This window comes from Streptomyces sp. NPDC050548 (assembly GCF_044457385.1).
GTDB lineage: Bacteria > Actinomycetota > Actinomycetes > Streptomycetales > Streptomycetaceae > Streptomyces.
Genome location: NZ_JBITGV010000014.1, coordinates 225,752 through 281,534, shown reverse-complemented (window position 1 = coordinate 281,534; position 55,783 = coordinate 225,752). Strand labels below are relative to the sequence as shown.

Sequence of the window (55,783 nt, the reverse complement as noted above, 5' to 3'; positions counted from 1 at the left end):
CCCTCCTCCGCCTCACCCGCGTCGTACTTGCGGATGAGGGCGCTCACCCCGGCGGCCAGTTCCTGGATGAACGCGGCCCGGTCGGCGGCGGACGCGAAGCGCACCTCGCCGTCCAGCGCGTAGGTCGCGAGCCGCTGGTGGGCCTTGGCCGCGCCGGTGATCAGCGAACCGACGTCCCGCACCAGCCGGGCGCCGAGCGCCAGCAGCCAGCGCGCGGAGAGCTGGTCGCGGAACCGGTCCGGGTCCGGCTGCACGGCGGCGAGCGCGAGCGGCGAGATGACGTACGACGCGGCGGTCGCGCGCATCAGCCGCTCGGTGACATTGCCCTTGCGCCGCTCCCCCGCCAGCTCGACCAGGCCGTGCCGCTCCAGCGCCTTGAGGTGGTAGTTCACCTTCTGCCGGGGCAGTCCGACCTTGCCGGCGAGCATGGCGGCGGACGCGGGTCCCGCCCCCAGCTCGGCGAGCAGCCTGGCCCTTATGGGGTCCAGCGAGACGGCTGCGGCCTCGGGGTCCTCGATCACGGTGACATCCAGCATGCGTCCACCGTCCCACCGAACATTTTTTTTGTCCAGGGGAGTGGGATTGTCGGTGGGACCCGGTCATGATGGACGCGTCGCGCTCAGCGTGGGATGCGGCGCACATCGACCAGGGGGAACCCACTGATGAGTACCGGTCCGGAGCACGGACCGCACCACGCCGTGGACGTCACGATGGACGACGTCTGGGCGGTCTACGACTTTCTGGTGCCGCGTCTCGAATCGCTCCAGCGTGCCCACGGCGGCGCGACGGAGGAGCACCGCACGGCAGCGGCTCTCGCCGAGGCCGTGTCCGGCCTCGTGCTGGTCATCGAGGCGGAGATCCGTGGCCCGATGACAGGGCGTGTCCGCACCTCCCCGGCCGGACCGCCCGCTCCCGCCCCGGTGCCGACCGAGAGCGAGCGGCTCGCCACGAAGAAACAGCGGCTCACCATGATCAGGGAGTACTGGAACCAGCTCTGCGGCATCGTCGAGTTCTGGCGCGAGAGCGACGGCTACGACCGGGCCCGGTGGCAGCGCGTGAGTTTCTTGGACGCGCAGGCCGAGGCCGAGTATCAGCGGCGCGTCGCCGAGGCCGGGCTCCGGAAGGCCACGTAACCGGCGCCACCTCTGTCATCGGCCGGGGACCAGCCCGAGCGCGTGGTCGTAGCGGCTGACCGTCGTGCTCTTCAGTCCGGGCCAGGTCTGGACGCGTTGCCAGAATGCGGTGGCGGAGCCGATGCCGTCACCGGGGGCCGCGAGGGCCTCGATGTGGGACTGGGCGCTGTCCCACTCGGCGTAGTTGAGGACGCGGGTGCCGTCGGTGGAGAGGTGGAAGTGGGCGGCGATACCGCCGGGGTGCGGCGCGGGCTCGTTCTCCAGCGCCTCCAACACGGCGTCCACCCAGGCCCGTTGGCGGTCGGGGTCGGGTCCCTCGAACTCGATGTCGACGATCACGACGCACCCCGGCACCCGGCCGCCGGGTTCGCCCCGGTGCGCCGGGCCGCGGCTGCGGTAGTGCCGGTAGCGGCCGGGGCCGAGCCGCTCGATGCCCGGTACGGCGGTGTCGATCTCGTCGACGCGCTCCTGGTGGCGGGTCCTGACGAAGGCCTCGTAGGCCTGCTCGCTCGCCCACTGCGAGTAGTGCAGCAGGGTGGAGGCGTCGTGCCCGGTGTAGAGGTGATAGCCGAGGAGGTCGTCGGCGGGCCACGGCCGGCGCTCCCAGGCGACGGCGACCGCCTCGACGGCCTGCCGTTGGCGCAGCGGGGTGCCGACGCGCCAGGTGCTGAAGAAGGGGGCGCCGACGCGGGCGTCGGAGAGGTCGGGGTGCGAGTCGGTACGACGGGTCATGCGGGCCTCCGCTGATCGGTTCGGGGTGGGTACACCGACCAGCCTTCAACCTCGACCGATGTTGAGGTCAAGGGCCGGGCTACTGCTGTGCCGTGCCCCCTTCCAGCCGCGCCAGCCGACTCTGGAACCAGTCGAGCCGGGCCTGCAACAGGGCTGCCTCCGCGACGAGTTCGGGCACGCCGAGTCCCTCGGGCGGCCCGGGCTGCCCGGGGTCGACGGCTGCCGCCGGTCCGAGGCCGACGGTCGCCGCCGATCCGCCGCCCGCCACCACCCGCAGTCCGTCCCCGGCCAGCCGCGCGAACGCCGCGAGTGAGACGGACGTACGACCACGCACGCACCCCGCGCAGGCGGCGGCGAGGGCTCGCCAACCCGGCCTGCCCCAGCCCGCGTCGGCGAGCGCGACGGCCCGGGCGCCGCAGGCGCAGGGGCCGACGGTGGCGGTGCGGACGCGCTGGCGGGCGTAGCGGAAGCCGCGTTCGAAGCGGATGTAGGCGCCGAGGACGGTGATGTCGAGGAGGACCGCCTCGCGGTGCTCGGCGGTGCACAACAGGGCCTCCGCCGCCGTCCGTTCGTGCACGCAGTGGAAGCCGCAGTCGCAGCGGCGCGCGGGTGCCCGGTGCCGTCGGCCGTAGACGCAGGACGCGTCGGCCACGACTCCGTACGGCAGCGCGCCGCCCAGTGACACACCGGTGAACCCGGCCCGGGTGCCGTCCTGGGACAGCACCGGGTGGGCGATCTTGAATCCGGTCGGCGGCTCCGTCGGGCGTTCCTCGGGGAGCCGCAGCCTCATCGGGCGGCCGGGACCTCTTCGGGCGCCTTCTCCTCCGTGAACTCCGCGATGCTCTCGGGGAGTTCGAGTTCCTCGTGCTGGATCTGCGGCCGTTCCTCGGCGACTCCGGTGGCCAGTGCCTTGCCGAGCTTCATGACGCCTCCCGTGACCAGGGGGTGGATGAACTTCCCACGCCTGTGACCTTCCTGGCCATGGTGACCCATGAAGGGGCCAATTGGACATAGGGCCTTGGGCTGGGTCTCGTCGGGGCTGCCCACTTCAATAATTCCGCAGCATCTCTTATCAATACCCTGTAGGAAATTTAAGTGGAGCTTCACTGTCGCTCTGCCGAGACTACTCCCATGACGAATGCCACGACCGCCCGCCCGTCCCCCGCCCCGCCCCCTTTCGGCCGTGCTCTCTGCGCGATGGTCACTCCCTTCACCGAGTCGGGTGCGCTCGACCTCGACGGGGCCCAACTCCTCGCCGTACGGCTGGTGTCGGAGGGGTGCGACGGGCTCGTGCTGTCCGGGACGACCGGTGAGTCGCCGACCACGACGGACGCGGAGAAGGCGGTGCTCGTCACGGCCGTCCGTGAGGCCGTCGGCGACGGCGTACCCCTCGTCTCGGGTGTGGGCACCTTCGACACCCGGCACACCGTGGAACTCGCCCTGCAGGCAGAAAAGGCGGGCGCGGACGGGGTGTTGGTGGTCTCGCCGTACTACAGCAGGCCCCCGCAGGACGCCCTGAAGGCCCACTTCCGCGAGGTCGCCGACACCTCGGGGCTTCCCCTCGTGCTCTACGACATCCCGGGCCGCACCGGTACCCGTATCGAACCGGAGACCATGATCCGGCTCGCCGAGCACCCCCGGATCGTGGCGGTCAAGGACTGCTCCTACGACTTCCTCGGCACCCAAAAGGTGCTGGACCGGACCGACTTGGCGTACTACGCGGGCTGCGACGAACACATTCTGGCGTTGTACGCGGTGGGCGCGGCGGGGTATGTGAGCACCGTCGCCAACGTCGTACCGGCCCGACTCCGGGCGATCCTGGACGCGTTCGAGGCGGGCGACACCCCCGTGTCCGCCCGCCTCCAGCAACGCGCCACGCCCCTCATCGAGTTGATGATGTCGGCGGGACTGCCCGGCACGGTCACCTCGAAGGCCCTCCTCAACGCCCTGGGCCTGCCCGGGGGTTCGGTCCGGGCTCCGCTCCGGCCCGCCGGCCGGGACGCGGTCGACGGGCTGGTCGCGGCGTACGAGGAGTTCATGGCCGGCTGACCGAGGTCTTCGAGATGTCCGTGGTGTCCGAGGTGCTCAGCGCTCCGCGAACACCGGCTCCCACCGTCCCGAACCGTTGTCGGGGTTGGTGCCGTTGTCCTTGCGGAAGCCGCTCAGTGGTACCTCCTTGTCGCTGCCGATGGTGACCAGCACCAGTCGCTGGTGGTACTCGCTCTCCTTCGCGCCCTTGCCGATGTCCCAGGCGACGAGTGTCCTGTCGTCGACCCAGGCGAGCAGTTGCTGCCCGCGCATCTCCGTCTTCGCTCCGGTGGCGGAGTCGACGACGTAGGACGAGGTGTGCCACTTCTTGCCCGCGAAGCCACCGGCGACGAGCCGACCGCTCGGTGAGTCCAGCGCTTCGACGGACCAGTCGAGGTACTTCTCGTTGTCCGGTACGGGCACCGAGGCGCCCGTGAGGTCCCAGAACTCCTTGCCGATCTCGCCCATGGGGTTCCCGGCCCAGACGTACCTGCCGTCGCGGCTGAGGGCGAAGTCCTGGCGGGAGTTGATGAAGTCGAGGCCCATAGGGTCGCTCTTGCCGCCCCCGAGCTTGACCTCGCTCCACGAGCCCTTGCCGGAGGCCACGTCGAAGACGTAGAAGCCGGTGCGGCTCGACGGCTGATTCCCCATGAAGGAGTCGGAGCCCTTGGGCTTGACCTGCAGATCGGGATTCTCACTGTAGGTCGTCGCGACGAGTTTCCGTCCGTCGTGCGAGAACTCCAGCCCCGCGACCCCGTGGTCGACGTCGATCCACCGCTTGACCTCGCGGGTGGCCAGGTCGAGCAGTCCGATCCGGGAGGCGGGCAGGCCCTTCTCCAGGACGGCGGCGGTCTTCAGGCCGGGGGCGACGGCGACCACGGACCACTGCGGGGCCTTCACGTATTTGTCGGTCTTCTGGTCGAGCAGCCAGTAGGTGCGCTCGTAGACGGCCTCCGTGGCCGATCGCTTGACGGTGTTCGGAATGTAGTAGGCGGCAAGTGCCGTGTTCCCGGCGGCGATCAGGTCGCGCGGCGGCGACTGGTCCGGGTGGGCGCTGACTCCCTGCTGCTCCACGATGCCCGACGGGCGGACGTCGTCCTTCCCGGAGTCCAGCAGCGGCACGGCCACCGCGACGGCGACCACGGCGGCCGTGGCGGCGGCGACACTCGCGAGCCTGCGGTTGCGGCGGCGTCTGCGGAGCGCCAGCACCCATTCGGCGAACCCCGTTCCCGCCGGGGGCTGTTCGGCTGCCTGCTCGCGCAGCGCGTCGCGGAGGAGATCCTCGACGTTCATGGACGCACCTCCACGGGTGAGTAGTCGCGGGACGGCTGACGCTCCACATCGGCGAGGCCCAGGGCGGCCAACTCCGGTGCGAGAACGCGCAGTCGGGCCAGCGAACGGTGGGTGGTGGACCGTACGGTGCCGACGGAGCAGCCGAGCAGGCGGGCCACGTCGGCCTCGGGGAGGTCCTCGAAATAGCGGAGCACGAGCACGGTGCGCTGGCGGGCGGTGAGCCTGGACAGCGCCGCACGCATCACCAGGCGCAGTTCGGCCGCCGACGCGGCGTCGGTGCTCGCACCGGCCTCGGGCGGTTCGGCGACGCTGACCTCGCGCCCGCGCCACTTCAGCCGCCAGCGGCTGACCTGCTGGCGGTAGAGGATCCGCCGTACGTAGGCCTCGGGTTCGTCGATCCGCTGCCATCGCCCGGCCGCCTTGACGAGGGCGTTCTGCAGCAGGTCCTCACCGGCGTGCCGGTCTCCCCCGCAGAGCAGCACGGCCGTCTTCAGCAGGGCCGACGATCTGCTGTCCACGAAGTCCCGGAAACTCTCCAGCCCTTCGGCATTCATCGTCACCTTCTCTTCCCCGGCGGTGCCCGTGCCCCGCCCCTGTATTCCTGGTGACGCTCACGGGGCCGCGTGGCTATGCCTGCCGGCCCGAGAATTTTCCACCCACCTCGCACCACCGCTCCCCTACGGTGGCCGCATGAGCCGCCGCCCCCTGCTGTTCCTCGACGTCGACGGCCCCCTCAACCCGTACGCCGCGCAGCCGGAGCGCCGCCCCGAGGGGTATACGACGATCAGGGCCGCCGTACGACCTGGCCGCCCGCTCCGGGTCTGGCTGAACCCCTCGCACGGCTCTGCGCTGCTCGGTCTCGGCTACGACCTGTGCTGGGCGACCACGTGGATGGCCGCCGCGAACCGCTGGATCGCCCCGGTCGTCGGCCTGCCCGAGCTGCCGTACGTCGACTTCGGCGACGCGCTGTTCGCCGAGCGGCCCGACGGTGTGCACTGGAAGACGGAGGCGATCGTGGCGTACGCCGAGGGTAGGCCCTTCGCCTGGGTGGACGACGAACAGAGCGCACTGGACGGCGACTTCGTGACCGCCCGTCATCCCGGCCCGGCGCTGCTGCACCATGTGAACCCCCGACTCGGGCTGCGCGAGGGGGACTTCGCGGCGCTGGCGGGGTTCGTGGCGACCATGCGGACATGAACCCCGATACGTGCCGAGCGCCCTCCCGGTGACCGGAAGGGCGCTCAACTCACGTCACCGCACCGCTAGTTGTGGCTGTGCAGGATTTCGTTCAGGCCGCCCCAGAGCGCGTTGTTCGGGCGGGCCTCGACCGTGCCGGTGACCGAGTTGCGGCGGAAGAGGATGTTGGAGGCGCCGGAGAGTTCGCGGGCCTTGACGATCTGGCCGTCGGGCATCGTGACGCGGGTGCCTGCGGTGAGGTAGAGGCCGGCCTCGACGACGCACTCGTCGCCGAGCGCGATGCCGACGCCCGCCTCGGCGCCGACGAGGCAGCGCTCGCCGATGGTGATGCGGACGTTGCCGCCGCCGGACAGCGTGCCCATCGTGGACGCGCCACCGCCGATGTCCGAGCCGTCGCCGACCACGACACCGGCGGAGATCCGGCCCTCGACCATCGACGTGCCGAGCGTGCCGGCGTTGAAGTTCACGAAGCCCTCGTGCATGACCGTCGTGCCCTCGGCGAGGTGCGCGCCCAGGCGGACCCGGTCGGCGTCGGCGATGCGGACGCCCTTGGGCGCCACGTAGTCCGTCATGCGCGGGAACTTGTCGATCGACGTCACCTGGAGGTGCAGGCCCTCGGCGCGGGCGTTCAGCCGGACCTTCTCGACCTCGTCCACGGCGACCGGGCCGAGCGAGGTCCAGGCGACGTTGGCGAGGAAGCCGAACATGCCGTCCAGGCTCTGGCCGTGCGGCTTGACCAGGCGGTGCGAGAGGAGGTGCAGGCGCAGGTAGACGTCGTGCGCGTCGAGCGGCTTGTCGTCGAGGGAGGCGATGACCGTGCGGACCGCGATCACCTCGACGCCCCGGCGGGCGTCGGGACCGACCGCCTTCGCCGCACCCTCGCCGAGCAGCTCCACGGCGCGCTCGGCGGACAGCCGCTCGGTGCCGGCGGGGCCGGGTTCGGCGGACAGTTCGGGCGCGGGGAACCAGGTGTCGAGGACGGTTCCGTCGGCGGTGACGGTGGCGAGGCCGGCGGCAACGGCGCCGGTGGTGCGAGGTGCGGTCGTGTCGGTCATGAGGGAAACCTAACCTGGAGGGGGCGGCGGGGACCAACTCGTCCACGGGGCGTCTCAGGGAACGACACACACGGCCCCGCGGTACGGCTCGTGCCACGGTCAACGGGGGCGGCTGACGGGGCGTACGCGGGGTGCGGGGCGGCCCGGGGTGCGGGGCGGCCCGGGGTGCGGGGCGGCCCGGGGTGCGGGGCGGCCCGGGGTGCGGGGCGGCCCGGGGTGCGGGTAAAGCGAGTTACGGGGGGAGGGTGGGGCGCGGGTCGCGGTAGCCGCGACAACAGGTCACGGGCCACGCCCAGGTCTCAGACCGACAGCCGCGGGTCGCCATGCGGCGGTCACTGGTCGCCGGTCACCGGTCGCCACGCCCAGGTCTCAGACCGACGGCCACAGGTCACCGCGCGGCGGTCACCAGTCACACCGACCAAGTCGCAGGCCGATGGCCGCAGGCCGCCTCGCGGCAGCCACCAGCCGCCACGCCCACAACTCAGACCGACAGCCGCACGTCACCGCCCGGCAGCCACCAGCCACCGGTCGCCATGTGCCCACCTCACACCCCCGTCAGGGAATCACCCGCCCCAACACCTCCCGCGCATACGCCTCGTCGTACGTCGCGTCCGTCAGCAGTACCTGTAGGCAGATCCCGTCCATCAGCGCGACCAGGGCCCGCGCGGTGACCGGGTCCGTGCGTCGGGACAGGCGGTCGGCGAGGTCGCGGGTCCACTCGTCGGCGACCGGGCGCAGCGCGGGGCGGCGGAGGGCGGCGAGATACAGCTCGTACTCCAGCTCCACGCCCGTGCGGTCGCCCGCGAGCCACTCCCCCATCCAGCCGGCCAGCTCCGCGGCCAGGTCGGTGCGCGGGTCCTCCAGACCGCCGCGCGCCGCGATCACCTTGGCGAAGCCCTCGTTGGCCTGGCGCAGTGCGGCGACCATCAGTTCGTCGAGGGTCGTGAAGTGGTACGTCGTCGAGCCGAGCGGCACATCGGCCTCGGCGGCGACCGTGCGGTGGCTGAGTCCCGCGATGCCCTTCTGTCCGACGACCCGGATCGCCGCGTCGATGATCCGCTGGCGCCGCTCGGGGTCGTAGCGCCGGGCCATCAGTGCGCGCCGCCCAGGTTGAGGACGACGACGCCGACGATGATCAGCGCGATTCCGGCGGCTTTCGCGAAGGTCATCCCCTCGCCCAGGAACACCGTCCCGATGCCCACGATGGCGGCGGTGCCGAGGCCCGCCCAGATCGCATAGGCCGTACCGACCGACATGGACTTCAGGGTCTGTGCGAGCAGTGCGAAGGAGAGCACGTATCCGACGACCGTGAGGACCGAGGGCCACAGCCGGCTGAAGCCGTGGCTGAACTTCATGGCGGTGGTGCCGCCCACCTCCGCGGCGATCGCCGTGAGGAGCATCAGGAATCCCATGTGTACGAGTGTACATAACGGCGGGCGGAACGGTCCGCCCATAACAGCGGCATCTCTTCATCGGGGCGCGGGCCTCGCCCAAGTAGCCGCTTTCCGCGCGGAGTTGATAGAAGTGCACGAGGAATGAGAGGTGACGTCCCATACGTCGCTCGCCGACCTCGGAACTCGTAGAAACCGCTCACTGAAAGGGCTGCTCACAGCCCTCTCGCTCCACTACTGTTTCACCGTTCACTCACCTGGTTTTCACGGCCACGGTCGTCGCCATGGGCTCCGCTGGAGGAACAGCGCATGCCAGACAACACATCCCAGCACCCTCCCCCGCACCACACCCCTTGGGAGAACGGCTGGACCCCCGACAGCTCCCGGGCCCCCGGAACCCGCCGGCTCTGGCTGGCCGGGGCGCTCGCCCTCACCACGATCGCCGTGTGCGCCACGGCGATCGTCATCACGGACAGACAGCCTGACAACACGCCACGCACCAAGGCGGCGACGGACCCGTCGTCGATCGGATCGGACGGTCCAGGCCTGCTCTCGTTCGCCTCGCCGTCGAAGAAGGACACGCCCACGCCCGACGCGCACACACCGGCCGCCACGAAGTCACCCTCCGCGTCGGCCACCGCCGCGGAGCAGAGTTCCACGCCCTCCGCGAAGGCGCCCGCGCCTTCCAAGTCGGCGTCGTCCCACGGCGGTTCGTCCTCGTCGGGCTCGGGAAGATCGTCCGGGTCGGGCGGCTCGGGCGGCTCGTCGAGTTCCTCGACCGCCTGGAAGTCGGTGCGCTCGGTCAACTACCCGGACCGCTACTGGCAGGTGAGCGGCGACTACGTCAAGCTCAACCCGGCCGGCTCCGCCACGGCCCGCCGCGCCTCGACCTTCAAGGTGGTCAAGGGCCTTGCCAAGAGCTCCTGTTACTCGTTCGCGACGGCCGACGGCAGCTACCTCCGCCACCGCAACTTCATCCTCCGCGCGGAACGCAACGACGGCTCGTCCCTCTTCAAGCAGGACGCCACCTTCTGTCCCCGGACGTCGTCCTACTCGGGCGCGGTGATGCTGGAGTCGGTCAACTACCCGGGCCGCTATCTGCGTCACCAGAACTTCCAGCTCAAGCTGGACCAGTACCAGAACAGCGGCCTGTTCCGGGCGGACTCGGCGTTCCGGCTGGTGGCCGGGCTCGACTAGGGCCCCTGGACGGTCACTTCACGAAAGGCGATCAGCGAGGCCTTGGGCCGTAGTACGCAGAACTCGTTGCCCTCCGGGTCGGCGAGGACCACCCAGCCCACGGTCTCGCTCTGCCCGATGTCGACCCGCCGCGCACCGAGGGCCAGGATCCGCTCGACCTCGGCCGCCTGGTCGTCGGGGGCGAGGTCGAAGTGCAGTCGGTTCTTGGTCGTCTTCGGGTCGCTCACCGGCATGAAACAGATGCCCGTCTCCGCGAACTCCCCCGGGCCGATGACGACTTCGCGTTCCTTCTCGGAGAGAATCCGCCAGTCGAGAACTCCGCACCAGAAACGGGCGAGTGCCGGTAGATCGTGCGCGTCGACGACTATGTGATGCAAAGAAACGGCCATACCCCAAAGGTATGGCCGTTTCCCGTGCGTCCGAACGCTCAGACGTTGAACCCGAGCGCCCGAAGCTGGTCGCGCCCGTCGTCCGTGATCTTGTCGGGGCCCCACGGCGGCATCCAGACCCAGTTGATCCGGAGCTCGTTGACGAGGCCGTCCGTGGCGGACTTGGCCTGGTCCTCGATGACGTCCGTCAGCGGACAGGCCGCCGAGGTCAGCGTCATGTCGATCGTCGCGATGTTCGCGTCGTCGATGTGCACGCCGTAGATGAGGCCGAGGTTGACGACGTCGATGCCCAGTTCGGGGTCGACGACATCGAGCAGGGCCTCGCGGACCTCCTCCTCGGAGGCGGGCTTGATCTCCATGGTCTCGGTGTCGCTCATGCCGTCTTCCTTTCCGCGTCGGCGTCGGCTCCGCCCAGGGCCTGGGCCGTCGCGTCCTTCCATGCCATCCAGCTGAGGAGGGCGCACTTCACCCGTGCCGGGTACTTGGAGACACCGGCGAACGCGATCGCGTCCTCCAGCACCTCTTCCATCGCGTCGTCGGGCTCGGTGCGGCCCTTGGACTGCATCAGCTCCAGGAAGGTCTCCTGGATCTTCTGCGCCTCGGCCAGCTCCTTGCCGACGAGCAGGTCGTTCAGTACGGAGGCCGAGGCCTGGCTGATGGAGCAGCCCTGGCCCTCGTAGGAGATGTCGGTGATCTGCTCGCCGTCGTACTTCACGCGCAGCGTGATCTCGTCGCCGCACGTCGGGTTGACGTGGTGCACCTCGGCGTCGCCATCCCGCAAGCCCCGCCCGTGCGGGTGCTTGTAGTGGTCCAGGATGACTTCCTGGTACATCGAATCCAGCTTCACGTTCAGCCAGCTCCTCAGCCGAAGAAGTTCCGTACGTGCTCCAGACCGTCGACCAGTGCGTCGATCTCGGCCGGCGTGGAGTACAGATAGAACGACGCTCGCGTGGTCGCAGGAATTCCGTAGCGCAGGCAGACGGGCCGTGCGCAGTGGTGGCCGACGCGGACCGCGATGCCCTCCTCGTCGAGGACCTGGCCCACGTCGTGCGGGTGGATGTCGCCGAGCGTGAAGGAGATCGCCGCGCCCCGGTCCTCGGCCGTGGTGGGGCCGATGATCTTCAGGTCGGGGACGTCCAGCAGGCGCTTCACCGCGTACTCGGTCAGCGCGTGCTCATGGGCGAGGATCTTGTCCATGCCGATCGCCGACAGATAGTCGATCGCCGCGCCGAGCCCGACCGCCTGCGCGATCGGCGGGGTGCCCGCCTCGAACTTGTGCGGGGCGGGGGCGTACGTCGACGAGTGCATCGACACGGTCTCGATCATCTCGCCGCCACCCAGGAACGGAGGCAGGTCTTCGAGCAGCTCCTGGCGGCCCCAGAGGACGCCGATGCCCGTCGGGCCGCACATCTTGTGGCCGGTGAAGGCCACGAAGTCGGCCTGGAGGGCCTGGACGTCCAGCGGCATGTGCGGGGCGGCCTGCGAGGCGTCGATCAGGACCAGGGCCCCGACCTCCTGCGCGCGGCGCACGATCTTCTCGACCGGGTTGACCGTACCGAGGATGTTGGAGACCAGGACGAAGGAGACGATCTTCGTCTTCTCCGTGATGATCTCGTCTATGTTCGACAGGTCCAGGCGGCCGTCGTCCGTGAGGCCGAACCACTTCAGCTTCGCGCCCGTGCGCTGCGAGAGCAGCTGCCACGGCACGATGTTGGAGTGGTGCTCCATCTCCGTGATGACGATCTCGGTCTCGTGGTCCACGCGGTAGGGCTCGTCGGCCCAGCCCAGCATGTTGGCAACGAGGTTGAGCGACTCGGAGGCGTTCTTGGTGAAGATCACCTCGTCGCGGGAGGGCGCGTTGATGAACGCGGCGACCTTGTCCCGCGCGCCCTCGTACAGCGCCGTGGCCTCCTCGGCGAGCACATGCACACCGCGGTGGACGTTGGCGTTGTAGCGCTCGTAGTACTCGTTCAGGGCGTCGAGCACCTGGCGCGGCTTCTGCGAGGTCGCCGCGTTGTCCAGGTACACGAGCTTCTTACCGTCGTGGACCGTGCGGTCCAGGATGGGGAAGTCCTTGCGGAGCGCCTCGGTGTCGAGGAGGCCCGGCAACTGTGTCACGCGGATACGCCACCCTTCGCGGTGTAGGCCTCGTAGCCCTCGTTCTCCAGCTTGTCGGCGAGCTCGGCGCCGCCGGACTCGACGATCCGGCCGCCGGAGAAGACGTGCACGAAGTCGGGCTTGATGTAGCGCAGGATGCGCGTGTAGTGCGTGATCAGCAGGGTGCCGACCTCACCGGTCTCGCGGACGCGGTTGACGCCCTCGGAGACGACGCGCAGGGCGTCGACGTCCAGGCCGGAGTCCGTCTCGTCGAGGATCGCGATCTTCGGCTTGAGCAGCTCCAGCTGAAGGATCTCGTGGCGCTTCTTCTCGCCGCCGGAGAAGCCCTCGTTGACGTTGCGCTCGGCGAAGGCCGGGTCCATGGAGAGGCGCTCCATGGTCTCCTTGACCTCCTTCACCCACGTACGCAGCTTCGGCGCCTCACCGCGGATGGCGGTGGCGGACGTACGGAGGAAGTTGGAGACGGAGACACCGGGGACCTCGACCGGGTACTGCATCGCGAGGAACAGGCCGGCGCGGGCGCGCTCGTCGACGGACATCTCCAGGACGTCCTCGCCGTCGAGGGTGACGGTGCCGCCGGTGATCGTGTACTTCGGGTGGCCCGCGAGCGAGTAGGCGAGGGTCGACTTGCCGGAGCCGTTCGGGCCCATGATGGCGTGGGTCTCGCCCTGCTTCACGGTGAGGTCGACGCCCTTGAGGATCTCCTTCGTGGCGTTGTCGGCCTCGACGGTGACGTGCAGGTCGTGGATTTCAAGCGTTGCCATGGGTTCCTCAGGACTCCTGGGTGAGGGAGACGAGCACGTCGTCCCCTTCGATCTTTACGGGGTATACGGGTACGGGGCGCGTGGCGGGGAGGCCGGACGGCTTGCCGGTGCGCAGGTCGAACGCGGAGCCGTGCAGCCAGCACTCGATCTGGCAGTCCTCGACCTCGCCCTCGGAGAGCGAGACGTTCGCGTGCGAGCAGATGTCGTTGATCGCGAACACCTCTCCCGCGGTACGGACGACCGAGACCGGCGTGCCGGAGAGTTCCACCCGCTTCGGGGTGTCCTCCTCCAGCTCGCTCAGCCCACAGGCGCGTACGAACGACATCAGACCGACGCCTCCAGCTCCGCGTCGATCTTCTCCAGCAGCCGCTCCTGGATGTCGGCGACACCGATCTGCTGGACCAGTTCGGCGAAGAAGCCGCGGACCACCAGGCGTCGGGCGTCGTCGGCGGGGATGCCGCGGGCCATCAGGTAGAAGAGCTGCTCGTCGTCGAAGCGGCCGGTCGCGGAGGCGTGTCCGGCGCCGACGATCTCGCCGGTCTCGATCTCCAGGTTCGGCACGGAGTCGACGCGGGCGCCGTCGGTCAGCACGAGGTTGCGGTTCATCTCGTACGTGTCGGTGCCCTCGGCCTTGGCCTCGATGAGGACGTCACCGATCCAGACGGCGTGCGCGCCCTCGCCCTGGAGCGCGCCCTTGTAGATGGCGTTGGACTTGCAGTGCGGGACGTTGTGGTCGACCAGGAGGCGGTGCTCCTGGTGCTGGCCGGCGTCCGTGAAGTACAGGCCGAACAGCTCGGCCTCGCCGCCGGGTCCGGCGTAGGCCACGCGCGGGTGCAGTCGTACGACATCGCCGCCGAAGGTGACGACGAACGACTTGAACGTGGCGTCCCGGCCGATCAGGGCGTTGTGCTGGCCGACGTGCACGGCCTTGTCGTCCCAGTCCTGGACGGAGACGACGGTCAGCTTGGCGCCGTCGCCGACGATGTAGTCGACGTTGGCGGCGAGGACCGCGTCACCGGTGTGGTCGATGACGACGACGGCCTCGGCGAAGGCTCCCAGCTCGACGACCTGGTGGCCGTAGGCGACCCCGCCCTCGCCGTGCACGGCGATGCGGATCGGCTCGGTGAGGACCGTCTCCTTGGGGACGGTGACGACCGAGGCCTTCTCGAAGGACGAGTAGGCCTGGGCGGCCACGCGGTCCACCGGGGTGCCGGCCTTGCCGAGCCGCGCGTCGTCACGGTCGACGGTCTCCACGGTGACCCCCTCGGGGGCCCCGATGGCGACCTTCACGCCGTCGCCGGTGGCGACCGCGGTGCCGTCGTGCAGCCCGCGCAGGCGCTCCAGCGGGGTGAACCGCCACTCCTCCTCGCGGCCGTGGGGGACCGGGAAGTCCGCCACGTCGAAGGAGGGGGGCGCGCTCATGCGCGTGGCGACGGTCGACTCGGCGGCCACCGCGATCGATCCGGCGGTGGTGGAGGACCCCACCGTGGAGTTCTGAGCCTCAGCCATGGCTGTCGTAGTGCTCGCTTTCTGAAGTCAAGAAATGTGCTGACCGGCGGTCGGGATCAGCCGACCGCGCCTTCCATCTGGAGCTCGATCAGCCGGTTGAGCTCAAGGGCGTACTCCATCGGCAGCTCCTTCGCGATCGGCTCGACGAAGCCGCGCACGATCATCGCCATCGCCTCGAACTCGGTCAGACCGCGGCTCATCAGGTAGAAGAGCTGGTCCTCGGAGACCTTGGAGACGGTCGCCTCGTGGCCCATGGAGACGTCGTCCTCGCGGACGTCGACGTACGGGTACGTGTCGGAGCGGGAGATCGTGTCGACGAGCAGCGCGTCGCACAGCACGTTCGACTTGGAGCCGTGGGCGCCCTCGCCGATCTCGACGAGACCGCGGTAGGACGTACGACCGCCACCGCGCGCCACGGACTTCGACACGATGTTGGACGACGTGTTCGGCGCCATGTGGACCATCTTGGAGCCGGCGTCCTGGTGCTGGCCCTCGCCCGCGAAGGCGATGGAGAGGGTCTCGCCCTTGGCGTGCTCGCCCATCAGGTAGACGGCCGGGTACTTCATCGTCACCTTGGAGCCGATGTTGCCGTCGATCCACTCCATGGTCGCGCCCTCGTAGGCGACGGCGCGCTTGGTGACCAGGTTGTAGACGTTGTTCGACCAGTTCTGGATGGTCGTGTAACGGCAGCGGGCGTTCTTCTTGACGATGATCTCGACGACCGCGGAGTGCAGCGAGTCCGACTTGTAGATCGGCGCCGTACAGCCCTCGACGTAGTGCACATAGGCACCCTCGTCGACGATGATCAGGGTCCGCTCGAACTGGCCCATGTTCTCCGTGTTGATGCGGAAGTAGGCCTGGAGCGGGATCTCGACGTGCACGCCCTTCGGCACGTAGATGAAGGAACCGCCGGACCACACGGCCGTGTTGAGCGACGCGAACTTGTTGTCGCCGACCGGGATGACGGTGCCGAAGTACTCCTTGAAGAGCTCCGGGTGCTCCTTCAGCGCGGTGTCGGTGTCCAGGAAGATGACGCCCTGCTCCTCCAGGTCCTCACGGATCTGGTGGTAGACGACCTCGGACTCGTACTGGGCCGCGACACCGGCGACGAGGCGCTGCTTCTCCGCCTCGGGGATGCCGAGCTTGTCGTACGTGTTCTTGATGTCCTCGGGCAGGTCCTCCCAGGACTCCGCCTGCTTCTCCGTGGAGCGCACGAAGTACTTGATGTTGTCGAAGTCGATGCCGGAGAGGTCGGAGCCCCAGTTCGGCATGGGCTTCTTCTCGAACAGGCGCAGGCCCTTGAGGCGGAGCTTGGTCATCCACTCCGGCTCGCTCTTCTTGCCGGAGATGTCCCGGACGACGTCCTCGTTGATGCCGCGCTTGGCGGAGGCACCGGCCACGTCGGAGTCGGCCCAGCCGTATTCGTACGTACCCAGACCCTCAAGCTCGGGGTGGGCGGTCTCCTCGATGGGGAGCGTCATGCGGGGTTCCTCCCGGCGGTACTTGCAGATGTGTCAGACAGATCAGAAACGGTCTTGGAAATCTTTGGGATGAACGTGGTGCACACACCGTCGCCGTGGGCGATGGTCGCCAGTCGCTGGACATGGGTGCCGAGCAGCTGGGAGAAGAGTTCTGTCTCCGCCTCGCACAGTTGCGGGAACTGCTCGGCGACATGGGCGACCGGGCAGTGGTGCTGGCAGAGCTGCTCACCGACCGGTGCGCTACGCGCCGTAGCAGCGTACCCGTCCGCGCTCAGGGCCTTGGCCAGCGCTTCCGCGCGGTTCTCGGGCGCGGCGGCCTCGACGGCCTCGCGGTACGTGACGGCCTGGGCGGCCATGCGGTCGCGGGCGAAGGCGACGACCGCCTCGTCCCCGCCGCTGTGCGCGGCGATCCAGCGCAGCGCGTCCGCGGCGAGCTTGTCGTAGGACTGGTCGAAGGCGTCGCGCCCGCAGTCGGTGAGGGCGAACACCTTGGCGGGGCGGCCGCGCGTGCGCGCTCCGTAGACCCGCTGCTCACGTGCTTCCACGACGTCGTCGGCGACGAGTGCGTCGAGATGACGGCGTACGGCGGCCTGGGTCAGCCCCAGCCGGCCTGCGAGGTCGGTCACGGTCGACGGGCCGTGGTCCAGGATGGAGCGCGCGACACGGTTGCGGGTGGACCGCTCACCGGTCGCGAGTTCCTCCTGCGGAGCCTCGCCAACGTTTTTCACAACGCCATTGTTGCGTAATTCCTCAGAGGCAGGCAACCCGCGCCCCGGCCACCCGGCGGTGCGGTACGTCACTTAGGTATACCTAATCTGACCTGCGGAAACGATCTTTGATCGATCAATCGGGTGGCGCCGCCGACCCCCTTCCGGGAGACTCCCCACCTATGGCCACACCCCCTCCCACCGGCCCACTTGTCACCCGGGACACACTCGCCGCCGACCTGCGCGCGGCGGGCGTGCGCCCCGGCGAGATCCTCCTCGCGCACACCTCCCTCAGCTCCCTCGGATGGGTCTGCGGAGGCGCCGTGTCGGTCGTCCAGGGAATCCTCGACGTACTCGGCCCGACCGGCACCCTGGTCGTCCCCACCCAGACCGGTGACCTCTCGGACCCGGCCCACTGGGGAAACCCGCCGGTCCCCCGGGAATGGTGGGACACCATCCGCGCGTCCATGCCGTCCTACGACCCCCTCGTCACGCCCTCGCGCGGCGTGGGCGTCGTCCCGGAGACCGTGCGCACCTGGCCCGGCGCCCTGCGCTCCGCGCACCCGCAGACCTCCTTCGCGGCCATCGGCCCGTACGCCGCCGAGATCCTCGAAGGCCACGCCCTCGACTGCCGGCTCGGCGAGCGCAGCCCGCTGGCCCGCCTGGAGGGCCTGCACGCGCGCGTGCTGCTGCTCGGCGCGGGCTACGACAGCTGCACCAGCTTCCATCTCGCCGAGTACCGCGTCCCGTCCCCGCTGGTCGCGCTCGGCCGCCCCGGCCCGGACGGCTGGGAGACGGTGACCGAGGTGTCGATCTCCTCCGACCGCTTCGACGAACTGGGCCACGACTTCGAACGGGACCGTCCCGTCGTACGGGGAAAGGCGGGCGCGGCCGACGTGCGGCTGTTCCCGGTGGGCGACGCCGTGGCCTACGCCGAGCGGTGGCTGCCCCTGCACCGCCCCCGTGAGGAGGAGATCCTGCACCCGCCGCTCTGAGGCGAGGCCGGCCTACCTAGACTCGGCCCATGCGAAGCGAGCCCGTGCTCCAGGTCCAGGCCCTGGTGAAGCGGTACGGCACGAAGACCGCGGTGAACGGCCTCGACCTGGTGGCCGAATCAGGTGTCACCGCGGTGCTGGGTCCCAACGGGGCGGGCAAGACGACCACGGTCGAGACCTGCGAGGGGTACCGGAAGCCGGACTCCGGCACGGTGCGCGTCCTGGGCCTCGACCCGGTCCGCGAGTCCGCCGCACTGCGCCCCAGAATCGGCGTGATGCTCCAGTCCGGCGGGGTCTACTCGGGCGCCCGCGCCGACGAGATGCTCCGCCACATCGCCAAGCTGCACGCGCACCCTCTGGACGTGGACGCCCTCATCGAGCGCCTGGGCCTCGGCAGTTGCGGCCGTACGACGTACCGCCGGCTCTCCGGCGGCCAGCAGCAGCGCCTCGCGCTGGCGATGGCCGTCGTGGGCCGCCCCGAACTGGTCTTCCTGGACGAGCCGACCGCCGGCCTCGACCCGCAGGCCCGCCGCGCCACCTGGGACCTCGTACGCGACCTCCGCGCGGACGGCGTCTCCGTCATCCTCACGACCCATCACATGGACGAGGCCGAGCAGCTCGCCGACGATGTCGCGATCATCGACGCCGGCAAGGTCATCGCGCACGGCTCCCCCGAGGAGCTGTGCCGCGGCGGCGCCGAGAACACCCTCCGCTTCACCGGCCGCCCCGGCCTCGACGTCGGCTCCCTGCTGAAGGCCCTCCCGGCCGACTCCACGGCCGCCGAACTGACCCCGGGCTCCTACCGCGTCGGCGGCAAGGTCGACCCGCAGCTGCTCGCCACGGTCACCTCGTGGTGCGCGCAGCACGGGGTGATGCCGGAGAAGATCTCGGTCGAACGGCACACCCTGGAGGACGTTTTCCTGGAGCTCACGGGCAAGGAGCTGCGCTCATGACGACAACGATTCCCGGGACGTACACCCCGCGGCCCGGGGCGGCGCCCCTCCCCCGCATGATCGCGGCACAGGCGATCCTCGAAACGAAGATGCTCCTACGGAACGGCGAACAGCTCCTCCTCACGGTGGTCATCCCCACCCTCCTGCTGGTGCTCTTCAGCTCGGTGGACATCGTCGACACCGGCAAGGGCAAGTCCGTCGACTTCCTCACCCCCGGCATCCTCGCCCTGGCCGTGATGTCGACGGCCTTCACGGGCCAGGCCATCGCGACGGGCTTCGAACGCCGCTACGGCGTCCTGAAGCGCCTCGCGTCCTCGCCGCTCCCCCGCTGGGGCCTGATGACCGCGAAGACGGCGTCGGTCCTGGTCACAGAGGTCCTCCAGATCATCCTGCTGACGGCGATCGCCTTCGCACTGGGCTGGTCCCCGCACGGCAACCCCTTCGCGGTGCTCCTCCTCCTGGTCCTCGGCACGGCGGCCTTCTCGGGCCTCGGCCTCCTGATGGCGGGCACCCTGAAGGCGGAGGCCACGCTGGCCGCCGCGAACCTGGTGTTCCTGCTGCTGCTGGTCGGCGGCGGAGTGATCGTGCCGATGGACAAGTACCCGTCGGGGGTGCAGGACGTGCTGGGCCTGCTGCCCATCTCGGCCCTCTCGGACGGGCTGCGGGACGTGTTGCAGCACGGGGCCGGGATGCCGTGGGGCGACCTGGGGATCCTGGGCGTGTGGGCGGTCGTGGGGTTGGGGGCGGCGGGGGCGTTCTTCCGCTGGGAGTGAGCCGCTCGGCTCACCTGACCCACATCTGGGAGACGAGCGGGCCGAAGCCCGGCGTGGTCTGGTAGTTGCCGAGGCGGGCGGAGGTGAAGGCCACCTGCCGGACGTTCGCGACCGGGAGCTGGACCGCCTCGTCCACGACCGTCCGGTCGACCCGCGCCCACAGCCGGCGCGCCTCGCCGGGGTCCCTGCCCTGGGCCGCCAGTGCGGAGGCGATGAGCCGGTCCAGCGCCGGTGAACAGTACTCGGGGAAGTTGACGCTGTTGCTCCCGTCACCGGGACGGAAGCCGTCACAGGTGACGTTGGGCGTGAAGTAGGTCGCGGAGGACGGGTAGTCGGGAAACCACCCGTTGACCATCAGCTGCGCCCCTGTGTCGGAGTCCGCCACGGTCGTCCAGTACGTGTCCTCCGGGACGACATGCAGGGTCGCGCGGTAGCCCAGCTCGTCCAGAAGGTCCACGAAGTAGTCGGCGACGCGACGGGACCACTCCACGGTCCAGGTCCACACGCCCACCTCCGCCCCCGCGGTGCCCGAGGCCTCGATCAGCTTCCTGGCCCGGGCGAGATCGGGCCCGGACCAGCTGCCGTCGGAGCTGGGGGACCGCGTGTACGGGCAGTAGGGCCGGTAGCCGGGAAATCCGGGCGGCAGGGACTGGCAGCTGCCGGACGCCAGTTCGGGCCCTCCCATCAGGGTCACCAGTCTCTTCCGGTCGACCGCGTAGGAGAGCGCCTGCCGGACCCGCTTGTCGTCGAACGGGGGCATCCGGGTGTTGAAGACCTCGTAGACCATGAAGAACGACGGATCCATGTGGAGCCGCGAGGGGTACCGCAGGGCGAGCCGGCGCAGGTCGAGGCGTCCGGGGTGGGTGTTGAGGTGGACGGCGAGGTCCGCCCGGCCCGCAATCACCTCCGCGACCTGTTCCCCGGCGGTCGCGACCGACGTCCAGCGAATGACGTCGGGATAGCCGGCCGGCTGGGCCGCGTAGGACCACTGCCGGAAGTGCGGATTCCGTACGAGGGTGAGGCGCTCGCCCTTCCGGTACTCGCCGATCCGGTACGGGCCGGTCGCGGGGATGCGGTGGTCACCGAGCTTCCGCGTGGGGGTGCCCGGCGGGGTCGGCACCACGAGCAGGGTGAGCTTGCCCAGGAAGTCCGGGTCCGGCGCGGTGAGCCGGAAGGTGACGGTGGACGTCGTGTCGTCGGTCGTGATCCCCCGTGAGAGGTCGCAGTGCCCGGGGTGGTCCAGACACGCGGCCCCACCGACGATCCCCGTGAAGAACATCGGGTTTCCCCCGCCGGCGGTGAGCGCCCGCTGCACCCCGCGGCGGAAGTCCGCCGGCCTGACGATCCGGCCGTCGGAGTAACGGATCCCCCGTCTCAGCGTGAAGGTGTAGGTGCGCCCGCCGTCGGTCGGCCGCGGGAGTTCCGTCGCCAGGTCCGGGACGAGGGTGAGGTCCGATCCGCCGGGCACCTGGCGCAGGCCGACGAGATGGTCGTAGACGACGCTGATGGCCAGGCCCGCCTCCGACTCGTAGACGGTCGCCGGGTCGGTGCCGTACTCGGCGGCGCCGCCCCAGCCCAGCACGGTCAGGGTGCCGCCGCGATGATCCGGTGACGCGAAGGCCCGGGCCGCCGCCCACACCGTCGTCCCGGCCAGCGCGAGACCGCGCGGCGAAGCACCGGTGCGGATCGTGCGCACCGGCCGCGCGGTACGGGGGTCGAGGCGGACCACGGTGGCGTCGTACTCGTTGCTCACCCACACGCCGTCCGGTCCCGCCACGACGGTGCGGGGGCCGTCGCCCACCTGATGGGAGGTGACGACGCCGGTTCGAACGTCGATGCGGGAGACGGTCAGCGAGAGCCCGTTGGCGACCCAGACCGCGTCCTCGCCGACCGCCACGCTCTGCGGTCCCGCGCCCACCGGAATCGGTCCGCGCGCCAGGCTGTTGGCGACCCAGACCGTGTCCTTCCCCACGGCGATACCGGCGGGGGCACTCCCCACCTCGACGGCCTCGCCGACGCGTCCCGACTCGGGATCGAGACGCCGGACCTGCCCCGGCAGCACCCGGCTCATCGGTCTCGGGGCGGGGATCTCCGGAGTCAACAACAGGGTCGGCCTGAACAGCGTCACCATCACCCTCGGGCTCTCGGCCTCGGCCCGCGCGAGTGAGGCTGTCGCCACAGATCAACGCTGGTCCGTGACGTCCCACGCCGTGTGCGCCAAGGGCCTCGCCCTATCGTTCCGGGAAAGCGGTTGGAAGAGGGTCGGGGACCCGGCACAGTCGGGAACGGCCGTCGCCAACTGCCCGCGTGGCAGCAAGTCGTTCGGTGTCGGTGTCCGCCTCTCCGCGACCAGCGCCGTCCTCAACCGGCTCGTCCCGGTGGAGCTGCGCCCGACGGCCACCGGATCACGGGTGACCGTCTCCGAGCTGGCTCCGGGCACACCTGGCACGTGGTACTTCAAGGCCCAGGTCCTCTGCGCCCGCTGAGTCTCCGGCACGGCGGTCCGGAGGAAACGAGCGGGGTGCCGGAAACGGCGCCCCGCTTCCTCATCGCCCACCCTCGTGAATACGTGCACAAGCACCCCCCTACGATGGTCCCCGTGCCAAACGTGACCCGTGCCGACGTCGTAGCCGCCGCGCGCAACCCCCTCGCCTTCATCGCCGCACGCTGGACCCCGGATCCCCGGACGGTTCAGCGGGCGGCTCTCGCCGCGCTCGTCATGTCGGTGGTCATCGTGGTCACCGGCGGTGCCGTGCGGCTGACGGGGTCGGGGCTCGGCTGCCCGACCTGGCCCAAGTGCACGGACGACTCGCTGACCACGACCAGCGCGATGGGCTTCCACGGAGCCATCGAGTTCGGCAACCGCATGCTGACGTACGTGCTGTGTGCCGCCGTGGGCTGGGCGATCATCGCCGCGCGCTCGGAGAAGCCGTACCGCCGCTCCCTCACCCGGCTGGGCTGGGCGCAGTTCTGGATCGTGATGAGCAACGCGATCCTCGGCGGGATCGTGGTGCTGGTCGGCCTCAACCCGTACACGGTCGCCGCCCACTTCCTGCTCTCCTCGGCGCTGATCGCGGTCGCCACGCTGATGTGGCAGCGCAGCCGGGAGGGCGACGCGGAGTCCAAGCCGCTGGTCGGCAAGGCCGTGCAGCAGCTGGTGTGGTTCCTGGTCACCGCCTCCGTGCTGCTGATCGCGGTCGGCACGGTGGTGACCGGCGCGGGTCCGCACGCGGGCGACTCCAAGGAGGTCGACCGGATCCCGATCGACTGGGAGACGGTCGCCAAACTGCACGCGGTGCTCGCCTGGATCGTGGTCACGCTGACGTTCGCCCTGTGGTTCGTCCTGAAGGCGGTCGACGCCCCGAAGGGCCCGCTGGACCGCACCCGCGAGCTGTTCCTGATCCTGCTCTCCCAGGGCGTCATCGGTTACGTCCAGTACTTCACGAACCTCCCCGAGGCCCTGGTCGCCGTCCACATGCTCGGCTCCTGCCTGGTGTGGATCGGGGTGCTGCGGGTGCTGCTGTCGCTGCGCGAGCGGCCGGAGATCGTGGCGGACCTGCCGGGACCGTCGGTGGAGCAGTCGCTGCCCACGCGCGCGTGAATCATCCGTAGCGGGTGACCAACTCGTCGATCGCCGGGCCGAGATAGGCCCGGATCAGCTCGGCGCGGCGGTCGGACCAGTCTCCTTCGGGGGTGGCGGCGGACGGCACCGTATCGTCGTAACGCCGCCGTACGACGTCCTCGACGACCTCCACCGGGGCGCCCAGAGCGGGCAGCAGGTCGAGTGCCTCGCGCTTGGTGATCAGGCGGCCGTCGCGCAGTGTCACGGTCGCGCGGGCGAAGGTGGTCAGGCCCACGTCGACCCAGATGTCCTGGAGCCAGAGCTGTGGCTTGTCCACGGCCGGTCGCCAGTAGTCCCGCTGATCGCGTACGACGAACTCGGCCAGTTCCTTGTCGGTCACCGCCGGCAGCAGTTCCTTCGGTGATCCGCCCTGCAACACCCGCCCGAATTCGTGCAGTTCACGCCGGGTGACGGGGGTGACCGGTCTGCGGGTGACGTGGTCGTGCGCCCAGGTGAGGTGGCGCTGGTTCGGGGCGTCCTGGGTGCCCGGGGCGAGGTAGCTGCAGTGCAGGCGGACGGCGAGGGGGTCGGTGCGCAGGCCGCGGTGCAGGGCGACGAGTTGTCGGGCGGTGCTCGGCTTGAGGGGATGGTCCAGGATGGCTATCAGGTCCAGGTCGCTGCGGCCCTCCTGGTAGTCGCCCCCGGCGAGCGACCCGTGGGCCCACACGGCGACGGGCTTCAGGGGGGCCAGTTCGGTCAGGAAGCGGTCGAGCAACGCGTCGGTCGGCATTGGCCCAGTCTGTACAGCTCACTCCAGCCCGTACACCCGTTTGGCGTTGCCGACCGCGATCAGTCCCGCGACCCGCTGCGCGTCGGCGAGCGACCAGGCGCCCTCGGCGACCCAGTTGCCGAGCACCCGCCCGAGCGCCTCGCGGAACAACCGGGCGCCCACGACATGCAGTTCGGGCAGCCCGTGGGCCCCGCTGGAGAACAGGATCTTGCCGAAGGGGGCCAGCTCCAGGATCTCGGCGAGCACGGTCGCGGCGCGGGCGCCGGTGCGGACGAGGGCGGCGCCGGAGTCGGCGTAGACGTGCGGGAAGACGCCCGCGAGATGGGCCGCGTGCCGGTGGTACGGGTAGCTGTGCAGCAGCACGAGGTCGGTGCCGAGCCCGGCCGTCGCGCGCACGAAGTCGGTGAGCAGGACGGGGTCGGTGCGGTCGATGCGCAGGCCCGGTTCGCCCAGTCCCGCGTGGAGTTGGAGGGGCAGCCCGGACGCCACGGCGATCCACAGCAGGTGTCGTAGGAGCACGGGATCGCTCAGCGCCCCGCCGACCCTGCGGCCGGCCAGCCAGCGGCCCGCCGCGCCCCGGACCTCGCCCGGGCCGGGGGGCTCCGGCGCGAGCGCGAGGCCGTGCCGTACGCCCGCCACGGAGGTGAAGGCCACCGCGCCGGTGGCGGCGCCGTGCACCGACTCGGCGAGGTTGGCAAGGAAGGACTCGACGGTGCCGGAGGTGTCGGCGACCTGTTCGGCGAGGAGTTCGAGGCGGACGATCTCCCGGGCGTCCGCCTGGCCGGCGGTCGCCATCTCGGCGGGTCCGGTGAGATCGCCGGGCAGGCCCGTGTCGATCAGGTACGTCGTGATGCCACTGCCGCGCAGCAGCCTGCGGCCCGCTTCCAGTACGCCGAGTTCACGGCGCCGGGCGAGATAGCGGGCGGGCGGGCAGTGCGGTTCCAGGCCGAGCAGGGGTGGGCACCAGCGCCGTACGGCGAATCCGGTCTGGGTGTCGAAGAGGGTGGTGCCGGGGGCGGGTGGGCCCTCGGTGCGGGCGAGTTGGGCCTCGAAGGTGCCGAGGCCCAGCTCCGTTCTCAGTACGCCGTGGCAGTACTGGTCCACGAGGGACGGCGTTTCGATCATCCGGGCTCCCCGTGCAGTTGACCGCGTCGCTTGTACGGGGCCTAACGGGTGAACCGGGGTTCAGGTGTTGGTGCGCACACCCCGTGTGAGGGGGCGCCAGGGGGAGGGAGGTGCGGGTTCATCAGCGATCGACGGTTCGTTGTGGCTGGTCGCGCAGTTCCCCGCGCCCCTACGGGGGCGCTATCCGCCGAGTTGGATGCCTGCCATCCGCTTCCATTCGTACCGCCCCGTCGTCACCTTCGCCGCGAACTCGCCGTCGAAGTCCTCGTGGACGGTGATCCCGGACTTCTCCACGGCCTGCTGGGCGATCTCGTAGGTCGTGGCGACCAGATCGCCCCAGCCGCCGTCCTCGCCGACCAGGACGATGCGGGCGCCGCGCTCCCCGATGTACGCGACCTGGCCCTCGGCCCCGCCGTGCGCCTTGGAGAAGGTGCCGATCTGCTTGGCGAGGCGGGCCACCTGGCGCTCGGCCTTCGCGTCAACCTGCTGCGTGTCTGCCATGGCCAGGATGCTACCGACGGGTAGGGCGGACGGCGACGGGCGGGGGGAGTGACTCCCGCCTCAGGCCCTGGCCCAGTCCCTATCGCAGGAAGGGGTCCACCGCGATCGCCACGAACAGGATCGACACGTAGGTGATCGACCAGTGGAAGAGGCGCATCTCCTTGAGCTTGCCCCCCGTCACCTCGGCCTTGGCGCGGTTCTGCAGGCCGTGTGCCTCCCAGAGCCAGAAGCCGCCGGCCAGCAGCGCGACCAGGGTGTAGAACCAGCCGGTGTAGCCGAGGGGCGTGAGGAGGAGGGAGACCGCGACCATGACCCAGCTGTAGATCACGATCTGCCGGGCGACAACCTTGTTGGAGGCGACGACCGGGAGCATCGGCACGCCCACGCGCGCGTAGTCGTCGCGAACCTTCATGGAGAGCGGCCAGTAGTGCGGCGGCGTCCAGAAGAACATGACGAGGAAGAGAATGATCGGGGCCCAGGACATGGAGTCCTTGACCGCCGACCAGCCGATGAGGACGGGCAGGCAGCCGGCGATTCCGCCCCACACGATGTTCTGTGAGGTACGTCGTTTGAGGATCATCGTGTAGACGACGACGTAGAAGAGGAGCGCTCCGAGCGCGAGCCACGCGGACAGCCAGTTGACGGTCAGGCCGAAGAGGAGCGTCGAGACGACGGCGAGGGTGATGCCGAAGGCGAGGCACTCGCGGGGGCTGACCATCCCGGTGACGAGGGGGCGCTGCGAGGTGCGGTCCATGAGCGCGTCGATGTCGCGGTCGATGTACATGTTGAGCGCGTTCGCGCCACCGGCGGAGAGATAGCCGCCGAGGCAGGTGAGGAGGACCAGCTTGAGGTCGGGCACACCCTGCTGGGCCAGGAACATCACCGGAACGGTGGTGATCAGCAACAGCTCGATGATCCGCGGCTTCGTGAGCGCCACGAACGCCATGACCCGGGCCCCGATCGGCCGCCGGCTCGGGCTCTGACTCGCCCCGACAATCCCCGCTGGACGGGATTCAACGGCCGTCACGCACACCCCTGACAGAGACATCCCAGCAAGCCTCCGGGTGTGAACTCCCCGTAACGGCTCGCGCGTACCACGCCACTGTAGACGTTGCCCAGACCCGGACATTCGCGGGGGTGGGGTCGTGTTGGGCACCGCCTCCGGAAGAGCTGATCAGCACTCTGTTGAGCACTCGAACGAGCACCTCCGTATTCAGTTGCCGAATGCGGAACGGACCGGTCGGGAGGCGGATCCCCGAGAGTCCCGGCAGTCTGGAATGACTCGAAAAAATGCACGTTCTTACGGGGGTAGGCTCGACAACGGCCGGTGGGCGCCGCGTGCACCGGCATTCGACATGCGTGACATGTGGAGAGGAGCCCTGACCCAGGGTGAGCACCAAGCCGACCACAACAGACCTCGACTGGACCGAGTTGGACCAGCGCGCGGTGGACACCGCGCGCGTCCTGGCAGCCGATGCCGTACAGAAGGTCGGTAACGGCCATCCCGGTACGGCGATGAGCCTGGCCCCGGCCGCGTACACCCTCTTCCAGAAGGTGATGCGCCACGACCCCGCCGACGCCGACTGGGTAGGGCGCGACCGGTTCGTCCTGTCCGCCGGTCACTCGTCCCTGACCCTCTACACGCAGCTCTACCTGGCCGGTTTCGGCCTGGAGCTGGCCGACCTCGAAGCGTTCCGCACCTGGGGCTCCAAGACTCCGGGGCACCCCGAGTACGGGCACACCACCGGTGTGGAGACGACGACCGGCCCGCTGGGCCAGGGTGTCGCCAACGCCGTGGGCATGGCGATGGCCGCCCGCTACGAGCGCGGCCTGTTCGACCCGGACGCCCCGCAGGGCGAGTCGCCGTTCGACCACTTCATCTACGCAATCGCCGGTGACGGCTGTCTCCAGGAGGGCATCTCAGGCGAGGCGTCCTCGCTCGCCGGCCACCAGGAGCTCGGCAACCTGATCCTCCTGTGGGACGACAACCACATCTCCATTGAGGGCGACACGGAGACGGCTGTCTCCGAGGACACCGTCAAGCGCTACGAGGCCTACGGCTGGCACGTCCAGCGCGTGGCCCCGAAGCCGGACGGCGACCTGGACCCGCACGCCATCTACAACGCCATCGAGGCCGCGAAGAAGGTGACGAACAAGCCGTCGTTCATCGCGATGCGCTCGATCATCGCCTGGCCCGCGCCGAACGCGCAGAACACCGAGGCCGCGCACGGCTCGGCGCTCGGCGCCGACGAGGTCGCGGCCACCAAGCGCGTTCTCGGCTTCGACCCGGAGAAGTCCTTCGACGTCTCCGACGACGTCCTCAAGCACACCCGTCAGGCGCTGGAGCGGGGCCGCGAGGCGAAGGCCGCGTGGGAGCCGTCGTACCAGGAGTGGCGCGCCAACAACCCGGAGCGCGCCGCCGAGTACGACCGCATCGCCGCGGGCGAGCTGCCGGCCGGCTGGGAGAACGCCCTTCCGGTGTTCGAGGCGGGCAAGGGTGTCGCCACCCGTGCCGCGTCCGGCAAGGTCCTCCAGGCGCTCGGCGCGGTCATCCCGGAGCTGTGGGGCGGCTCGGCCGACCTCGCGGGCTCCAACAACACGACGATCGACAAGACCTCGTCGTTCCTCCCGGCGGACAACCCGCTGCCGGAGGCGAACCCGTACGGCCGCACGATCCACTTCGGTATCCGCGAGCACTCCATGGCCGCGGAGATGAACGGCATCACGCTGCACGGCAACACCCGTGTCTACGGCGGTACGTTCCTCGTCTTCTCCGACTACATGCGCAACGCGGTCCGTCTCTCCGCGCTGATGCACGTGCCGGTGACGTACGTGTGGACGCACGACTCCATCGGCCTCGGCGAGGACGGCCCGACCCACCAGCCGGTCGAGCACCTGGCCTCGCTGCGCGCCATCCCGGGCCTGAACGTGATCCGCCCGGCCGACGCCAACGAGACGGCGATCGCCTGGCGCGAGGTCCTGCGCCGCTACACCAAGGTCTACGGCAAGGGCGCCCCGCACGGCTTCGCGCTGACGCGTCAGGGTGTGCCGACGTACGAGGCCAACGAGGACACCGCCAAGGGTGGTTACGTCCTGTTCGAGGCGTCCACGGGTACGCCCGAGGTGATCCTCATCGGTACCGGTTCCGAGGTGCACCTGGCCGTCGAGGCGCGCGAGCAGCTGGAGGCCTCCGGGGTGCCGACGCGGGTCGTGTCCATGCCGTGCGTGGAGTGGTTCGACGCGCAGGACAAGGAGTACCGCGACAGCGTGCTGCCGCCGTCGGTCAAGGCGCGGGTCGCGGTCGAGGCCGGGATCGGTCTGACCTGGTACCGGTTCGTCGGGGACGCCGGTCGCATCGTTTCCCTGGAGCACTTCGGGGCTTCCGCCGACGGCAAGGTGCTCTTCCAGGAGTTCGGCTTCACTGCCGAGAACGTGGCCGCCAAGGCCCGGGAATCCCTCGCCGCCGCCCAGAGCTGACGCTGACAAACGACACGTAGGAGATGCATTTTCCATGACAGACGCACTCAAGCGCCTTTCTGAAGAAGGCGTCGCGATCTGGCTGGACGACCTGTCGCGCAAGCGGATCACGTCCGGCAACCTCGCCGAACTGATCGACCAGCAGCACGTCGTGGGCGTCACCACCAACCCGTCGATCTTCCAGAAGGCCATCTCGTCGGGCGACGGTTACGAGCAGCAGCTCACCGACCTCGCCGCCCGCAAGGTGACCGTCGAGGAAGCCATCCGCATGATCACGACGGCGGACGTCCGTGACGCCGCCGACATCCTGCGCCCGGTCTACGACGCGAGCGGCGGCCAGGACGGCCGGGTCTCCATCGAGGTCGACCCGCGCCTGGCGCACAACACGGCGGCGACGATCGCCGAGGCCAAGCAGCTCGCGTGGCTGGTGGACCGTCCCAACACCCTGATCAAGATCCCGGCCACCCGGGCGGGTCTCCCGGCGATCACCGAGGTCATCGGCCTCGGGATCAGTGTCAACGTCACGCTGATCTTCTCGCTGGCGCGCTACCGCGAGGTCATGGACGCGTTCATCGCGGGCCTGGAGAAGGCCAAGGAGCGCGGCCTGGACCTCTCCAAGATCCACTCCGTGGCGTCCTTCTTCGTGTCCCGCGTGGACACCGAGATCGACAAGCGGATCGACGCGCTGGGCACCGACGAGGCCAAGGCCGCCCGCGGCAAGGCCGGTCTCGCCAACGCGCGGCTCGCCTACGAGGCGTACGAGGAGGTCTTCGCCACGCCGCGCTGGGCCGCCCTCGACAAGGCGCAGGCCAACAAGCAGCGTCCGCTGTGGGCCTCGACCGGCGTCAAGGACAAGGCGTACAAGGACACGCTGTACGTGGACGACCTGGTGGCGCCGAACACGGTGAACACCATGCCGGAAGCCACCCTTGAGGCCACCGACGACCACGGCCAGATCACCGGCAACACCATCTCCGGCACGTACGAGCAGTCCCGCGCCGAGATCGCCGCCGTGGAAGCGCTCGGCATCTCCTACGACGAGGTCGTGCAGCTGCTGGAGGACGAGGGCGTCGAGAAGTTCGAGGCATCCTGGACCGACCTGCTCAAGTCGACCGAGGCGGAGCTTGCGCGCCTCGCCCCCTCGGAGGGCTGAGACCTTGGCTCCTCATTCCGGTTCCGGGGCGAATCCGCTTCGTGACCCCGCCGACCGACGGCTCCCGCGTATCGCGGGGCCGTCGGGCCTGGTCATCTTCGGCGTCACAGGCGATTTGTCACGCAAAAAGCTGATGCCCGCCGTGTACGACCTCGCCAACCGGGGTCTGCTGCCGCCGGGCTTCTCGCTCGTCGGCTTCGCCCGGCGCGAGTGGGCCCACGAGGACTTCGCGCAGGAGGTCCACGACGCGGTCAAGGAGCACGCCCGTACGCCGTTCCGTGAGGAGGTCTGGCAGCAGCTCGTCCAGGGGATGCGCTTCGTCCAGGGCACCTTCGACGACGACGACGCGTTCGAGCGGCTGCGCGACACGATCGACGAACTGGACAAGGCACAGGGCACGGGCGGCAACTTCGCCTTCTATCTGTCGGTGCCGCCGCGCTCCTTCCCGGTCGTCATCCAGCAGCTGAAGAAGCACGGGCTGGCCGACCAGGACAAGGGTTCCTGGCGCCGCGCGGTCATCGAGAAGCCCTTCGGCCACGACCTCAAGTCGGCCGAGGACCTCAACAGGGTCGTACACGAGGTGTTCGCCGCCGACCAGGTCTTCCGCATCGACCACTACCTCGGCAAGGAGACCGTCCAGAACATCCTGGCGCTCCGCTTCGCCAACACGATGTTCGAGCCGATCTGGAACCGGTCCTTCGTGGACCACGTGCAGATCACGATGGCCGAGGACATCGGCATCGGCGGCCGGGCCGGCTACTACGACGGCATCGGCGCCGCCCGTGACGTCATCCAGAACCACCTGCTCCAGCTGATGGCGCTGACCGCGATGGAGGAGCCCTCCTCCTTCTCCGCCGACGCGCTGGCCGCCGAGAAGGAGAAGGTGCTCGGCGCGGTACGGCTGCCGAAGGACCTGGGCAAGAACACGGTCCGCGGGCAGTACGCCGAGGGCTGGCAGGGCGGCGAGAAGGCCGTCGGCTACCTCCAGGAAGACGGTATCGACCCGCAGTCGAAGACCGACACCTACGCGGCCATCAAGGTCGAGGTCGACAACCGCCGCTGGGCGGGCGTCCCCTTCTACCTGCGCACCGGCAAGCGCCTGGGCCGCCGCGTCACCGAGATCGCGGTCGTCTTCCAGCGCGCCCCGCACTCCCCCTTCGACCAGACGGCGACGGAGGAGCTGGGCCAGAACGCGATCGTCTTCCGCGTCCAGCCCGACGAGGGCGTCACGGTCCGCTTCGGCTCCAAGGTGCCCGGCACCTCGATGGAGATCCGGGACGTCTCCATGGACTTCGCCTACGGCGAGTCGTTCACGGAGTCCAGCCCCGAGGCGTACGAGCGGCTGATCCTCGACGTCCTCCTGGGCGACTCGAACCTCTTCCCGCGCACCGAGGAGGTCGAGCTGTCCTGGAAGATCCTCGACCCGATCGAGCGGTACTGGGACAAGCACGGCAAGCCCGCGCAGTACCAGTCCGGCACCTGGGGTCCGGTCGAGGCGGACGAAATGCTCGCACGAGAGGGACGGAGCTGGCGCCGGCCATGAAGATAGACCTCACCGACACCACAGCCAGCAAGATCAACAAGGGGCTGGTGAAAGCCCGCCGCGCCATCGGCACCCCGGCCGTCGGCGTGGTGCTCACCCTCGTCGTCGTCACGGACGAGGAGAACGCCTACGACGCCCTGAAGGCCGCCAGCGACGCGTCGCACGAGCACCCCTCCCGCAAGCTCGTCGTCATCAAGCGCGTCTCACGCTCGCCCCGGGACCGCACCCAGTCCCGCCTCGACGCCGAGGTACGGGTGGGCGCGGACGCGGGCAGCGGCGAGACGGTCGTCCTGCGGCTGTACGGCGAGGTCTCCGACCACGCCCAGTCCGTGGTGCTGCCGTTGCTGCTGCCGGACGCGCCGGTGGTCGTCTGGTGGTCGGTGGACGCGCCGCGCGACCCGTCGGCCGACCCGCTCGGCGCCCTCAGCCAGCGCCGGGTCACCGACAGCTACGCGGCGGAGAAGCCCGTCGACGAGCTGCGGTCCCGCGCCGAGAGCTACCAGCCGGGCGACACCGACCTGGCCTGGGCCCGGATCACGCCGTGGCGTTCGATGCTGGCCGCCGCGCTCGACCAGGTCTCCACGGAGATCGTCTCCGTCGAGGTGGCGGGCGAGGAGTCCAACCCGAGCGTCGAACTGCTCGCGATGTGGCTCGCCGACCGCCTCCACGTGCATGTCCGGCGGGCGGTCTCGGCCGGTCCCGGTCTGACCCAGGTGCGCCTGGAGACGACCGGCGGTCCCATCACGCTGCACCGGTCGGACGGCGCGATGGCCACTCTGGCACTGCCCGGCCAGCCGGACCGCGCGGTGGCGCTCAAGCGCCGCGAGACGTCCGAACTCCTCGCGGAGGAGCTGCGCCGGCTCGACCCGGACGACACGTACGCGTCCGCGCTGCGCTTCGGCGTGGACCGGCTGGGCGGTATCCAGTCGGCGGCGGAGCGGGCGGAAGCGGCGGCCGACCAGCCGGTACCGGCACTGCCGGTCCGCGCGGTACCGGAGGCGACGCCCGCATCGGCTCCGAAGACGGCATCGGCTGCCACGTCGGCTCCGGCATCGGCCCCCGCTTCGGCTTCCGGTTCGGCGGGCGAGGGTGACGCCGACCGGCCGACCCCCGCGAAGATGCCCCCGGTCAAGAAGCAAGAAGGCTGATCCGCAGTGAGTACTCCCCAGCTCGTCGTCCACCGCGACAAGGAACTGATGGCCCAGGCCGCCGCGGCCCGGCTGATCACGAAGATCGTGGACGCGCAGGCCTCGCGCGGCTACGCCTCGATCGTGCTCACCGGCGGTCGCAACGGCAACGGTCTGCTGGCGGCCCTGGCGGGACAGCCCGCCCGGGACGCCATCGACTGGGGCCGCCTCGACCTGTGGTGGGGCGACGAGCGGTTCCTGCCCGAGGGCGACCCGGAACGCAATGTCACCCAGGCCCGCGAGGCACTGCTCGACGCGGTGCCCCTGGACCCGAAGCGCGTGCACGCCATGCCCGCGTCCGACGGTCTCTACGGCACCGACGTGGACGCGGCGGCGGCCGGTTACGCCGAGGAACTCGCCCGGTCCGCCGGTCCCGAGAACCACGGCTCCGTGCCGACCTTCGACGTGCTGATGCTGGGCGTCGGCCCGGACACCCATGTGGCGTCACTCTTCCCGGAGTTGCCCGCCGTACGGGAGACCGAGCGCACGGTCGTCGGCGTCCACGGCGCGCCCAAGCCGCCGCCGACCCGGGTCACCCTGACCCTGCCGGCGATCCGCTCCGCCCGTGAGGTGTGGCTGCTCGCGGCGGGCGCGGACAAGGCGGAGGCCGCGGCGATCGCGCTGTCCGGCGCGGGCGAGATCCAGGCACCGGCCGCCGGTGCCCAGGGCCGCTCCCGCACCCTGTGGCTGCTGGACGCGGCGGCGGCCTCACAGCTGCCCCGCGCCCTGTATCCGCCGGCTTCGGCCTGACGCCTGAACACCACCGGCAACCTGCCGAAGAGCCCGTACGATGTCACGTCTGCCGTACGGGCTCTTCGCTGCCTCAACGCCCGCGCAGCTCGCGGTACTTGGCGACCAGGGCCGTCGTCGACGCGTCCAGCCCGGGTACGTCGGCGCCTTCGGTGAGGGCGGGTTCGACGCGCTTGGCGAGGACCTTGCCCAGCTCGACGCCCCACTGGTCGAAGGAGTCGATGTTCCAGACCGCGCCCTGCACGAACACCTTGTGCTCGTAGAGCGCGATGAGCTGGCCGAGCACCGACGGGGTCAGCTCACGGGCCAGGATCGTGGTCGTGGGGTGGTTGCCCTTGAACGTCTTGTGCGGCACGAGTTCTTCGGGGACCCCCTCCGCGCGCACCTCGTCGGGTGTCTTGCCGAACGCCAACGCCTGTGTCTGCGCGAAGAAGTTGGCCATCAGCAGGTCGTGCTGCGCCTTGAGCCCCTCGCTCAGCTCCGCCACCGGCTCGGCGAAGCCGATGAAGTCCGCCGGGATCAACTTCGTGCCCTGGTGGATGAGTTGGTAGTAGGCGTGCTGCCCGTTCGTACCCGGCGTGCCCCACACCACCGGGCCCGTCTGCCAGTCGACCTCCTGGCCGTCCCGGCCCACGTACTTGCCGTTGGACTCCATGTCCAGCTGCTGCAAGTAGGCCGTGAACTTGGAGAGGTAGTGCGAGTACGGCAGCACGGCGTGCGACTGGGCGTCGTGGAAGTTGCCGTACCAGACGCCCAACAGGCCGAGCAGCAAAGGCACGTTGGACACGGCGGGCGCGGTGCGGAAGTGCTCGTCGACGAGGTGGAAACCGTCCAGCATCTCCCGGAAGCGGTCCGGGCCGATGGCGATCATCAGGGAGAGCCCGATGGCGGAGTCGTAGGAGTAGCGTCCGCCGACCCAGTCCCAGAACTCGAACATGTTGTCCGTGTCGATGCCGAAGTCCGACACCTTCCCGGCGTTCGTCGACAGCGCCACGAAGTGCTTGGCGACGGCGTCCTGACCGGCCTTCAGCTCGGTGAGCAGCCAGTCGCGGGCGGAGGTCGCGTTGGTGATCGTCTCGATCGTGGTGAAGGTCTTCGACGCGATGATGAACAGAGTCTCGGCCGGGTCGAGGTCGCGGGTCGCCTCGTGCAGGTCGGCGCCGTCCACGTTCGACACGAAGCGGACCGTCAGATCGCGGTCGGTGAAGCTGCGCAGCACCTCGTAGGCCATCGCCGGGCCGAGGTCGGAGCCGCCGATGCCGATGTTGACGATGTTCTTGATGCGCTTGCCGGTGTGGCCGGTCCACTCGCCGGAGCGGACGCGGTCGGCGAAGCCGGCCATCTTGTCGAGGACCGCGTGCACCTGCGGCACGACGTTCTCGCCGTCGACCTCGATCACGGCGTCGCGCGGGGCGCGCAGCGCGGTGTGCAGGACCGCGCGGTCCTCCGTCACGTTGATCTTCTCGCCGCGGAACATGGCGTCCCGGAGCCCGAACACGTCCGTGGCGGCGGCCAGCGTATGCAGCAGCCGCAGGGTCTCGTCGGTGACGAGGTGCTTCGAGTAGTCGAGGTGCAGGTCACCGACCCGGAGCGTGTAGCCGGTGCCGCGTCCGGGATCGGCGGCGAACAGCTCCCGCAGCTGCACCTCGCCGAGCTCCTCGCGGTGCTTGGCCAACGCGGTCCACTCGGGCGTCTGGTTGAGCCTGGTACGGCCGTCTGCGTTCATTGCGACTTCAGCCTTCTTTCCTACCGACCTGGGGGCCGGTTCCAACCTAATTGATCAGCCCGTGGCGCGAGCGGTCGTCCCGTTGTCCTGCTGGGCAACAACAGGTACGTCCGGCTTGACCGCGGGTATCAACGAGGCGACGGCGAGCCCGAAGAGGGCTGCCGCGAGCAGGGCGGGTGCGTTCAGCCCGAAGCTCCCGGCCACGACTCCGCCGAGCAGCGCGCCGAGCGGGGCTCCCGACGTCGAGGACGTGCGGAACGCGGAGGCGATGCGGCCGACCATGGCGGCGGGGCTGCGCTGTTGCATCAGGGTGACCTGGTTGACGTTCCACACCATGTTCATCGCGCCGAGCAGCAGCATGCCCAGGACCAGGGCGCCCAAGTGCCGGACGGTGCCGATGAGCAGCAGCGACGACGTCTGTACGCTCCCGGCCACCAGCAGCGCCCGGACCCGGCCGGTGCGGCGCGCGATCCGCTGGGCGACGAAGCCGCCGCAGAAGCTGCCGGCCGCGTACGCCGTCATCGCCGCCGCGTATCCGGCGTTGCCCGCGTCCAGCCAGCGCGTCACATGGAGGACGAGTGTGGCGATCAGGGCGCCCATGCCGATGTTGCACAGCAGGGTGGCCACGCAGACGGCGCGCAGGCCCCGGTCGCCCCACAGCGCGCGCAGACCCTCCCCTATCTCCGTCCTGAGGGTGCTGCCGGCCGGGCGCGGCTCCCGCTCGGGCGGCCTGGTGCGCAGGGAGGCCACCAGGGCGGCGGCCAGGAGGTAGGTGCTCGCATCGGCGGCGAACGGCATGAAGGCCCCGGCCGTCAGCAGCAGCGGCACGAGCGGGCCGGCCAGCAGACCGCCCGCGAGCTGCTGGCCGGTCATCAGCCGGGCGTTGGCGCTGCCCAGCGCCTCACGGGCCACCAGGGACGGCAGGAGAGCCGTGGACGCGTTGTCGAAGAGGGTCTGGAGCGTGGTCAGGCAGAAGGCGAGGGCGAGCAGCAGCGGGATCGAGGCGTGGCCGAGTCCGACGGCGAGCGCGAAGGAGGCGACGAGCAGCCCCCGTAACGAGTCCACCGCCCACATCGCGCGCCGCTGGTCGACCCGGTCCGCGACGGCCCCGCCGAGCAGTCCGAAGAGCAGCCAGGGGAGGTATCCACAGGCGGTGACGGAGGCGATGACGAGCGGGTCGTCGGTGAGCCGCACGGCGAGCAGGGGCAGCGCGGCCGTACGCAGCGCGTCCCCGAACCGGGAGATCACGGCGGCGCTCCACAGCCGCCCGAACCCCCCACGCCACGCGGGCACATGACTGCCCGTCACCTCGACCGTCGTCACCACTCCCCCTCACGGTTCGCCGATGCACAAACCGTAGAGGGTGCCACTGACAATCGGTCCGGGGCGGGTCGGCCGCCGGGGTGCGAAACAGCTCCGGCCAGACACCTTGTGGGCGTCCGGCCGGTTCAACTCCTAGATTTCTCCCCGCAGTTTGGCGAGTGCCTCGGCGAGGATCGCCTCGCCGTCCGCGTCGCTGCGCCGCTCCCGTACATACGCGAGGTGCGTCTTGTAGGGCTCGGTGCGCGGCGGGTCCGGCGGGTTGTCCCGGTCCTGTCCGGCGGGAAAGCCGCAGCGCGGGCAGTCCCAGGTGTCGGGGACCTGCGCGTCGCTGGCGAAGCTGGGCTGCGTCTCGTGCCCGTTGGAGCACCAGAAGGAGATGCGCAGCCGGGGCGCGGACTCGCCACGCTCGGCCTCACCCATCGGCCCCGCCCCGACCCGGCTTCCACGGATCGCGTTGCCACTTGCCACGGTCGTAACTCCCTGCGTGATGGTGCCGCGAAGCGAGTCGGCGTTTCGCTCCGTTGCGAGCGCCTCAGTCTACGTAAGGCCCAACGCGCGTCCAGTGGTTGGAGTTACAGCCCCTACACCTAGACGCAAGCCCCATGATAGGCCGCGCTCAGCTGCGCGTACCGAACATGGGGCCTTACGTACGGAATGTGCGAAGGAACGTGCGGTCAGCTCGTCTTCATCAGCAGGCCGAGCACGACGATGCAGGTGAACCACAGAAGACCGAGCCCCACGGTGATGCGGTCGAGGTTGCGCTCGGCCACCGAAGAACCACCGACGGACGACGACATGCCGCCACCGAACATGTCGGAGAGACCGCCGCCCTTCCCCTTGTGCATCAGCACCAGCAGCATCAGCAGCAGGCTGAAGACGATCAGGGCGATCGAGAACCCCAAAACCACGGCTGGACCAACTTCCTCGGATTCGGACGGACGACGGGGACACGGCTGTGGAGCCATGTCCCCGCAAGGGTACGACGGATCGTCGCTACGGCCTACTCATGGTCTCACTGGTCGCGGAAGCGCACGATCTTGACGAACTCGTCGGCGTCCAGCGAGGCACCGCCGACCAGGGCACCGTCGACGTCGGGCTTGGCCATGATCTCGGCGACGTTGCCGGACTTGACGGAGCCGCCGTACTGGATGCGGACCTGGTCGGCCAGCTCCTGGGTGTACAGCTCGGCGAGCTTGCCGCGGATGGCCTGGCAGACCTCCTGGGCGTCGTCGGCGCCGCAGACCTTGCCGGTGCCGATGGCCCAGACGGGCTCGTAGGCGATGACGACCGACTCGGCCTGCTCGGCCGGGACGTCCTTGAGGCCGCCCTCGATCTGGGAGAGCGTGTGCGGGACGTGGTTGCCCGCCTCGCGGATCTCCAGTTCCTCGCCGACGCACAGGATCGGGGTGAGGCCGTGCTTGTAGGCGGCCTTGACCTTGGCGTTGACGATCTCGTCGGTCTCGGCGTGGTACTGGCGGCGCTCGGAGTGGCCGACGGCCACGTACGTGCACTTCAGCTTGGCCAGCATCGCTCCGGAGATCTCGCCGGTGTAGGCGCCGGAGTCGTGGGCCGAGATGTCCTGGGCGCCATACTTGATCTTGAGCTTGTCGCCGTCGACCAGGGTCTGCACGGAGCGCAGGTCGGTGAAGGGCGGCAGGACGGCGACCTCGACGGCCTCGTAGTCCTTGTCCGCGAGGGCGAAGGCGAGCTTCTGGACGTGGGCGATGGCCTCAAGGTGGTTGAGGTTCATCTTCCAGTTGCCCGCCATGATCGGCGTGCGCGTGCTCATGTAGGTCAGTCCTCCAGTGCGGCGAGGCCGGGGAGCGTCTTGCCCTCTAGATATTCGAGGGAGGCGCCGCCGCCGGTCGAGATGTGTCCGAATGCCGTCTCGTCGAAGCCCAGGATGCGGACGGCGGCGGCGGAGTCACCACCGCCGACGACGGTGAAGGCCTGGGAGTCGACGAGGGCCTGGGCGACCGCCTTGGTGCCCTCGGCGTAGTCGGGGTGCTCGAAGACGCCCATCGGGCCGTTCCAGAAGATGGTGGCCGCGTCGGCGAGCTTCGAGGCGTACAGGGCACCGGTCTCGGGACCGATGTCGAGACCCATGTGGTCGGCGGGGATGGCGTCCGCGGCGACGGTGACGGGGTGGGAGGGGGCCTTCGTCTTCAGGTCCGGGAAGGCGGTCGCGGCCACGACGTCGACGGGGACGACGAGTTCGACGCCGTTCTTCGCGGCGCGCTCGACGTACTCGGTGACGGCGGGCAGCTGGTCGTCCTGGACCAGGGAGGCGCCGATCTCGTAGCCCTGGGCCTTGAGGAAGGTGAAGGCCATGCCTCCGCCGATGAGCAGCCGGTCGGCCTTGCCGAGGAGCTGGTCGATGACGGCGAGCTTGTCGGAGACCTTGGAGCCGCCGAGGGCGACGACGTAGGGCCGCTTGACGTCCTCGGTGAGCTTCTTCAGGACGCCGACCTCGGTGGCGATGAGGTAGCCGGCGTAGTGCGGCAGGCGGGCCGGGAGGTCGTACACGGAGGCGTGCTTGCGGTGCACGGCGCCGAAACCGTCTCCTACGTAGATGTCGGCCAGGGCGGCGAGCTGGTCGGCGAACTCGCCGCGCTCGGTGTCGTCCTTGGCGGTCTCGCCCGCGTTGAAGCGCAGGTTCTCGATGACCGCGACCTGGCCGGGCTCCAGGCCGCGCACCGCGTCGTGGGCGGCGGGGCCGATCGTGTCCTGGGCGAACGCGACGGGCGCGCCCAGGAGTTCGGCGAGGCGCTCGGCGGGCTGCAGCAGGGAGAAGGCCGGGTCCGGGGCGCCCTTGGGGCGGCCCAGGTGCGAGGCGACGATCACCTTGGCGCCCGCCTCGACGAGGGCCTTGATCGTGGGCAGTACGGCGCGGATGCGGCCGTCGTCGGTGATGAGGCCGTCGGCCAGCGGGACGTTGAGGTCGGCGCGGACGAAGACCCGCTTGCCGTCCACGCCTTCGGCGAGAAGTTCGTCGATCGTCTTCATGAATGGGGCTCCTAGGGAAGGCTCTTCAAGCTCTTCGGGCTCTTCGGATCCGAGAGGGCTGATCGATCACCACGTGGCGCAGGGCCCGGACAGCGCGGCGTGCGCTGCCCGAGCCCTGGCTCACATCGAGTTGCCTGCTCCGGTGGTCAGAGCTGGCCGCCGACGAAGACCGTGAGGTCGACGAGGCGGTTGGAGTAGCCCCACTCGTTGTCGTACCAGCCGAGGATCTTCACCGACGTGCCGTCCTGGACCATGGTCAGGAGGGAGTCGAAGGTGCAGGAGGCCTGGTCGCCGACGATGTCCGAGGAGACGATCGGGTCCTCGGTGTAGGTCAGGTAGCCCTTGAGGTCGCCGTCCTCGGAGGCCTTCTTGAACGCGGCGTTGACCTCGTCCTTGGTGACCTCGCGCTGGAGCTGGACGACCAGGTCGGTGGCCGAGCCGGTCGGGACCGGGACGCGCATCGCGATGCCGTCGAGCTTGCCCTTGAGCTGCGGGAGGACCAGGGCGGTGGCCTTGGCGGCACCGGTGGTGGTCGGGATGATGTTCTCGGCGGCGGCACGCGCGCGGCGCAGGTCCGAGTGCGGGAAGTCCAGGATGCGCTGGTCGTTCGTGTACGCGTGCACCGTGGTCATCAGGCCCTTGACGATGCCGAAGTTCTCGTCGAGAACCTTGGCCATCGGCGCCACACAGTTGGTGGTGCAGGAGGCGTTCGAGATGACGTGGTGCTGGGCCGCGTCGTACTTGTCCTGGTTGACGCCCATCACGATGGTGATGTCCTCGTCCTTGGCCGGAGCCGAGATGAGGACCTTCTTGGCGCCGCCGGCGATGTGCTTCTCGGCGTCGGCCTTCTTCGTGAAGATGCCGGTCGACTCGATGACGATGTCGACGCCCAGTTCGCCCCACGGGATGTCGGCGGGGTTGCGCTCGGACAGGACCTTGATCGTGTGCCCGTCGACGGTGATCGTGTCGGCGGTGTGCGACACCTCGGCGGGCAGACGGCCCAGGATGGTGTCGTACTTGAGCAGGTGAGCGGTGGTCGCGGTGTCACCCAGGTCGTTGACAGCCACGATCTCGATGTCAGCACCCTGCTTCAGCAGCGCGCGGAAGTAGTTACGACCGATGCGGCCAAAGCCGTTGATGCCTACGCGGATCGTCACGAACCGATCTCCTCGTTGGTACGCCGGCTCAGTGCCGGCGAGTTGTATGGGATGTCCCCGACCGCCTACGACCCTACCTCCCTGAGCCCCCCGTGGTGACATCGAGATGCCCCATACACCGCAGGGCGGTCCGTACCCGCCAGTAGGGGTACGGACCGCCCTGGATGTTCATGACATCGTCACACCGCGTCAGCTCTTCAGAGCCGCGAGTGCCTTCTTGAGCAGGGCCGCGCGGTCGGTCGCCGAGGTGACCTGTTCCAGGCCGAAGCCCAGCAGCACGGTGCGGTCGGTGGTGATCGCGCCGTACGTCTGGAACAGGGCTCCCGTGCGCGTCCAGTCCTTCAGGACCGCCGGGCTGCCCGGGGGCGGTCCGGTCACGCTCCAAGCGCCCAGAGAGGTCTCGAAGCCCTCGGTCTGGGTGGCCGTGCCGCCGACGACTAGCGAGGCGTCGTCGGCGAGGACGCCGTGGCCGCCGGAGCCCGGGTCGGTGATGTAGCTGAGCGACACCTCGACGGACTTGCCGGCGTAGGCGCTCAGGTCGAAGTTGACCTGCTGCCAGCCGTTGGAGGCGCCGGTGAAGCTGTTCCACGAACCGGTGGAGCCGGTCGCGGTGCAGCCGGTGGTGGCGAACGTCAGGTAGTGCTTGAGCCACGGGTGTTCGGCGACCAGGAACCCGGCCTCGCACTCCGAGGGCAGCGCGGTGCTGGTGGCGCCGCCCGCCTCCGGGAGCGTGGTCCAGTCGTCGGCGCCGGTGGTGTGGATCTCGACGACGGCGTGGTCGTAGCCGGGCTCGGTGTCCCACAGCAACTCGCTGCGCAGCGTGGGCTTGTCGGCCGCGCTCACCCCGGTGAGGTCGATGGTGCGGGTGAGGCGCTTGTAGGCGTCGTCGGTGTGGACGGCGGCGGCCATGTAGGAGCCCGCGTAGGGCCCGTACGGGTTGACGGTCCCGGCGAACTGGCCCGCGCCGGCGCTCGCGAACTGCGGGTAGGTGGCCGGGGACAGCGAGTCGGAGGTGACGCTGTAACTGCCCGCCCGGTCCAGCGGGTTGCCGGGCGCGCCGCTGAGGGCGCCCGCGAAGCCGGCCAGCTTGCCGGAGCCGTTGAAGCCGGTGGCCCCGGGGAGGGACGTACGGGAGTAGGCGCCCAGGTAGTACTGGCTGAAGTCGTTCGAGGGCGTGCCGTCGGCGAGGGCGACGGAGCCGCCGGCCTGTTCGCCGGCCTCGATCAGCTTGCCGCCCTCGTTGAGGAAGGCGCGCAGCTGGAGCTGGGTGTCGTTGCCGGGGCCCGTGGGACCGGAGTAGTGGACAACCGTCTTGAAGTGGTCGAGCACGGCGAGCGCGTCGGGCGCGCCCTGCGTGGCGACGTCCCAGACGACCGCCTTGCGGCCGTTGGCCTTCAGCGCGTCGACGTAGGCCTGTGTCTGGGTGGCGGCGGCGCCCTCCTCGGCGACCACGAGGGTGTCGGCGGCGGGCCGTTGGGCGACCGTGTACGTGAAGTGGGCGCTGGAGGTGGGCTTCCCGGCCTTCGTCCTGCCGGTGAACCACACCTCGACCTTGTCGCCCGGGTCGCCGCCCTTGACCTTGGCCCGGTACTCGTCGAAGTACAGGTTGTCGTCCCCGCCGTAGGTCTGGCCGCCCTTCCAGGGCTTGAGCGCCGCGTCCTGCGTACGGCCGCCGTCGACGCGGTACTTGAGCTCCTTGTGGCGCACGGACTTCCGTACGACGACGGAGACCGTCTGGTCGGCGCCGCGCGCGTACGACGTCGGGAAGCCGGCCGGGGTGAAGTCGGCGGCGGTCAGGCCGACCGACGAGGTCGGCTGGTCGGGGTGGACGGCGGTCTCGGCGACGGAGAGCGCGAAGGGGATGTTCTTCGCGAACTCGTCCTGGATCAGCTTCTCGTCGTCGGGGAAGTTGAAGACGGACTGGCAGTCGGCCGCGTTCCAGGCGTCGTTGGGGTCGATGTTCGACGCGGTCTGGCAGGTCGACATCTCGGGGGTGAACATCGACATGCCGTTGACGTTCGACGCGTGGCCGTCCGCCTCGCCGTTGGTCGTGTACAGCTCCGAGGAGACCTGCGAGTGGTAGCCGGGGATCGCCGGGTTGTCGGGCGTACCCGCGAGCGCCTTGTAGAGCACGTCGTCCGGGGTGGGCGTCGCGACCTGCCAGCCGACTCCGTAGAGGAGGAGTTCGGCGGCGGAGTGGTAGTTGACGCCGTAGCTGAAGCCGATCCGCTTCTCGAAGTTGTCGAGTGCCTGCGTCTCGGGCTCGGAGGCGGGGGCCGTGCCGCGGTAGGTCTCACTCGTGGGGTTCGGGGACGAACCCTCGTCGTCGTAGCCCCACTTGTAGGCGAAGTTGCGGTTGAGGTCGACGCCGTCGCCGGTGGAGATGGTGCCGTCGCCGTTGACGTCCCGCAGGTTCTTGCGCCACAGGCGGGAGTTGGTGTCCTTGAAGGTGTAGTCGTAGCCGTCCGGGTTGGCGGAGAGCACGAACCACAGTTCCGTGGAGTCGACGATCTTCTTGACGCGCTTGTCGGTCTTGTAGTTGTCCAGGTAGTAGTGCATCAGCCGGCGGGTCATCTCCGGCGTGATCCACTCGCGCGCGTGCTGGTTGGACACGTACAGCACGGAGGGCTTGGAGCCGTCCTTGGTCTTCTTCGCGTTCTTGGTCAGTTTGAGCGCGAGGATGTCCTGGCCGTTGATCGTCTTGCCGATGGACTCGACCTTGGTGAGACCGGGGTTGGCCTGCCCGGTCCTGACGATCTCCTCCTTGAGGCCGCCGCTTCCGCTGTACGGCCGGAACACGCCCTGCGCCGCGTCCTCGACGCGGGTCTCGGCCTTCGCCGAGAGGGTGTGCTCGGTGAGGTCGACGCCCTGCTTCTCCAGCTTCTGGGCCTGCTGGTCGGTGAGGTAGACCTCGACGGCGGTCTTGCCGGCGGCCGAGAACTTGTTGTCGCCGAGTTCGTGCGCGTCCTGTCCGGCCTTCAGGAGCAGGGGTATCTGCTTCTGGGTGACGTCGGCGTGGAAGACCTTGACCTCGTCGGGGTCGGCCTTCGTGGAACTACCGCCCTGCGCCTGGGCGATCGGCGCGATGCTCGCCCCGGCGATCAGGAGTGCACCGACAGCGAGGATCGATCTCGCTCTGTGTCTCATGAATCCCCCTAGCAACTGTCCGCCACAACAGCGAACTGTTGCCAGGCTCATGACACTTCATGATCGAGTCAAGGGGGCGCATCGGGACGGTCAAGCGCCGATGCGGCTGTCCAAGGGGACAGCCGCATCGGCGCGTTGAGTGATCGTCAGGCGACAGGGGGCATCAGCCGACCATGTTGTCGGCCATCTCCTCGGTGATGCTGGACTCCGTGCCCGGGATGCCGAGGTCCTGGGCCCGCTTGTCGGCCATCGCCAGCAGCCGGCGGATACGGCCCGCCACGGCGTCCTTCGTCAGCGGCGGGTCGGCCAGCGCGCCCAGCTCCTCCAGGGAGGCCTGCTTGTGGTCCATGCGGAGGCGACCCGCGGCGGCGAGGTGCTCGGGGACCTCGTCGGCGAGGATCTCCAGCGCGCGCTGCACCCGGGCGCCGGCGGCGACGGCCGCGCGGGCCGAACGGCGCAGGTTGGCGTCGTCGAAGTTGGCGAGACGGTTCGCCGTGGCGCGCACCTCGCGGCGCATCCGGCGCTCCTCCCAGGCCAGCACCGACTCGTGCGCGCCGAGCCGGGTGAGCAGGGCGCCGATCGCGTCGCCGTCACGGACGACCACCCGGTCCACGCCCCGCACCTCGCGCGCCTTCGCCGCGATCGACAGCCTGCGGGCGGCGCCGACCAGCGCGAGCGCGGCCTCGGGACCCGGGCAGGTCACCTCCAGGGAGGAGGACCGGCCGGGCTCGGTCAGCGAGCCGTGCGCCAGGAACGCGCCTCTCCAGGCCGCCTCGGCGTCACAGGTCGCCCCAGAGACCACCTGCGGCGGCAGACCCCGGATGGGGCGTCCGCGGCCGTCCACGAGGCCCGTCTGCCGGGCCAGCTGATCGCCGCCCGCGACCACCCGGACAACGTAACGGGAGCCGCGGCGCAGTCCGCCGGGTGCCATCACGATCAGCTCGGAACTGTGGCCGAAGATCTCCAGGATGTCCCGCTTGAGCCGGCGCGCCGCCATCGCGGTGTCCAGCTCCGCCTCGATCACGATGCGCCCGCTCACCAGGTGGAGGCCTCCGGCGAACCGCAGAATGGCGGAGACCTCCGCCTTCCTGCAGCAGGTACGGGTGACGGGGAGCCGGGAGATCTCATCCTTCACCGCTGCCGTCATCGCCATGGGCCGATCCTTCCATGCATCCGAAAAATACGGTCGTACGCGGCGGCCAACAGCTCCGGGTCGTGCCTTGGAGTTCCGTCCGGCCGGGCCACCGGCGCCAGCTCGACCGCGGCGCCGAGCCGCTTGGCGGCTTCGGTGAGCGACGCGCGATCGGGCACGGCGGCCTCGTCGGCCAGCACCACGTCCAGGGCGAGTTTAGGGGCGTGTCGTCCCAAAACCTCCAAATGACGCTGCGGGGAGAAGCCATCGGTTTCTCCGGGCTGCGGAGCGAGGTTCAGGGAGAGTACCCGGCGGGCCTTCGTCTCGGTGAGCGCATCGAGCAGTTCCGGCACCAGCAGGTGCGGGATCACCGACGAGAACCAGGAGCCGGGACCGAGCACCACCCAGTCCGCGTCGAGCACGGCGGCGACGGCTTCGGGCACGGCCGGCGGGTCGTGCGGCACCACGTGCACGGACTGCACCTCGCCGGGCGTCAGCGCCACGGTCGCCTGTCCCCGCACCGTGTCGATGTCGTCGGGCCGCTCCGGATCGTGCCCCTTGACCAGGGCCTGGAGCTCCAGCGGTACGGCGGACATGGGCAGCACGCGCCCGTGCGCGCCGAGCAGCTTGCCGACCAGGTCGAGGGCCTGGACGTGGTCGCCGAGCTGCTCCCACAGGGCGACGATCAGCAGATTGCCGACCGCGTGCTCGTGCAGGTCGCCCTTGGACTGGAAGCGGTGCTGGATGACCCGGGCCCAGGTCTGGCCCCAGTCGTCGTCGCCGCACAGCGCGGCCAGCGCCTTGCGCAGGTCGCCCGGGGGCAGCACGCCCAGTTCGTCGCGCAGGCGTCCGCTGGAGCCGCCGTCGTCGGCCACGGTGACGACGGCGGTGAGGTCGCCGGTGATCCGGCGCAGTGCGGTGAGCGAGGCGGACAGGCCCATGCCGCCGCCGAGGGCGACCACCTTGGGCTGGGTGCCGCGCCGGCGGGGCTTGCCGCCGCGGGCCTCCACGGGCCTGGTCGTACGTCCCTCGGGCACCGCTCGGCGCAGCCGGCCGAGCCGTGGGCTACGTCCCGTCATTCCCGTCCCATGTCCCGGTGTACGACCACCGTCTCGACGCCCTCGGCCACGAGCCGCGCGGCGAGCTTCTCCGCCGTGGCGACCGAGCGGTGCTTGCCGCCGGTGCAGCCGATCGCGATCGTCACGTACCGCTTGCCCTCACGGCGGTAGCCGGCCGCGATGAGGCGCAGCAGCTCGGCGTACCGGTCGAGGAACTCCTTGGCGCCGGGCTGGTTGAAGACGTACGCCGAGACCTCTTCGTTGAGGCCGTTGAAGGGGCGCAGCTCCGGGATCCAGTGCGGGTTGGGCAGGAAGCGCATGTCGGCGACGAGGTCGGCGTCGACCGGGAGGCCGTACTTGAAGCCGAAGGACATGACGGTGGCCCGCAGTTCGGGCTCCTCCTCGCCGGCGAACTGGGCGTCCATCTTGGCGCGCAGTTCGTGGACGTTGAGGCTGGAGGTGTCGATGACGAGGTCGGCGTCGCCGCGCAGTTCGCGCAGCAGCTCGCGCTCGGCGTCGATGCCGTCGACGATGCGGCCGTCGCCCTGGAGGGGGTGCGGGCGGCGCACGGACTCGAAACGGCGCACCAGGGCGTCGTCGGAGGACTCCAGGAAGACGATCCGCCGGGTGACGTTCTTCGACTCCAGGTCGGCGAGGGACTCGCGGAGGTTGTCGAAGAAGCGCCGGCCGCGTACGTCGACGACGACCGCGATCCGTGCCACGTTGCCCTGGGAACGGGCGCCGAGCTCCACCATGGTGGGGATCAGCGCGGGCGGGAGGTTGTCGACGACGAACCAGCCGAGGTCCTCCAGACACTTGGCGGCCGTGGACCGCCCGGCCCCGGACATGCCGGAGATGATCACCAGCTCGGGGATGGCCGCCTCGGGCACCCCTGGTGTCGTGCTGTCCGTACTCACTTCTGCTCCGTTGTCCTGGGCGCCTTCCGGTGGAGCCTGATCTTCACCCGTTTCCTTGTGGGTCTGATCTCGGTCCGCTGTGGGCCGCTTCTCGTGCTCGCTCATGTCTCCTGCCCCCGTCGCTCGTCCGGGGCGCCCGCGGGTACGGGCTCCCCCGGTGCACCCGTCGTCGTCCCGGGCGCACCGTCTTCCATGTCATCCATGATCTCTCCAGTCGCCGTGTTCACGGCGGGTGCGGCCGGGGCCGCCCGGGCGAGGGCCACCGCGATGGTCTCGGCGGTCTTGCGACCTATGCCGGGAACCTCGCAGATCTGGTCGATTGTCGCGGATCGCAGCTTCTTCACCGAACCGAAGTGCTTGATGAGCGCCTGTTTGCGGGTCTCGCCGAGGCCGGGCACGTCGTCCAGGGGGCTCGCCCGGAACCGCTTGGCCCGCTTGGCGCGCTGGTAGGTGATCGCGAAGCGGTGGGCCTCGTCGCGGACGCGCTGGAGGAGGTAGAGGCCCTCGCTGGCGCGGGGCAGCACCACGGGGTCGTCCTCGTCGGGCAGCCAGACCTCCTCCAGGCGCTTGGCGAGGCCGCACACGGCGATGTCGTCGATGCCCAGTTCGTCTAGGGCCTTCTTGGCCGCGGCGACCTGCGGCTGCCCACCGTCGACCACCACGAGCTGCGGCGGATAGGCGAACCGCTTGGGACGCCCCTCGTCGTCCTTCAGGTCCGTCAGCTCGTCGCCGTCCGCCCACTCCCCCGTCTTCTCCTTCTCGGCGAGATAGCGCCGGAAGCGGCGGGTGATCACCTCGTGCATGGAGCGGACGTCGTCCTGGCCCTCGAAGCCCTTGATCTGGAAGCGGCGGTACTCGCTCTTGCGGGAGAGCCCGTCCTCGAAGACGACCATGGACGCCACGACGTCGTCGCCCTGGAGGTGCGAGATGTCGTAGCACTCGATCCTGAGGGGGGCGCTGTCCAGGTCGAGGGCCTCGGAGATCTCCTCCAGGGCGCGGGAGCGGGTGGTGAGGTCGGAGGCGCGCTTGGTCTTGTGGAGGATCAAGGACTGCTGGGCGTTGCGCGCGACCGTCTCCATGAGGGACTTCTTGTCGCCGCGCTGCGGGATGCGCAGCGACACGTTCGACCCGCGCCGGTCCGTCAGCCACTGCTGGACCGGCTCCACCGGGTCGGGCAGGGCCGGGACGAGGACCTCCTTGGGGACGGAGTCCCCGGTCTCCTCGCCGTAGAGCTGCTGGAGTGCGTGCTCGACGAGGGCCGCGGTGGTGACGTCCTCGACCTTGTCGGTGACCCAGCCGCGCTGGCCGCGCACGCGTCCGCCGCGGACGTGGAAGATCTGGACGGCCGCCTCCAGCTCGTCCTCGGCGACCGCGATCAGGTCGGCGTCGGTGGCGTCGGCGAGGACGACCGCGCTCTTCTCCATGGCCTTGCGCAGGGCCTCGATGTCGTCGCGCAGGCGGGCGGCTCGCTCATACTCCATCTCCTCGGCGGCCTCCGTCATCCGCTGCTCCAGGCGGCGGATGTACGTGCCGGTGCGGCCGGCCATGAAGTCGCTGAATTCCTCGGCCAGTTCGCGGTGTTCTTCCTCGGAGACGCGGCCGACGCAGGGCGCGGAGCACTTGCCGATGTAACCGAGCAGACAGGGGCGGCCGGTGCGGGCGGCGTTCTTGAAGACGCCGGCCGAGCAGGTGCGGACGGGGAACACGCGCAGCAGGAGGTCCACGGTGTCGCGGATCGCCCAGGCGTGTCCGTACGGCCCGAAGTAGCGGACGCCCTTCTTCTTGTGACCGCGCATCACCTGCACGCGCGGGTACTCCTCGTTCATCGTCACCGCGAGGTACGGGTAGCTCTTGTCGTCGCGGTACTTGACGTTGAACCGGGGGTCGAACTCCTTGATCCAGGAGTACTCCAGCTGAAGTGCCTCGACCTCCGTGGACACGACCGTCCACTCCACCGACGCGGCCGTGGTGACCATCGTGCGCGTGCGCGGGTGGAGTCCGGCCAGGTCCTGGAAGTAGTTCGCCAGGCGCTGGCGCAGGCTCTTCGCCTTTCCGACGTAGATCACCCGGCGGTGCTCGTCGCGGAACTTGTAGACCCCGGGCGAGTCCGGGATCTCTCCCGGCCTGGGGCGGTAGCTGGAGGGATCGGCCATGTTTCACACCCTACTGGCGCGGAGTGACAGCGCGGCGGGGCTGTGGACAACGCCGTACGTGCCCGGCGGGACTCGGAGCGGAACTCCTACCGCGACTCCAGAAAGGTGAGAACCGCCAGGACCCGGCGGTGGTCGTCGGCGGCCTCCGGAAGGCGGAGTTTGCCCAGGATGCTGCGGACGTGCTTCTCGACGGTGCCCTCGGTGACCCACAGCCTGCGGCCGATGCCGGCGTTGGAGCGGCCCTCCGCCATCAGCGCCAGGACCTCGCGCTCGCGGTTGCTGAGGACGGACAACGGATCGTCGCGGCGCTGCGCCGAGAACAGCTCGTGCACCAGGGAGGGGTCGACGACCGAGCCGCCCTTGTGGATGCGGTCGAGGGCCTCGATGAAGTCGTCGACGACCGTGACCCGGCTCTTGAGGAGATACCCGATCCGGTGCCCGCCGGCCAGCAGCTCCAGGGCCTCTTCGACCTCGACGTACGCCGAGAGGACGAGAATGCCGGTGCCGGGGTGGCGTTCCCGGATCGTACGGGCCGCCTTGAGGCCCTCGGTGGAGTGGTCCGGGGGCATCCTGATGTCGACGATCGCGAGGTCGGGCCGCTCGGTGTCGACCAGTTCCAGGAGCCGTTCCGCGTCACCGGCCTGGCCGGCCACCTCGTAGCCCAGGCGTTCGCACAGGCTCGCCAGGCCCTCTCTGAGCAGGACGTCGTCGTCCGCGAGAACGACTCTTCCCCGCGCGGTCTGCTGCGATGCGTCCATCGTCTCGGCTCCCCTTGCCCGACCGGTGCCGTGCGCCAGGCACAGCCTGCCGGACCCGGTCGGGTACGGCTAGCGGGTAAGGGAATTGGGGGGTGACCGTGACGACAGGGGGCCGGGTCCGGACGATTCTCGTAGCAGTGCGGACGCGAGCGGACCGGTCGCCCCGGGTGCGGGGCCTCCGGCCGCGGGTCGGAAGGGCTGCGGGAGATGCGGGAGATGCGGCGGACACGGGCGGAGAGACCACGGCGGTCGATCCGTGTCCGCCGGTACGAGGACGACACCCGGTCCCCGAAGGACTTCCTGGACCCCAGGGACCCGGACGTGGTGCGCGCCAAACAGCTGCGCGCGAGTCCCTCGCGGCACTCATAGAGCCGGACGGTCGCCTCTCCGTCCGAGAAGACCGCCCGACGCGTACGCGACGTCACCGAGTCCACGCTCCCCCGGCCTGGACCCCTACCACGTACGCCTCGGGCGGTCACCACTCCGTCCGGGGCAGCGGCAGCCGTACGGTGAGTGTCGTGCCCTCCCCCGGTGGGCTGTCGACGCGCAGTTTGCCGCCGATCGCCTCCACCCGGTCGACGAGTCCGATGAGCCCGGAGCCGTGCCCGGGGTCGGCGCCGCCCACTCCGTCGTCGGCGATCGTCACCTCCAGGACGCCGTCCCCGGCCCGCGCCGTCACCTGCACGAAGCTCGCGCGCGCGTGCTTGGCGGCGTTGGTGAAGGACTCGGAGGTCACGTAGTAGACGGCGACCTCCGTCTGTTCCGGGAGGCGGCCCGGGGGCAGTCGCAGGTCGAGTTCCACCGGGACGGCGGAGCGGCGGGCGAGCGCGCGCAGGGCGGGGCCCAGGCCGCCCTTGGAGAGGATCGCGGGGTGGATGCCGCGCGCGACCTGCAGCAGGTCGGTGAAGGCGTCGTCCAGGCCCTTGGCGATGTGGTCCAGTTGCTCGGCGAGTTCCTCCGGCTGTTCGTCCAGCATCGACTGGGCCGTTCTGAGGTCGAGTTGGAGCGAGACGATCCGCTGCTGGACTCCGTCGTGCAGATCGCGTTCGATACGGCGCCTGGAGGCGTCCCCGGCGGCCACCACGCGCGCGCGTGACGCCGTGAGCTGGTCGCGGCTGTCGGCGTTGGCGAGGGCGGTGGCGACGAGTTCGGTGAAGTCGGCGAGGCGGGACTCGGTGCCCGGGGGCAGCGGTTCGGGTCCGGCGGCGGTCGCGACGACGGCACCCCACAGCCGGTCGTCCACGACGATCGGGGCGCCCACCGAGCGGCCCACGCGCGCGGGGCGTGCGGTGCGGGCCACCTCCGCAGCCGCCGCGGTCGCGGCCGGACCGGCCTCCGCGTCGGGTCCGTGGGCGGAACCGAGGACGGTGGCCGTGCCGTCGGCGCCGTAGCGCAGGACGGCTGCCGAGCCGCTGCTCAGGACCTTGCCGACCTGGTCGGCGACTTCGGAGAACACCTCGTGCGGCGGCACCCCGCGGGCAACGAGGGTGGCGACCCGGCGCAGCGCGGTCTGTTCGCGGGCGGCGCGGCGGCTCTCGGTGACATCGCGCGCGGCGGCGTAGATCAGGCCCTCTCTGGTGACCGGGCGGGCGCTCCACTGGAGCCAGCGTTCGGTGCCGTCGTCCCGGAGGAAGCGGTTCTCGAACTCGCCCAGTTCGACGCCGCTCGCCAGCCGATCGAGGGCGGCACGCGTGTGTGCCCGGTCCTCCGGGTGCACGAACTCCAGCCACGGTCTGGCGAGCAGGGCTTCGGCGGAGTGGCCGAGGGTCCGCTCGAAGGCGGGATTGACGCGCTTGAAGTAGCCGTCGAGTCCCGCGATGCACAGCAGGTCGAGGGAGAGGTGGAAGATGCTCGCCAGCTCCTGCTCGGCCTTGTCGCGTCGCCCGTGGGCGGCGGCGAAGGACGCCATGGTGCCGTTCATGCCGCCCAGCAGCCGCGCCCAGGCCCCCTCGAAGGCGACGACGTCCGCGCGGTGACCGAGCCGGTTGTCGTCGATCGCCGCGCTCATGGCGTTGATCTCGGCGGCGAGCCGTCCGGTGGTCACCCGCAGTTCGCGGAACGTGTCGGCGACGGCGCCGAGCTCGTCCCGGCCCGCGTACCGGATGTCGTACGACAGGTCTCCCTCGGAGAGGGCCCGGGCGCCCGCGGAGACCTCGCTGAGCGGGCGGGTGATCGACAGTCGCAGGGTCAGTGCGAGGACGGTGACGGCGGCCAGGACGGCCAGCGACACGCTGAGGTCGCGGGTCTCACGCGCGCGTGCGGTGTCCAGGTCGCGTGTGGCGTCACGGCCCAGTTCCGCGGCGGCCTGGTGCTGGACGTTGCGCAGCGCCTCGATGCGCTGGGTGGAGGCGGTCAGCCAACTGTCGTACGTGGGCCAGGTGTTGCGCTGGGCATGCGGGTCGGCGAGGGTCTCGCGGGTCTTGCGGACGACGAGGCCGGGGTGCTGGAGGAGGACGACGTACAGCCTGCCCTTGAGGCCGGCCGGCGCGGTCTGGTCGAAGTCGTCCAGGAGCGCCTTCTCCAGGGCGGACCAGCGGTCCGTGGCGGTGGGGTGCGGGGCGTCGGGGGCGGCGAACAGGACGGCCAGTTCGGTGCGTTCGCGTTCGGCCGCCTCGATGGCGTTCAGGAGCGCGATGTGGGCGTCGGCGGCCTGGCCCGAGGCGCGGGTGGGGCGGCCGGACTCCAGGGTGGCGGCCAGCTCCAGGAGGTCGTGCTCGATCGTGTCGTACTGGTCGGCGAGTTGAGTCGCGGTGAGGGAGCCGGTGCCGGTCTGCAGCCGCAGGACGCTCAGTTGACGGCCGCGGGCGTCGAGCCGGCCCGGCACGTCGGGCGGTCCGGTCCAGCCGGCGGTGTCGAGGAGGGCCGCGCGCAGGGCTCTGTCGGTGGCGTGCTGGGCCCCGGTGCGTTCCTTGAGTGTCGCCGGTCCGGGGCGCAGGCGGGCCTGCACGGCGGCGATGCGTTCCTTGGCGAGCGCGTCGGTCAGCGCGGCGGTCCGGAACGACAGCTCGGTCGCCGTACGGAAGTCCCGCAGGGTCTGTGCGTCGTGCCACTGGGAGACGGCGCCGAACGCGGTGAACGCCATCATGCCGGTCACCGGAAGCAGCACCAGGAGCATCAGCTTGCGCCCGACGCGCAGCCGGGCGAGGAAGGGGATGCGGAGGGCGGCGGCGGGCCGGGGGCGGCGCATGGCGGGATCTCAGCAGCGGCCGGCGGGTGGGGAGTGCGGGTGGTGGTCGGTCACGTGCTCAGCCTGCCCCGAACCAGCCATGATCGTCAGGGTCTTGGAGAGGACGGGTACCGCGACATCGGGCACACGCGCGTGGCGCTCGGGGCGGGCACGCGTGGCGCCCGTTTTCACGACGGGTTCGTCGGATACCCGTCGTGCGCCGCGAGGTCCTTGTCGATCGTCTTGGCGGCCTCGTCCAGAGTGGCCCGGACCGGCGCCCGATCGAAGATGATCTTCGCGAAGGCGCGGGAGAAGGCGTCGCTGATCGCCGGGTAGGCCGGCGTCTGCGGCCTGGGGCGGGCCACGCCGTCCCGGAGTTGCTCGATGAACAGGTGCTCGGGTCCGCCGGGTGCGTACTGCGGAGAGAGCTTGATCGCGCTCTCGGTGGCCGGGATCGCCCCGTTGGCCACCGTCATCCGGTGCACTTGGGCGGGCTGGAGCAGGAAGGACAGGAAGCGCCACACGGCGTCGCCGTCGGCGTTGCCCGCCGGGACCCCCCACTGGAAGGAGCCCATGCCGGTGACGGTGCCCTGGCCGAAATCGGGCAGCGGGACGATCGTGACGTCCCCAGGGAAGGCCTTGTTGAATTCCGGATAGGTCCAGTGGCCGCACCAGGAGATCGCGCTGCGGCCACTGACGAACGCCTTGTCGTCCTTGACCATGTCGATGAGCCCCGCCTTGGCCCAGTTCTGCATGGTGGTGAGCGCCCTCACCGAACCGGGGCCGTTCACATAGCCGTCGGCGGTGCTGTGGTTCCCGGGCTCGACGAGGTCGCCGCCCGCCGACCACACGGCGGGCGCGAAGCCGTAGGTGTTCCACTCCTGGCCCGGCTGCGCGTAGACGAGCCGCAGGTCGAGCGGCGCCCGGTAGCCCTGGGTGCGCAACTTGCGGAGGATGCCGGTCAGTTCGGTGGCCGTCCAGGCGTCCTTGGGGCCGGTCGGGATACGTATTCCGGCCTTCTTCAGGACGGACGTGCGCACATACAGGCCCATGCCCGAGTCGAAGGTGCCGACGCCCCACAGCCTGCCCGCGTAGGTGCCCTGTTGACGGATCGTCGGCAACAGGTCGGCGCGGACGCTCGCGGGCACGCAAGAGTCGATCGGCCGGAGTTTGCCCGACCAGGCGTAGCTGTAGAGGTTGGGCCCGTCGAAGTCGAGGAGGTCGGGCAGGTCCCCGCTGGCGGCTGCGGAGAGCACCAGGTCGTTGTAGACGCGGTTCTCCGGGAGGGTGACCAGCTCGACCCGCACCTGTTTCTGCCGCTTGTTGAACTCCTTCACCTGGCTCTGCAGCGTGGTGAGTTCGCCGCTCGGGCCCGCGTGGAACCACACGGTGATGTGCGCGGTGCCGTCGATCTTCCCGTCGCAGGTGGTGTCCTTCGGGGACGCGCTCACGCCTTTGGCGTCGCTGCCGCCGCCGTCGCACGCGGCCAGCAGCAAGGTCGCGCACAGCACCCAGGGGGCCAGGGTGCCCCGTACCCGGCGAATCGCGGGCCACGCGCGCGTGGCGCTCGTACCACTCATGGCACACCCCCACTCGACCAGACGGCTCGGCCTCCCCAGGGCCCCGACATGCTACCGCCCGTCGTATCGCCATCGCCCTGTGTGCACGAGAACCGCCGTTCACGGCACGGGACTTCAGCACTTTCCGGCTAGCTGGAAAGCGCGACCGACCGCTGGTTGGCAAGCTGTGGACATGTCGCTGCGCTGTCTCCTCGTCGATGACAGCGCCCGGTTCCTGGAGGCGGCCCGCGCCCTGCTGGAACGTGGCGGAGTCGAGGTCGTCGGTATTGCCTCGACGGGCGCGGACGCCGTCTCCCGGGCCCGGGAGACGGCCCCCGACGTCGTCCTGGTCGATCTCGACCTCGACGGCGAGAACGGCTTCGACGTCGCGCGCCACCTGGTGGGCGACGTACCGGCGGTGATCCTCATCTCGACCCACTCCCGGGAGGACTTCCAGGAACTGATCGCCGCCAGCCCCGCGCACGGGTTCCTGCACAAGTCGTCCCTGTCCGCGCGGGCGATCAGGGACGTCCTGAGCGACGCCGGGCCGGCCGCACCACCCTGAGCCCACCCACCACGACTCGGCCAGGTCACACAGGAGTGTTGGGCGACAGGTGTTGTCGGGACTTGGTCAACACGCTTCAATGCGGGGGAACTCAGGGCGTGAACGACGGCGTACGGATGTGAAGACCCTTCTCCGATGCCGACGGGGGCCCCGAAGCAACCCGCGTGAACGGCCTGACCAGCCGTTGTGAACATTCACAGAAAGGGCCCCTGCATGCCGCACGCCACACAGCAGGCGGATGTCGCCACCGCGGAACTCGACTCGGCCCTGCGCGGCGGCCCCTTCCACGTCGCACTGCGCGCCGCCATCGCGG

54 protein-coding genes (2 of these 54 cut by a window edge) are annotated in these 55,783 nt (G+C 70.1%); 16 read left to right on the top strand and 38 right to left on the bottom strand.

Annotated features, from left to right (window positions below; translation table 11 throughout):
- Positions 1–536, bottom strand: partial view of an ArsR/SmtB family transcription factor gene (locus tag ACIBJH_RS33775; RefSeq protein WP_399120701.1) — the 5' portion only. 82 nt of this gene lie to the left of the window's left edge; the window shows 536 of its 618 coding nt (coding positions 1–536); the start codon lies at positions 534–536; the stop codon falls past the left edge of the window.
- Between the two features lie 126 nt (positions 537–662).
- On the opposite strand from ACIBJH_RS33775, the gene ACIBJH_RS33770 reads away from it, so the two are divergent.
- The gene (locus tag ACIBJH_RS33770; RefSeq protein WP_399120700.1) at positions 663–1,133 is read left to right on the top strand and encodes a hypothetical protein; all 471 of its coding nucleotides are present in this window, start codon (positions 663–665) and stop codon (positions 1,131–1,133) included.
- A gap of 15 nt (positions 1,134–1,148) precedes the next feature.
- On the opposite strand, the gene ACIBJH_RS33765 is transcribed toward ACIBJH_RS33770, so the two are convergent.
- The 3 genes from ACIBJH_RS33765 to ACIBJH_RS33755 all read right to left on the bottom strand — a co-directional run bounded on the left by ACIBJH_RS33765 (position 1,149) and on the right by ACIBJH_RS33755 (position 2,789).
- On the bottom strand, positions 1,149–1,865 hold the full coding sequence (locus ACIBJH_RS33765) for an antibiotic biosynthesis monooxygenase (protein ID WP_399120699.1): 717 nt from the start codon (positions 1,863–1,865) through the stop codon (positions 1,149–1,151).
- 79 nt (positions 1,866–1,944) lie between these two features.
- Positions 1,945–2,655 carry a hypothetical protein gene (locus ACIBJH_RS33760; protein ID WP_399120698.1) on the bottom strand — a complete coding sequence of 237 codons (711 nt, stop codon included), beginning with the start codon at positions 2,653–2,655 and terminating at the stop codon, positions 1,945–1,947.
- On the bottom strand, positions 2,652–2,789 hold the full coding sequence (locus ACIBJH_RS33755; RefSeq protein WP_399120697.1) for a hypothetical protein: 138 nt from the start codon (positions 2,787–2,789) through the stop codon (positions 2,652–2,654). The genes ACIBJH_RS33760 and ACIBJH_RS33755 overlap by 4 nt, the downstream gene beginning before the upstream one ends.
- A gap of 207 nt (positions 2,790–2,996) precedes the next feature.
- On the opposite strand from ACIBJH_RS33755, the gene dapA reads away from it, so the two are divergent.
- Positions 2,997–3,914, top strand: coding sequence for a 4-hydroxy-tetrahydrodipicolinate synthase (gene dapA, locus ACIBJH_RS33750; protein WP_399120696.1), 918 nt, complete (start codon positions 2,997–2,999; stop codon positions 3,912–3,914).
- Positions 3,915–3,950: 36 nt separating this feature from the next.
- Here dapA and ACIBJH_RS33745 read toward each other — a convergent pair whose 3' ends face one another.
- Positions 3,951–5,186 (bottom strand): WD40 repeat domain-containing protein, encoded by a 1,236-nt coding sequence (locus ACIBJH_RS33745; protein WP_399120695.1) that lies wholly within the window; start codon positions 5,184–5,186, stop codon positions 3,951–3,953.
- On the bottom strand, positions 5,183–5,740 hold the full coding sequence (locus ACIBJH_RS33740) for a SigE family RNA polymerase sigma factor (protein ID WP_399120694.1): 558 nt from the start codon (positions 5,738–5,740) through the stop codon (positions 5,183–5,185). Before ACIBJH_RS33740 ends, ACIBJH_RS33745 begins: the two co-directional genes overlap by 4 nt.
- A 136-nt stretch (positions 5,741–5,876) precedes the next feature.
- Between ACIBJH_RS33740 and ACIBJH_RS33735 the strand changes: the two genes are divergently transcribed.
- Positions 5,877–6,383, top strand: coding sequence for a hypothetical protein (locus tag ACIBJH_RS33735; protein WP_399120693.1), 507 nt, complete (start codon positions 5,877–5,879; stop codon positions 6,381–6,383).
- Between the two features lie 65 nt (positions 6,384–6,448).
- On the opposite strand, the gene dapD is transcribed toward ACIBJH_RS33735, so the two are convergent.
- The 3 genes from dapD to ACIBJH_RS33720 all read right to left on the bottom strand — a co-directional run bounded on the left by dapD (position 6,449) and on the right by ACIBJH_RS33720 (position 8,850).
- Positions 6,449–7,438: a 2,3,4,5-tetrahydropyridine-2,6-dicarboxylate N-succinyltransferase gene (gene dapD / locus ACIBJH_RS33730; protein ID WP_399120692.1), complete on the bottom strand. Its 990-nt coding sequence runs from the start codon at positions 7,436–7,438 to the stop codon at positions 6,449–6,451.
- Positions 7,439–7,993: 555 nt separating this feature from the next.
- Positions 7,994–8,530, bottom strand: coding sequence for a TetR/AcrR family transcriptional regulator (locus ACIBJH_RS33725; protein WP_399120691.1), 537 nt, complete (start codon positions 8,528–8,530; stop codon positions 7,994–7,996).
- Positions 8,530–8,850: a DMT family transporter gene (locus ACIBJH_RS33720; RefSeq protein ID WP_399120690.1), complete on the bottom strand. Its 321-nt coding sequence runs from the start codon at positions 8,848–8,850 to the stop codon at positions 8,530–8,532. The genes ACIBJH_RS33725 and ACIBJH_RS33720 overlap by 1 nt, the downstream gene beginning before the upstream one ends.
- Before the next feature lie 288 nt (positions 8,851–9,138).
- Between ACIBJH_RS33720 and ACIBJH_RS33715 the strand changes: the two genes are divergently transcribed.
- Positions 9,139–10,026 carry an AbfB domain-containing protein gene (locus ACIBJH_RS33715; protein ID WP_399120689.1) on the top strand — a complete coding sequence of 296 codons (888 nt, stop codon included), beginning with the start codon at positions 9,139–9,141 and terminating at the stop codon, positions 10,024–10,026.
- Here the strand turns inward: ACIBJH_RS33715 and ACIBJH_RS33710 are convergent.
- The 9 genes from ACIBJH_RS33710 to ACIBJH_RS33670 are packed head-to-tail and all read right to left on the bottom strand — an operon-like array spanning position 10,023 to position 17,015.
- On the bottom strand, positions 10,023–10,415 hold the full coding sequence (locus ACIBJH_RS33710; RefSeq protein ID WP_399120688.1) for a VOC family protein: 393 nt from the start codon (positions 10,413–10,415) through the stop codon (positions 10,023–10,025). The genes ACIBJH_RS33715 and ACIBJH_RS33710 overlap by 4 nt on opposite strands.
- A 38-nt stretch (positions 10,416–10,453) precedes the next feature.
- The gene (locus tag ACIBJH_RS33705; RefSeq protein WP_019060535.1) at positions 10,454–10,792 is read right to left on the bottom strand and encodes a metal-sulfur cluster assembly factor; all 339 of its coding nucleotides are present in this window, start codon (positions 10,790–10,792) and stop codon (positions 10,454–10,456) included.
- Positions 10,789–11,262, bottom strand: coding sequence for a Fe-S cluster assembly sulfur transfer protein SufU (sufU, locus tag ACIBJH_RS33700; RefSeq protein ID WP_399120687.1), 474 nt, complete (start codon positions 11,260–11,262; stop codon positions 10,789–10,791). The genes ACIBJH_RS33705 and sufU overlap by 4 nt, the downstream gene beginning before the upstream one ends.
- A gap of 14 nt (positions 11,263–11,276) precedes the next feature.
- Positions 11,277–12,533, bottom strand: coding sequence for a cysteine desulfurase (locus ACIBJH_RS33695; RefSeq protein ID WP_200716324.1), 1,257 nt, complete (start codon positions 12,531–12,533; stop codon positions 11,277–11,279).
- A complete protein-coding gene (gene sufC / locus ACIBJH_RS33690) occupies positions 12,530–13,297 on the bottom strand; it encodes a Fe-S cluster assembly ATPase SufC (protein ID WP_043680968.1) in 768 nt (255 codons plus the stop codon). Before sufC ends, ACIBJH_RS33695 begins: the two co-directional genes overlap by 4 nt.
- Positions 13,298–13,304: 7 nt before the next feature.
- Positions 13,305–13,622 carry a non-heme iron oxygenase ferredoxin subunit gene (locus ACIBJH_RS33685; RefSeq protein WP_399120685.1) on the bottom strand — a complete coding sequence of 106 codons (318 nt, stop codon included), beginning with the start codon at positions 13,620–13,622 and terminating at the stop codon, positions 13,305–13,307.
- Positions 13,622–14,806, bottom strand: coding sequence for a Fe-S cluster assembly protein SufD (gene sufD, locus ACIBJH_RS33680; RefSeq protein WP_399120684.1), 1,185 nt, complete (start codon positions 14,804–14,806; stop codon positions 13,622–13,624). The genes ACIBJH_RS33685 and sufD overlap by 1 nt, the downstream gene beginning before the upstream one ends.
- 56 nt (positions 14,807–14,862) lie before the next feature.
- The gene (sufB, locus tag ACIBJH_RS33675; protein ID WP_019067546.1) at positions 14,863–16,287 is read right to left on the bottom strand and encodes a Fe-S cluster assembly protein SufB; all 1,425 of its coding nucleotides are present in this window, start codon (positions 16,285–16,287) and stop codon (positions 14,863–14,865) included.
- Positions 16,284–17,015, bottom strand: a complete 732-nt coding sequence (locus ACIBJH_RS33670) for a helix-turn-helix transcriptional regulator (RefSeq protein WP_399120683.1) — start codon at positions 17,013–17,015, stop codon at positions 16,284–16,286. The genes sufB and ACIBJH_RS33670 overlap by 4 nt, the downstream gene beginning before the upstream one ends.
- Before the next feature lie 161 nt (positions 17,016–17,176).
- Here ACIBJH_RS33670 and ACIBJH_RS33665 point away from each other — a divergent pair, with 161 nt between their 5' ends.
- The 3 genes from ACIBJH_RS33665 to ACIBJH_RS33655 are packed head-to-tail and all read left to right on the top strand — an operon-like array spanning position 17,177 to position 19,715.
- A complete protein-coding gene (locus ACIBJH_RS33665; RefSeq protein WP_399120682.1) occupies positions 17,177–17,989 on the top strand; it encodes an aminoglycoside N(3)-acetyltransferase in 813 nt (270 codons plus the stop codon).
- Between the two features lie 29 nt (positions 17,990–18,018).
- A complete protein-coding gene (locus tag ACIBJH_RS33660) occupies positions 18,019–18,942 on the top strand; it encodes an ABC transporter ATP-binding protein (protein WP_200717709.1) in 924 nt (307 codons plus the stop codon).
- Entirely contained in the window at positions 18,939–19,715 is a 777-nt protein-coding gene (locus ACIBJH_RS33655; protein ID WP_399120681.1) for an ABC transporter permease, read from the top strand. Before ACIBJH_RS33660 ends, ACIBJH_RS33655 begins: the two co-directional genes overlap by 4 nt.
- Positions 19,716–19,725: 10 nt before the next feature.
- Here ACIBJH_RS33655 and ACIBJH_RS33650 read toward each other — a convergent pair whose 3' ends face one another.
- Complete coding sequence (locus ACIBJH_RS33650; RefSeq protein WP_399120680.1) at positions 19,726–21,894, bottom strand: ABC transporter substrate-binding protein; 2,169 nt, start codon at positions 21,892–21,894, stop codon at positions 19,726–19,728.
- Between the two features lie 16 nt (positions 21,895–21,910).
- Here ACIBJH_RS33650 and ACIBJH_RS33645 point away from each other — a divergent pair, with 16 nt between their 5' ends.
- Together ACIBJH_RS33645 and ACIBJH_RS33640 are read left to right on the top strand one after the other, a co-directional pair.
- Positions 21,911–22,201, top strand: coding sequence for a hypothetical protein (locus tag ACIBJH_RS33645; protein ID WP_399120679.1), 291 nt, complete (start codon positions 21,911–21,913; stop codon positions 22,199–22,201).
- Between the two features lie 104 nt (positions 22,202–22,305).
- Positions 22,306–23,316 (top strand): heme A synthase, encoded by a 1,011-nt coding sequence (locus ACIBJH_RS33640; RefSeq protein WP_399120678.1) that lies wholly within the window; start codon positions 22,306–22,308, stop codon positions 23,314–23,316.
- Position 23,317: 1 nt separating this feature from the next.
- Here the strand turns inward: ACIBJH_RS33640 and ACIBJH_RS33635 are convergent, their stop codons facing one another.
- The 4 genes from ACIBJH_RS33635 to ACIBJH_RS33620 all read right to left on the bottom strand — a co-directional run bounded on the left by ACIBJH_RS33635 (position 23,318) and on the right by ACIBJH_RS33620 (position 26,726).
- Positions 23,318–24,067 carry a nucleotidyltransferase domain-containing protein gene (locus ACIBJH_RS33635; RefSeq protein ID WP_399120677.1) on the bottom strand — a complete coding sequence of 250 codons (750 nt, stop codon included), beginning with the start codon at positions 24,065–24,067 and terminating at the stop codon, positions 23,318–23,320.
- An 18-nt stretch (positions 24,068–24,085) separates the two neighbouring features.
- Positions 24,086–25,192 (bottom strand): amidohydrolase family protein, encoded by a 1,107-nt coding sequence (locus tag ACIBJH_RS33630; RefSeq protein ID WP_399120676.1) that lies wholly within the window; start codon positions 25,190–25,192, stop codon positions 24,086–24,088.
- Between the two features lie 180 nt (positions 25,193–25,372).
- Positions 25,373–25,693: a hypothetical protein gene (locus ACIBJH_RS33625; protein ID WP_399120675.1), complete on the bottom strand. Its 321-nt coding sequence runs from the start codon at positions 25,691–25,693 to the stop codon at positions 25,373–25,375.
- 79 nt (positions 25,694–25,772) lie between these two features.
- Positions 25,773–26,726 (bottom strand): heme o synthase, encoded by a 954-nt coding sequence (locus ACIBJH_RS33620; RefSeq protein ID WP_200712143.1) that lies wholly within the window; start codon positions 26,724–26,726, stop codon positions 25,773–25,775.
- A 356-nt stretch (positions 26,727–27,082) separates the two neighbouring features.
- On the opposite strand from ACIBJH_RS33620, the gene tkt reads away from it, so the two are divergent.
- Genes tkt through pgl form a run of 5 tightly spaced genes read left to right on the top strand, consistent with a single transcriptional unit; the run spans position 27,083 to position 33,803 of the window.
- Positions 27,083–29,170 (top strand): transketolase, encoded by a 2,088-nt coding sequence (tkt, locus tag ACIBJH_RS33615; protein ID WP_399120674.1) that lies wholly within the window; start codon positions 27,083–27,085, stop codon positions 29,168–29,170.
- Between the two features lie 34 nt (positions 29,171–29,204).
- Positions 29,205–30,323 (top strand): transaldolase, encoded by a 1,119-nt coding sequence (gene tal / locus ACIBJH_RS33610; RefSeq protein ID WP_399120673.1) that lies wholly within the window; start codon positions 29,205–29,207, stop codon positions 30,321–30,323.
- 4 nt (positions 30,324–30,327) lie between these two features.
- On the top strand, positions 30,328–31,866 hold the full coding sequence (gene zwf / locus ACIBJH_RS33605) for a glucose-6-phosphate dehydrogenase (RefSeq protein WP_399120672.1): 1,539 nt from the start codon (positions 30,328–30,330) through the stop codon (positions 31,864–31,866).
- Positions 31,863–33,014 carry a glucose-6-phosphate dehydrogenase assembly protein OpcA gene (opcA, locus tag ACIBJH_RS33600; protein WP_399120671.1) on the top strand — a complete coding sequence of 384 codons (1,152 nt, stop codon included), beginning with the start codon at positions 31,863–31,865 and terminating at the stop codon, positions 33,012–33,014. Before zwf ends, opcA begins: the two co-directional genes overlap by 4 nt.
- A gap of 6 nt (positions 33,015–33,020) precedes the next feature.
- Positions 33,021–33,803, top strand: a complete 783-nt coding sequence (gene pgl / locus ACIBJH_RS33595) for a 6-phosphogluconolactonase (RefSeq protein ID WP_399120670.1) — start codon at positions 33,021–33,023, stop codon at positions 33,801–33,803.
- 73 nt (positions 33,804–33,876) lie between these two features.
- Here the strand turns inward: pgl and pgi are convergent, their stop codons facing one another.
- The 15 genes from pgi to ACIBJH_RS33520 all read right to left on the bottom strand — a co-directional run bounded on the left by pgi (position 33,877) and on the right by ACIBJH_RS33520 (position 54,926).
- Positions 33,877–35,529: a glucose-6-phosphate isomerase gene (gene pgi / locus ACIBJH_RS33590; RefSeq protein ID WP_399120669.1), complete on the bottom strand. Its 1,653-nt coding sequence runs from the start codon at positions 35,527–35,529 to the stop codon at positions 33,877–33,879.
- Positions 35,530–35,583: 54 nt separating this feature from the next.
- On the bottom strand, positions 35,584–36,852 hold the full coding sequence (locus ACIBJH_RS33585; RefSeq protein ID WP_399120668.1) for an MFS transporter: 1,269 nt from the start codon (positions 36,850–36,852) through the stop codon (positions 35,584–35,586).
- A gap of 132 nt (positions 36,853–36,984) precedes the next feature.
- Positions 36,985–37,320, bottom strand: a complete 336-nt coding sequence (locus ACIBJH_RS33580; RefSeq protein ID WP_003957010.1) for an RNA polymerase-binding protein RbpA — start codon at positions 37,318–37,320, stop codon at positions 36,985–36,987.
- A 206-nt stretch (positions 37,321–37,526) separates the two neighbouring features.
- Complete coding sequence (secG, locus tag ACIBJH_RS33575) at positions 37,527–37,760, bottom strand: preprotein translocase subunit SecG (RefSeq protein WP_200712135.1); 234 nt, start codon at positions 37,758–37,760, stop codon at positions 37,527–37,529.
- Between the two features lie 104 nt (positions 37,761–37,864).
- On the bottom strand, positions 37,865–38,641 hold the full coding sequence (gene tpiA, locus ACIBJH_RS33570; protein ID WP_399120667.1) for a triose-phosphate isomerase: 777 nt from the start codon (positions 38,639–38,641) through the stop codon (positions 37,865–37,867).
- Positions 38,642–38,646: 5 nt separating this feature from the next.
- Positions 38,647–39,858: a phosphoglycerate kinase gene (locus ACIBJH_RS33565; RefSeq protein WP_200712137.1), complete on the bottom strand. Its 1,212-nt coding sequence runs from the start codon at positions 39,856–39,858 to the stop codon at positions 38,647–38,649.
- A gap of 146 nt (positions 39,859–40,004) precedes the next feature.
- Positions 40,005–41,015: a type I glyceraldehyde-3-phosphate dehydrogenase gene (gene gap, locus ACIBJH_RS33560; protein WP_399120666.1), complete on the bottom strand. Its 1,011-nt coding sequence runs from the start codon at positions 41,013–41,015 to the stop codon at positions 40,005–40,007.
- Between the two features lie 189 nt (positions 41,016–41,204).
- Positions 41,205–44,162: a M14 family zinc carboxypeptidase gene (locus tag ACIBJH_RS33555; RefSeq protein ID WP_399120665.1), complete on the bottom strand. Its 2,958-nt coding sequence runs from the start codon at positions 44,160–44,162 to the stop codon at positions 41,205–41,207.
- Positions 44,163–44,325: 163 nt separating this feature from the next.
- On the bottom strand, positions 44,326–45,315 hold the full coding sequence (gene whiA / locus ACIBJH_RS33550) for a DNA-binding protein WhiA (RefSeq protein WP_019067568.1): 990 nt from the start codon (positions 45,313–45,315) through the stop codon (positions 44,326–44,328).
- The gene (gene yvcK, locus ACIBJH_RS33545; RefSeq protein WP_399120664.1) at positions 45,306–46,373 is read right to left on the bottom strand and encodes a uridine diphosphate-N-acetylglucosamine-binding protein YvcK; all 1,068 of its coding nucleotides are present in this window, start codon (positions 46,371–46,373) and stop codon (positions 45,306–45,308) included. Before yvcK ends, whiA begins: the two co-directional genes overlap by 10 nt.
- Positions 46,370–47,374 carry an RNase adapter RapZ gene (gene rapZ / locus ACIBJH_RS33540; RefSeq protein WP_399120663.1) on the bottom strand — a complete coding sequence of 335 codons (1,005 nt, stop codon included), beginning with the start codon at positions 47,372–47,374 and terminating at the stop codon, positions 46,370–46,372. The genes yvcK and rapZ overlap by 4 nt, the downstream gene beginning before the upstream one ends.
- Positions 47,371–49,422 (bottom strand): excinuclease ABC subunit UvrC, encoded by a 2,052-nt coding sequence (uvrC, locus tag ACIBJH_RS33535; protein ID WP_399120662.1) that lies wholly within the window; start codon positions 49,420–49,422, stop codon positions 47,371–47,373. Before uvrC ends, rapZ begins: the two co-directional genes overlap by 4 nt.
- An 86-nt stretch (positions 49,423–49,508) precedes the next feature.
- Entirely contained in the window at positions 49,509–50,180 is a 672-nt protein-coding gene (locus ACIBJH_RS33530; protein WP_200712142.1) for a response regulator transcription factor, read from the bottom strand.
- A 475-nt stretch (positions 50,181–50,655) separates the two neighbouring features.
- Positions 50,656–53,367: a nitrate- and nitrite sensing domain-containing protein gene (locus ACIBJH_RS33525; protein ID WP_399120661.1), complete on the bottom strand. Its 2,712-nt coding sequence runs from the start codon at positions 53,365–53,367 to the stop codon at positions 50,656–50,658.
- A 167-nt stretch (positions 53,368–53,534) separates the two neighbouring features.
- Positions 53,535–54,926 (bottom strand): ABC transporter substrate-binding protein, encoded by a 1,392-nt coding sequence (locus ACIBJH_RS33520; RefSeq protein WP_399120660.1) that lies wholly within the window; start codon positions 54,924–54,926, stop codon positions 53,535–53,537.
- Between the two features lie 172 nt (positions 54,927–55,098).
- Between ACIBJH_RS33520 and ACIBJH_RS33515 the strand changes: the two genes are divergently transcribed.
- Entirely contained in the window at positions 55,099–55,470 is a 372-nt protein-coding gene (locus tag ACIBJH_RS33515; RefSeq protein WP_399120659.1) for a response regulator, read from the top strand.
- 213 nt (positions 55,471–55,683) lie between these two features.
- Positions 55,684–55,783 carry the 5' end (the start) of a hypothetical protein gene (locus ACIBJH_RS33510; RefSeq protein WP_399120658.1) on the top strand. The gene runs 845 nt beyond the window's last position, so only the first 100 of its 945 coding nucleotides appear in the window; the start codon lies at positions 55,684–55,686; the stop codon falls past the right edge of the window.

Coding starts and splice junctions, on each gene's coding strand:
- ACIBJH_RS33565 (WP_200712137.1), bottom strand. CDS start 39,858: ATGAAGACGATCGACGAACTTCTCGCCGAAGGCGTGGACGGCAAGCGG.
- ACIBJH_RS33520 (WP_399120660.1), bottom strand. CDS start 54,926: ATGAGTGGTACGAGCGCCACGCGCGCGTGGCCCGCGATTCGCCGGGTA.
- ACIBJH_RS33555 (WP_399120665.1), bottom strand. CDS start 44,162: ATGAGACACAGAGCGAGATCGATCCTCGCTGTCGGTGCACTCCTGATC.
- sufD (WP_399120684.1), bottom strand. CDS start 14,806: ATGGCTGAGGCTCAGAACTCCACGGTGGGGTCCTCCACCACCGCCGGA.
- ACIBJH_RS33625 (WP_399120675.1), bottom strand. CDS start 25,693: ATGGCAGACACGCAGCAGGTTGACGCGAAGGCCGAGCGCCAGGTGGCC.
- ACIBJH_RS33525 (WP_399120661.1), bottom strand. CDS start 53,367: ATGCGCCGCCCCCGGCCCGCCGCCGCCCTCCGCATCCCCTTCCTCGCC.
- ACIBJH_RS33705 (WP_019060535.1), bottom strand. CDS start 10,792: ATGAGCGACACCGAGACCATGGAGATCAAGCCCGCCTCCGAGGAGGAG.
- uvrC (WP_399120662.1), bottom strand. CDS start 49,422: ATGGCCGATCCCTCCAGCTACCGCCCCAGGCCGGGAGAGATCCCGGAC.
- whiA (WP_019067568.1), bottom strand. CDS start 45,315: ATGGCGATGACGGCAGCGGTGAAGGATGAGATCTCCCGGCTCCCCGTC.
- ACIBJH_RS33765 (WP_399120699.1), bottom strand. CDS start 1,865: ATGACCCGTCGTACCGACTCGCACCCCGACCTCTCCGACGCCCGCGTC.
- ACIBJH_RS33630 (WP_399120676.1), bottom strand. CDS start 25,192: ATGATCGAAACGCCGTCCCTCGTGGACCAGTACTGCCACGGCGTACTG.
- dapD (WP_399120692.1), bottom strand. CDS start 7,438: ATGACCGACACGACCGCACCTCGCACCACCGGCGCCGTTGCCGCCGGC.
- ACIBJH_RS33665 (WP_399120682.1), top strand. CDS start 17,177: ATGGCCACACCCCCTCCCACCGGCCCACTTGTCACCCGGGACACACTC.
- ACIBJH_RS33735 (WP_399120693.1), top strand. CDS start 5,877: ATGAGCCGCCGCCCCCTGCTGTTCCTCGACGTCGACGGCCCCCTCAAC.
- ACIBJH_RS33635 (WP_399120677.1), bottom strand. CDS start 24,067: ATGCCGACCGACGCGTTGCTCGACCGCTTCCTGACCGAACTGGCCCCC.
- ACIBJH_RS33740 (WP_399120694.1), bottom strand. CDS start 5,740: ATGAATGCCGAAGGGCTGGAGAGTTTCCGGGACTTCGTGGACAGCAGA.
- ACIBJH_RS33655 (WP_399120681.1), top strand. CDS start 18,939: ATGACGACAACGATTCCCGGGACGTACACCCCGCGGCCCGGGGCGGCG.
- ACIBJH_RS33755 (WP_399120697.1), bottom strand. CDS start 2,789: ATGAAGCTCGGCAAGGCACTGGCCACCGGAGTCGCCGAGGAACGGCCG.
- ACIBJH_RS33515 (WP_399120659.1), top strand. CDS start 55,099: ATGTCGCTGCGCTGTCTCCTCGTCGATGACAGCGCCCGGTTCCTGGAG.
- ACIBJH_RS33760 (WP_399120698.1), bottom strand. CDS start 2,655: ATGAGGCTGCGGCTCCCCGAGGAACGCCCGACGGAGCCGCCGACCGGA.
- ACIBJH_RS33710 (WP_399120688.1), bottom strand. CDS start 10,415: ATGGCCGTTTCTTTGCATCACATAGTCGTCGACGCGCACGATCTACCG.
- ACIBJH_RS33660 (WP_200717709.1), top strand. CDS start 18,019: ATGCGAAGCGAGCCCGTGCTCCAGGTCCAGGCCCTGGTGAAGCGGTAC.
- ACIBJH_RS33770 (WP_399120700.1), top strand. CDS start 663: ATGAGTACCGGTCCGGAGCACGGACCGCACCACGCCGTGGACGTCACG.
- ACIBJH_RS33715 (WP_399120689.1), top strand. CDS start 9,139: ATGCCAGACAACACATCCCAGCACCCTCCCCCGCACCACACCCCTTGG.
- ACIBJH_RS33725 (WP_399120691.1), bottom strand. CDS start 8,530: ATGGCCCGGCGCTACGACCCCGAGCGGCGCCAGCGGATCATCGACGCG.
- pgi (WP_399120669.1), bottom strand. CDS start 35,529: ATGAACGCAGACGGCCGTACCAGGCTCAACCAGACGCCCGAGTGGACC.
- ACIBJH_RS33745 (WP_399120695.1), bottom strand. CDS start 5,186: ATGAACGTCGAGGATCTCCTCCGCGACGCGCTGCGCGAGCAGGCAGCC.
- dapA (WP_399120696.1), top strand. CDS start 2,997: ATGACGAATGCCACGACCGCCCGCCCGTCCCCCGCCCCGCCCCCTTTC.
- ACIBJH_RS33685 (WP_399120685.1), bottom strand. CDS start 13,622: ATGTCGTTCGTACGCGCCTGTGGGCTGAGCGAGCTGGAGGAGGACACC.
- opcA (WP_399120671.1), top strand. CDS start 31,863: ATGAAGATAGACCTCACCGACACCACAGCCAGCAAGATCAACAAGGGG.
- tpiA (WP_399120667.1), bottom strand. CDS start 38,641: ATGAGCACGCGCACGCCGATCATGGCGGGCAACTGGAAGATGAACCTC.
- rapZ (WP_399120663.1), bottom strand. CDS start 47,374: ATGAGCGAGCACGAGAAGCGGCCCACAGCGGACCGAGATCAGACCCAC.
- ACIBJH_RS33720 (WP_399120690.1), bottom strand. CDS start 8,850: ATGGGATTCCTGATGCTCCTCACGGCGATCGCCGCGGAGGTGGGCGGC.
- sufC (WP_043680968.1), bottom strand. CDS start 13,297: ATGGCAACGCTTGAAATCCACGACCTGCACGTCACCGTCGAGGCCGAC.
- yvcK (WP_399120664.1), bottom strand. CDS start 46,373: ATGACGGGACGTAGCCCACGGCTCGGCCGGCTGCGCCGAGCGGTGCCC.
- ACIBJH_RS33530 (WP_200712142.1), bottom strand. CDS start 50,180: ATGGACGCATCGCAGCAGACCGCGCGGGGAAGAGTCGTTCTCGCGGAC.
- ACIBJH_RS33640 (WP_399120678.1), top strand. CDS start 22,306: ATGGTCCCCGTGCCAAACGTGACCCGTGCCGACGTCGTAGCCGCCGCG.
- sufB (WP_019067546.1), bottom strand. CDS start 16,287: ATGACGCTCCCCATCGAGGAGACCGCCCACCCCGAGCTTGAGGGTCTG.
- tal (WP_399120673.1), top strand. CDS start 29,205: ATGACAGACGCACTCAAGCGCCTTTCTGAAGAAGGCGTCGCGATCTGG.